Source organism: Caballeronia sp. LZ008 (genome assembly GCF_031451435.1).
GTDB classification, from domain to species: Bacteria; Pseudomonadota; Gammaproteobacteria; order Burkholderiales; family Burkholderiaceae; genus Caballeronia; species Caballeronia zhejiangensis.
In genome coordinates this window covers 56,692-114,362 of the sequence record NZ_JARUXK010000005.1, presented here as the reverse complement: position 1 = coordinate 114,362, position 57,671 = coordinate 56,692, and the positions used below count along the sequence as shown (strand labels likewise).

Sequence of the window (57,671 nt, the reverse complement as noted above, 5' to 3'; positions counted from 1 at the left end):
CCGGAGCGACGTAAGTTCCGGAGTTGCGCTTGGTTACGACAAGGCCCTCGTTCTGCAGCGCGCCAATGGCTTCACGTACCGCCGGGCGCCCGACGCCGAACAGTGTCGCCAGTTCACGCTCCGACGGGAGCCGAGCGTCGGGCAGGAATCTGCCACTCCGGATTTCAGCCCGAATCTTTTCCGACACCTGTTCGTAAATCTGCAGAGGACGAAAGTTTCCCTCTAGTTCGAAGCGTGCGGACGCCATCGTGTGCTCTCTAATCCGGTCATGTGGTTCTCCAATATACCACTCCGTTTAGAAATCGCACCCATCTGTATCGTAATCAATCAAACGTCGCTTCAGAACCGGGTTCGACCCGAAGCCAGGTCTTCGCTTACTTGGGCCGCAAGAACGTCGTCTGGTCCTCTATATGTCCACGAATGGCCAAACAGGCTCCATATTGGCTTGCAAATCGCTCCAAGGTGGTATAAATTTAATCCACACCCTGGCGAGCAAAACTGGATGAAATGGAGCCAGATTCCGCCATCGTCCGAAGACCGATTCCCGGCGGCCCACTGAACCGCAATTCGAGGTTTCCAAATGACGTCACGCAGTATCCAAACCTTTGACGCAACGGCGACTGCGTCGCTCCTTGACTATCGTCTGCTGGTACGCGTTCTTGCCGATACCATCGTCCAATACAGCGACGGGAAAGTGGTTAGCCCCGAGCGGCTGGCAATCCCAATCCAGGAAGGCGGCCTGATGCTCTCAATGCCTGCCAGTGCGCAGGACATCGCGATTCATAAGCTGGTCAACGTCTGTCCTTCCAACGCGACACGCCAATTGCCTACTATTCACGGGCAGGTTATCGCATGCGACGCGTGCACGGGCGAAATGCTCTTCGTCCTTGACGGACCGACGGTCACGGGACGTCGCACAGCTGCGGTGACGGCATTGGGCATCCAGACCCTGCACCGCGAGCCGCCAAAGCAAATCATCATCATCGGCACGGGGAAGCAGGCGTCGAATCACGCGGAGGCATTGGCTGCCATATTTCCGGAAGCGCAATTGCGAGTAAAAGGCCTCTCGAAGGCCGATGCAGACAACTTCGTCGCCCGCAATCGCTCAGTGGCGCCGAATCTCGTCGCGCTGCCCGACGGTGCAATTCCCGAAAGCGCCGACGTTGTCATCACCCTGACAACCAGTAAAACCCCTGTGTACACAGAATCCGCCCGCCCGGAGCGACTCGTAGTCGGTGTTGGCGCTTTCACACCGGACGCCGCTGAAATCTCGAAACAAACGGTTGATGGCAGCGCCGTTGTGGTCGACGACCCAGTCGGAGCGAAGCATGAGGCCGGGGACCTTATACAAGCCAACGTCGACTGGAGCGCGGTTTCGCCCCTGGCGAAAGCTCTCGCAGGTGACTTTCAGCCGACAAAGCCTATTCTTTTTAAAAGCGTTGGATGCGCAGCGTGGGACTTGGCGGCGTGCCGTGTCGCCCGCAACGCGTTGCGCTAGTAGTTGGTTGTGACGGGCTCGCCTGCAACGGTTGGGCCTCGTCACAGCGCAGCACTTACAGTCCTCTCGCGTGACACCAACAATTGCGACGCGGAGAAGACGCTCCCCAGAGTGCTCGTACGAAGACGACATAAGACTGCTTCGTAACAGCCGTCTCCAAGTTTGCGGCGATGGGCTGACCTCAGTTCATCGCCATGTTCGTTTGGAAAAGAGTGATTCGCCATGTCAACTCCCGCCGCAACCTCGCAACAGTCGGCTCCCCGACAATCAGTTAAAGGCCCGTTCAGTCAGTTCAGCGCTGAATTGATTCCGCAGTCACGCTTGCGTGAGCTGATTACTGCCGCCTATCGAGAACCTGAGACCGAGTGTGTACCCCGAATCATCGAGCAAGCCCGGCTCAGTTCACCTGCCGCGAAGGCGACGGAGCAATTGGCAGCAAAACTTGTCGAAGCGCTGCGCCGGAAAAACACGGGCTCAGGAGTCGAAGGGCTCATTCAGGAGTTTTCCCTGTCAAGCCAGGAAGGTGTCGCGCTGATGTGCCTTGCCGAGGCGCTCCTTCGCATTCCCGATAGGGCCACGCGTGATGCACTGATACGAGACAAGATTAGTCGCGGCAATTGGCGCTCTCACCTCGGGCAAGCGCCCTCGATTTTCGTGAACGCGGCCACTTGGGGCTTGCTCATCACCGGCAAGCTCGTCGGGACGAACAGCGAGGCGACGCTTGCGTCATCGCTGACCCGCATCATTGGTCGCGGCGGTGAGCCATTGATTCGCAAGGGCGTAGACATGGCCATGCGCCTGATGGGCGAACAATTCGTCACTGGCGAAACCATAGAGAAAGCCCTCGCGAACAGTCGGAAGTTGGAAGCTCTGGGTTTCCGCTACTCCTACGACATGCTCGGGGAAGCTGCGACGACCGCCGAAGACGCGAAGCGTTATTACCAATCGTACGAGAGTGCGATTCACGCCATCGGGAAAGCGTCGGACGGACGCGGCATCTATGAGGGTCCGGGCATTTCCATCAAGCTCTCGGCCTTGCACCCACGGTATTCGCGTAGTCAGCACCGCAGAATGGTGGAAGAGTTGCTGCCTCGCGTTCGCTCGTTGGCACTACTCGCACGACGCTACGACATCGGGTTGAACATCGACGCGGAGGAAGCGGACCGGCTCGAAATCTCCCTCGACCTTCTCGAGGCGCTTTGTTTCGACAAGGACCTGCAAGGGTGGAACGGCATCGGTTTCGTCATTCAGGCGTATCAAAAGCGCTGTCCGTTTGTCATCGATTTCGTCCTCGACTTGGCGCGTCGAAGTGGCCATCGAATCATGGTCCGCCTGGTCAAAGGGGCGTACTGGGATACAGAAATCAAGCGCGCGCAGCTAGACGGCCTCGACGGTTACCCGGTCTATACGCGCAAAATCTACACGGACATCTCGTATCTCGCCTGCGCAAAGAAGCTGCTTGCTGCGGCCGACGCGGTCTATCCGCAGTTCGCTACCCACAACGCCTATACGCTTGCTGCAATCTACAATCTCGCCGGTCCAAATTATTACCCTGGACAGTACGAGTTCCAGTGCCTCCACGGAATGGGCGAGCCTCTCTATCAAGAGGTCGTTGGTCGCGGCAAGCTGAACAGACCATGCCGCATCTACGCGCCGGTCGGTACGCACGAAACCCTCCTCGCGTACTTGGTGAGACGACTGCTTGAAAACGGTGCCAACACTTCGTTTGTGAATCGCATCGCTGACAAGAGTGTCGCCGTCGCGGATTTGATTGCTGACCCAATTCGCGAAGCGGAGCAGTTGTCCCCACTCGGCGCTCCGCACGCAAAAATCCCGTTACCGCGAGAACTCTACGGAGCGGAGCGTCCGAACTCGCAAGGCATTGACCTCTCGAATGAGCGTGCTTTGCAGGAACTCGCGAAATCGCTGAACTCGAGCGTATTGAGGGCATGGACGGCAGCGCCAATGCTTGCGACGGAAGCTGCCGTGCCGCCCACCGGAGCCCCGGTTCTTAATCCCGCGGAACACCAAGACATCGTCGGTACGGTTGCTGATGCGACTCCCGACGACGTGGAACTTGGCCTTTCGAATGCGACTAGCGCCTATCACGGATGGGCCGAAACGAGCGTCGCGCACCGCGCGGAGTGTCTGAATCGAGCTGCGGACCAGCTTGAGGCGGAAATGCCGACCCTGATGGGACTGGTCATCCGCGAGGCTGGGAAGTCGCTTCCCAACGCAATCTCCGAAATCCGCGAAGCCGTCGACTTCCTGCGTTACTACGCCGCCCGAATTGGCGAGTTCGACGGGCAGGCTCACGAGCCGCTCGGCCCGGTAGTCTGCATCAGCCCTTGGAACTTTCCGTTGGCGATTTTCATGGGCCAGGTAGTCGCGGCACTGGCCGCTGGCAACACGGTCATCGCGAAACCTGCAGAACAAACCCCGCTAATCGCGGCCCAAGCTGTCCGCATCCTCCGCGAGTCCGGCGTGCCAGCAGGCGTTGTTCAGCTGCTTCCTGGCGATGGCGGGAAGGTTGGGGCCAAGCTCGTTGCGGATTCACGTGTACGCGCGGTCATGTTCACAGGGTCCACTGAGGTCGCGCACCTCATCAACAAAACGCTGGCAGCACGCCTTGACGCGGAAGGTCGTCCCATCCCGCTGATTGCAGAAACTGGCGGACAGAATGCAATGATTGTCGACTCCTCGGCGCTTGCTGAGCAAGTCGTGGTCGACGTGCTTCAGTCGGCTTTTGATTCGGCCGGCCAGCGTTGCTCGGCTTTGCGCGTGCTGTGCATCCAGGAAGAAGTCGCCGACCGCACGCTTGAGATGTTGCTGGGCGCGATGCACGAGCTCGTCGTCGGAAACCCGGACCGACTTTCGGTCGACGTGGGGCCAGTGATTGACGCCGAGGCACGACAAGGTCTGGAGGCGCATATTGCCTCGATGCGTGCCTCGGGCCACCGCGTCACTCAGCTGTCGCTTCCCGAAAGCTGCAGAAACGGCACGTTCGTTCCGCCGACGCTCATTGAAATCAATTCTCTGCGCGAACTCACCCGCGAGGTCTTCGGCCCCGTGCTGCACGTGCTGCGCTACAAGCGCACCGAACTGCAAAAGTTGATGAGTGAAATCAAAGATACCGGCTACGGTTTGACGCTGGGCGTACACACTCGAATCGACGAGACCATTGGACTCGTCCTCGAGCAGGCTCATGTCGGAAATGTGTACGTGAACCGCAACATCGTTGGCGCAGTAGTGGGCGTGCAACCGTTTGGAGGCGAAGGTCTATCTGGCACAGGACCGAAGGCTGGCGGAGCGCTGTATCTGCGCCGCCTTTTGGGCAAGCGTCCTTCTAGTCTGCCCGAATCGTTGACTTTTACGCCTACGGCGGTGGCGGACTCTGCCGTGCATCCGAACAATGTTCTTGAGCAGTTGCGTCGACACTTCCATAGCGTGGGTGACGAACAGTCAGCTTCGCGTTGCACGCGGTACATCCAGCAACCTGTCTTCGGCGTGACCGCCGCGTTGCCTGGACCCACCGGGGAGCGAAACACCTATTCGCTGGCGCCGCGCGGGACCGTACTCTGCGTCGCGAACTCGACCGAAGGCGCGCACGCGCAGTTGCTCGCCGCGCTGGCAACAGGCAATTCCGTTGAGCTCGCTGGGTCTGTTGCGGAACAGGTCTATCAGGAGCTGCCGCAGGGACTTCGACAGCACGTGGCGTTGATTGACGTAGCGTCGTCTCAGCCGGACGCAGCCCTCTATGACGGCGATGAAGCAGGCTTGCTGTCATTGACGAAGATGTTGTCGCAGCGCCATGGCCCCATCGCGACGGTGCAAGCTCGTCCGCGTCGGGAAGTGGTGGACGGATTTGAGTATGCCGTTGACCAGCTTCTCGTTGAGCGGACGGTCAGTGTCAACACGACCGCCGCCGGTGGAAACGCTAATCTGATGACTCTCGTATGACGTCGGTCTCAGGCACGCCGTCATATCCTTGACGGCGCGCCTGCACGACATTACCCGCAACAGAAATGCGCAGGCTCTGGAAGGTCCTGCGCATTTTTGCATCGGTGCCTCTGTAGAAATCGGTCTATTGCTACATCGACTTTGCCGTGAGAGCAATAGGAGGAACGTCCGAATGAGACACCAATGCAGCAATGAAGGGGCGACGAGTCAACAAGACAAGAAAAAGCGCAGGCTCACCTGAGCCTGCGCGTCTGTCCTTCGCCTATCGCTTAGCCGAACGTTAGCTCTATCGGAGCTCGCGGACTGCTGAGATTCTGCTCCCGTCCGGCTGAAGCCCCACCTGCGGAACGTCGACGCCGAGGCCCGGACCGCTTCCGGCACATGCTACGCCGCCCTTGATGGCGCCTGCGTCATCACGATACAAGAAGGACAGATGGTCATGAAAACAGTGAAATTCGGCTGAAACGACGTTCGCACGTGCCGCCGCAAAGTGAAGGGTTGCAGCTTGAGCAATCGAGGTGGAGAAACACTGAGGCGTGGACGACACTCCCGCCCGGGATGCCATCGCATCAAGCGCAAGGGCGCCACTTACGCCCCCACAAAGTGGCAGGCTAAACTGCAGGTGCGTAATCGCCTTTGCATTAACGAGTCGCTGGAGCTCGTCATGACGATACTCAGCTTCCGCGGCAATGACGGGCAGGAACTCTCGATTGATGTGCTGCATGAGCTCGACGTCATCGAAGGCGACGGGAGACTGAATAGCGTCAGGCGCGAATCTCTCCAGTTCGCTGAACCACTGCGCGCAAGAGACAGCCGTGAGCTGATTGACGGCGTCCACCCAAAAACACGCGCTGTGGCCGATGGTCGCTCGGACGGCTTCGACCCGCCCCATGTCTAGGGAGAGCGGTATGCCGGCGATTTTCATCTTGAATGAGGTAAATCCGCTGTCAACATACCGCTGGAACTCAGACGCGAGCGCCTGTGCGTCTTGCCCGTCGCGATAGAGGCCACCACTCGCATACACGGGGGCTAGCGCATCGCCGCCACCCAGCAGCTTCCAGAGCGGGAGATTGCGTCGCTTGGCAGCAGCATCCCACATGGCAATGTCCACCGCGCTGATGGCGGCGGACAACGCCCACGCAGGCTGCATCGCTTGAGACATGCGCAAGAAGTTATAGGCGCCGCTCGCTGAGTGGAACGTCCGCCCAACGAGCGCTGGCCCGACTTCATCCACGAGTAAGCTGAGAACCGACTGGCAGTCCGTGTATTTAGACCACCCCTCCCCAATGCCGACCACACCGTCCTCAAACTCAATCGAAACGAGCGGTGCACGCCTCTCGCGCCACCGGAAGACGGGATTCCACACCGTCCCATCCAGTTCTCGGCTGAACTCCAAAACAGATACTTTCGTGATTTTCATTGCAGTTCAGCCGGTGCGTCTACCTTCGCCGCGGGATTCGGTTTTGACCTCAAGCGGTCGCAATCTCGGAAAGGAAGGACTGTGCACGCGGATGCTTCGGGGAGTTGAAGAATTCGTCGGGCGCGCCCGTTTCCAAAAGCGTGCCTTTGTCCATGAACCAGATGGTGTCAGAGACGTCCCGAGCGAACTTCATTTCATGCGTCACGCACACCATCGTCATGCCTTCTTTCGCCAACGACTTCATGACGGAAAGAACCTCGCCGACCATTTCAGGGTCAAGAGCACTCGTCGGCTCGTCGAACAACATCACTGGCGGCTTCATGGCAAGGGCGCGAGCAATGGCCACCCGCTGCTGCTGTCCGCCTGACAACTGGCCAGGAAATGCCGTCGCCTTGTGACTGAGGCCGACCTTGTTCAGAAGCTCGTGAGCAAGTGAAACCGCCTCGGCCTTCGGAACTTTTGCCACCCTGGTTGGCGCAGCAATGATGTTGTCGAGTACCGATAGGTGCGGAAAGAGGTTGAACTGCTGAAACACAAAGCCGACGCGGCTACGGAACGCGTTAATGTCTAGGCCCTTCGCGTGAATGTCCTGCCCGTCGACCTCAATGGTCCCCCCATTGATTTCCTCAAGGCGGTTCACTGTCCGGATGAGCGTTGATTTACCGGAGCCGGAAGGCCCGCAGACGACCACGACCTCGCCCCGTTTGACGGTGGCATTGACATCCTGCAGAGCGTGATAGCCACCGTACCACTTCTCGACATTCTTGAAAGTAATCATCTCCGGCTCCAGCAATTAAGAGGACACGACAGGCGTCACGCCTTCTGCTTCAAGTACGGCATCTGTGCGTGCCGCAGTACGCTTCTTCGACACTTTCGCCTCGAGATGTCGCGCAAGCTGAGTGAACGTGAAGCAGATGACGAAGTACACCAGGGACAACAGGAAAAACACCTCAAATGGCTTGGTAAGCGTGTTGTTGTTCACCTGGTTGGCAGCGTAGGTCAGTTCCTGCACACCGATGACGTAGCCAAGCGACGTGTCCTTGATTGCAGTCACGAACTGCCCGACCATACTCGGCAGCATGTTGTACAGAGCCTGTGGAAGAATCACCACGCGAAATCGCATCCAGTAGCTCATGCCGAGTGCCGCCGCTGCTTCAGTCTGCCCCCTCGGCAATGCCTCGATACCAGCTCTCACGATTTCTGCAAGGTAGACCGCTTCAAAGATGACGAGCGTCCACACCATCGTGGTAAAGCCGGTGACCTGGTGTCCGACCAACACCGGAATCACGAAGTAAGCGCCGAAAATGAGCATCACCAGTGGAATGCTTCGAACGAGGTATTTGATGGCAATCGCGGGCCGCCGAATCCAGTTGAAAGGACTCAACTGGGCAAGCGCGAGCAAAATGCTCAGCGGAAAGGCTAGGCCAATGCCAATTACAGAGAGAATGAGCGTAGCCGCCACGCCACCGAGCGGACCGCTCGGATAAGAGCCAATCAAAATCAACAGCCAGTTGTCTCGGATAATGTCAAACATGGCTTACCTCGAAGGGATATGGAATCTGCGCGCGAGTGCGGCTCCCGCCCACATCAACGCCAAGGCGATGCCGACATAAATTGCTGTGCTCAGACCATAGATGTCGAACGCTTTAAAGGTGCTGTTTGCGATTTCTTTGGTCGCGTAGGTGAGCTCAACGGCTCCTACGACCATTGCCAAGCTCGTCGTCTTCATCAGAAGAACGCTGCCACTTACCATCGGTGGGATAGCGTTTCTGAGAGCCTGCGGCATGATGATGTAACGCATAGCGTTCAGGTAGTTGAAGCCGACCGCACGGGCCGCTTCATGCTGGCCGTAGGAGACGCTACGAAGACCACTTCGAATATCCTCGGATACGTAAGCCGCGTAGTACAGACCGATGGCTAATGCTGCGAAGTACATCTCGCCATGATGCGCATTCGCCACCTGTTGCAAGCTGACAGGCAAGAGATTCGAGACGCCGAAGTACCAGAGGAAAATGTGCACCAGAGGCGGAACACATCGTTGGTATTCAACGAATGCGATGACAAGCCATTCCAATACACGGATTCTCGTCATCCGAATGATGGCGAGGAACGTCCCGAAGATGAACGCCAAGAGCCAACTGCCAACCGAGAGAATGACCGTCGCGGCGATGCCGCTTGCTAGCAGCTTGATGTTCTGGGGCGTCAATATAGAGAGGTGGCCTTTCCACCCGGCTGGTGGTGCGGCTTTCTGAGCGCCCTTATTCGGCGTAACAGCCGTTGTCCTCGGAATCGGCGAAATCTTGAACTCGCGCGTCATCTTGTAGAGCGTATTAGGTCCGAGCCATTTGTCGAATATCTGTTGCGCCTCGCCCGAGCGCTCGATGTCTTGGAGGGCGCTATTGACCGCCTTCAGAAACGGCTCCTCTCCCTTTCTAACGCCGAAGCCCCAAATTTCACTGCCGATGGGCGGCTCGAGAATCTTGAATTGCGTGGCTGCGAGTCCGAGTTTGTTCACGAGTCGGCTTGCGACCTCCTCGGAAACGCTGATGGCATCGCTCTTTCCCTGTGCCATGGAGGTGAACGCCGTTGGCGTATCTTCAAGGCCGACGAGAATCGCGCCCGGCACCTCTTTCTTGACGTAGTTCTCGGCGATGCCGCCTTTCGTGAAGGCAATCCGCCTCCCGTTGAGGTCGGACACCTTGTTGATGCCATGGTCGACGCGTACGGCGAGGATGTGCGGGCTAACGTAATAGCCGTCCGAAAAGTCGACCTGCGTTGCGCGCTGTGCCGTGTAGGCAAGACCCGCCGCCATGATGTCGATACGACCCGCCTGGAGCTCAGGGATTCGCGCATCAATCGCCATGGGCCGGACCTCGGCGGTGACCCCAAGCCGTTTCGCCAGTGCGTTGCACATGTCAACGTCATAACCCTGCAGCTCGCGGTTTTTGCCGACGAAGCCAAATGGCTCAAAGGAACCAAGGACGCCGCAGCTCATCGTCCCTTTTGCTTTGACGTCTGCAAGTTCGTCCGCGCTGGCGGAGGCCGAGACGATGCTCGAGAGCCCGACTAAGCAGGCAACCACGGCCGGAAAGTGTTTTCTCATCATGTCCTCGGAAACAGGCGCCTGTACCAACGTGACGCTCAACATCGATCTGCTGTGGTGAAGTTTCAACCAGAGTCCGGGGTAGCACCCCGGTTGCACCTAGAATGTGGAACGGATACTAGGCCAGAAAAAACGCCAATTCAAGGTCTCAAGGCTGATTTTGGTCCATCGTTGACCAGTTTTCGGGGAAAACCACTATGCGAGCACAAAGCCTTTCACGAACGAAGGCGTACGGGAAAACGGGCTTATTGGTACAGCAGGAACCAGAGGACGGTTTTTTGTTTTTGAAATAGGTTGAATTTGGACCAAAATGCGGTTAATGTGGTCATTCATAAGTCCAATTGTGGAGTGTCCATGCGCCGCTTAGTAACAACAATGACCGCCGTGGCAGTCGCCGGCTTTTCCTTATCGACCAATGCTCAAACCGTTGTAACAATCGGTCACTCTGCTCCGTTGACAGGCCCACAGGCACCGAACGGAAAGGACAACGAGAACGGCGCGCGCCTCGCGATAGATGAACTCAACAAAGCGGGCGTCACGGTCGCTGGTCAGAAAGTGACGTTCAAACTGGACTCGGAAGACGACCAGGCGGACCCGAAGATTGGCGTGCAGGTCGCGCAGAAGATGGTGGATAGCGGGGTCGTTGCCGTTATGGGTCCGTACAACTCAGGTGTCGCTATCCCGGCATCGCGCGTGTACAACAGCGCTGGCGTACCCATGCTGCCGGTTGCATCCAACCCGGCTCTAACCAAGCAAGGCTTCAAGAACATCTTCCGTATCGGCGCAAGCGACGAGCAGCTCGGCGGCACGATGGGTCAGTTCGCTGCTAAGACACTGAAGGCAAAAACCGCCGCGGTTATCGATGACCGTACCGCATATGGCCAAGGCGTCGCCGAACAGTTCGTCAAGGAAGCGAAGGCCAACGGAATCCAAATTGTCGACCAGCAATTCACGAACTCGTCGGCGACCGACTTCCTCGGCATTCTCACGAGCATCAAATCCAAAAACCCGGACGTCATCTTCTTTGGTGGGTACGCTTCACAAGGCGCGCCGATGGCCAAGCAAATGAAGGCCCGCGGTCTGCGCGCCAAGCTGCTCGGCGGCGACGGCATCTGTTCAGCTGACATGGGGAAAGTCGCAGGCGACGCAGCATCCATCGTCTATTGCGCACAAGGGGGGATCTCCCTCGACAAGACGCCGGCCGGCCGCGAGTTCCTTCAGAAGTACAAGGCCGCGTACAACACGGACACGCAGGTGTACGGCGTCAGCTACTACGACGGCGTGAAGCTGCTCGCGGATGCCATGGTCAAGGCGGGCACCACAACCGACAAGGCGAAACTCACGGCCCAGCTCGCGAAGACTGACTACAAGGGCGTAGCCGGCACGTACTCGTTCGATGCAAACGGCGACCTGAAGGGCGCCCCGACGACTGTCTATGTCATCAAGAACGGGCTTCCGATCCCGTACGGACAGTAACGCCTCAAGGAACGACGAAGAGCACATGAAAATCACTCGCACCATTTCGACTGTTGAAGTCCATACCGGCGGAGAGGCGTTCCGTATCGTGACGAGCGGACTTCCTCGTCTACCCGGCGACACTATCGTGAAACGTCGCGCATGGTTGAAGGAGAATGCCGACGAAATCCGTACTGCGTTGATGTTCGAGCCACGCGGCCACGCCGACATGTACGGCGGATATCTGACTGAGCCGATTAGTCCGACGGCCGACTTTGGAATCATTTTCCTCCACAACGAGGGCTACAGTGACCACTGCGGGCACGGTGTTATAGCGCTCTCTACCGCCGCGGTCGAGCTGGGCTGGGTCCAGCGACAAATTCCCGAGACACGCATTGGCATCGATGCTCCTTGCGGCTTCATCGAAGCGTTCGTTCAATGGGACGGTGAGCATGCCGGTAACGTTCGGTTCGTGAACGTTCCTTCCTTCATCTGGAAGCGCGACGTCACTGTCGAGACGCCGTCGTTCGGTGCAGTCAAGGGTGATATCGCTTTCGGTGGCGCTTTCTACTTCTATACCGACGGTGCACCTCACGGGCTCGAAGTTCGCGAGTCCTCCGTCGAAGAGCTCATTAAATTCGGGGCTGAGGTCAAGCAAGCTGCGAACAACGCCTATCCGGTCGAACATCCCGACATCCCGGAAATCAACCACATCTACGGAACCATCGTTGCCAACAAGCCGCGGCATGAAGGCTCTACGCAAGCGAACTGTTGCGTCTTTGCGGACCGGGAAGTGGACCGCTCACCGACTGGCTCGGGCACCGGCGGCCGCGTCGCTCAGCTTTACCTTCGTGGCGAACTAAGCAAAGACCACACGCTCGTGAATGAGTCCATCATCGGTACCGTCTTCAAAGGACGCGTGCTCAGCGAGACGATCGTTGGTGATTTCAAAGCGGTCATCCCCGAAGTCGAAGGGAACGCCTACATCTGTGGCTTTGGGCAATGGATTGTGGACGAGCGTGACCCGCTGACGTACGGGTTCCTCGTTCGATAACCGGCTCCTAGTGGTACCAGTTAGCGCGGAAAGCTGCGACCCAGCATTCCGCGCTTTTTTTTTGCTGTTCGAGTGCGGACCTAAAGGCTTGTGTTGTCGCACAGCACAGGCCGTTAGTGATTTGCTTGACGTGGGCTGAATCCAGTCCCCGGGCACGCCAGTGTTGCCGGGCGATGGTCAACGGGAGTTTGCTCGCGTCAAGTTGTGCAGGAACTGGATGACTCATAAGCCGAAAGGCGGGATCTTCTACCCGCGCGTTTGGCCGTCGCGCGCGCATTGATGGACTTAATCGACTCGACCGGCGCGAGCAATCGATTGCCCGCTACGGCCAGTTAATCTGGCGACCCCTGCCCGCTTCGATGAAGCGGCAACGCGATGGTGGGGAAGCAAACTGCCGGCAGTATATGACCGATCGCTCGGTGACTTGTTAGACTCGTCAAGTGACTTCCGGCGACAAATGCGATGAGAACCGATCCTGAGATCGTAAGAGCTTAAGGCGACCCGCCCGGCGACGTCCGAGATCTCACACCGGAACCACGCACTCTAATCCTGATAACTCGTACTATCAGGATTAGCTTTAATGGTAGACGGTGTTTTCATTTATAAGTACTGCGACACAATAGATATGACGGCATTATGTCAAGCGGGTCCAAGACGAGGATATTGGTAGTTGAAAGAGAGCTTTGATAGTTCGCTGTTTCATCCAGACACGTCAACGTTCCTGTTCACGCCGTCAAAAGCGATGCGCCTTTTTAAAGCTGGCGCTTTTGCGCCAGCCACAGTCCTGAAACGGCTAACGTCAAAGCATTCCAGCAATGCGACGAAACCAACCTTCGACCTCTGCCGCGGGATCGCGTTGTGCCAGGCGGGCTGCCGTCATCAGCGGGAATGCTCTATTCGCAAGGCGAAGCTTGGCTAGATTGTCTTTCATAGTCCCGTCGTACTTCTGCTGCGCGGAAAACGCCTTCGCGAAAAGTTTCGGGACGGCATTTCCATCGTCGTCCGGCTTATCGCCAACGACAATTTCTACGCCGAAGGCCTCCTTGATGGCGTCGGCGTGCAGGTAGCACTCGATTTCGTACTTCGCGGTCTGAACGGCCCATGACCCGTCGGTGCGCTGATTGACCTCGTTCACCCAGTTCGCATAATCCGCAACATCGCGATCGTAAATATGTACTTCCCTGCGGTTGAGCGGCTTCAAGTAATGGTCGTTCACCCAATGTTTCAGCGTCGATCCGCCTAATGGTACGAAGGCGATGCGCTCGTCCGTCGTCAGATCGGGAATGGACGCGTCAGCGACATGTAGCGCGCGGCTGAGATATTTCAGGGCGATGATGTCCGTTGGCCCCTCCACGCAAAGCAGCACTCTCACTCGGCTGTCGGGAACTACGCCAAGTGTTTCGGCAACTTGTCCAAAGACATTTACGCCCTCTAGAATGACCGGCTTGAGAGCAACGTCGCGCGTAACGAACCGGATGCTGTCGGTCGGTAGTTCCGACGCGAAGCCTGGACTATGCGTCGTTAGAAGGACTTGGCAACCTGGCTCGGCAGCCAGTGCTTTGAAAGACTCGATAAGGATGCGCTGATTGTTCGGATGTTGCGCGGTCTCCGGCTCCTCGATCCCGTAGATGATGCTGCGGCTGACGCTTGTTCGAACCCGGCGCTCCGCTTCGGCCTTGAAAAAACTGACCAGCACGAGGCGTCGCACGCCGCTGCCTCGCTTGTTAAGTGGAATCCCGTCGTCCGTGTCCATGCCGACCGAAAATAAGCCTGTCCATTTGGTCGCCGACGGCGGCGTGAACTGCGGCGTCAGTTCTTTGGCGAGGTTCGGGTCGATCGTCTTCAACGCGTCGTGAGTGCTCTTGGCGATCAGTTCGGCCTTTTCTTTAACCTTTGCCTGGATGCGGTTGATATCGTCCTGCACTTCCGCGATTGCGGCGGCTACGGCCGCTTTCATCGGGTTTTGCACCTCACCATCCGAATCGCGGCTGCTGCGATCACTTTGGAAGAGCGCGAACATCGGCAGATACGTCTCAAGTTGATCCCAGATACGCTTGCTGTCTTCCTTTGGTTTAGTGACAGGCAACTCGACCTCCTGCAGTTGAAGATCCGACGCAGCCTGCCACAGGGCTTGCCGCATACCTGGATTGCCTTTAAGCGCCACGTCGAGCTTCTGGTCCTGGACGCGCTTCTGAAGGTCTCTCTCCTTCAGATCGAGTAGATCTGCGACGCCAGCGGCAGTCGGATGGTTCGCGAGAAGAAAGACCTCGGCGGAAGGAGTCTTTTTACTGCAGTCGAACACTTTCCGAATCTTCAACGTGCCGGCGGCGGAAAGCAGGTATTCTGACGCCAGGGAAGTTTCCGCGCCGGCGTCAAGCGTCAGCTTCGGCGGCAAGTCAAAGAATTCGCAGGTGATGGTCACCAACTGGTTTCCAACGTTGTAGATATTCGCATCGCCTTGCTCGAGCTTCACCGTCTCGTTATTAAAGAAAATTTCCAGTGCTTCAAGCGCCGAAGATTTGCCAATATCGTTTTTGCCGACAAAAGTGGTCAGGTCGCCAATTGCAACCGTTACTTCTTCGCGGTAGCAACGAAAGTTTTTAATTGAAACCGATTTTAGTCTCATTCTAGTTTATCGTTATATCAATGTGTTTGTTGCTTCCTGTGCCGTGGCGCATGTGAACCACGACTGACAGGTTCGATTAGCTGTCTAGCGGATGTTCCTCTGCAGTCTGCCCGGATAGTACGAACGAAAGAATACCCATTGTTACGATGAAAGGCACGGTGTGTCAGAATTGCCACAGAAGCTGGGAATCCCGAGGAAATGCGCCCTAGGCTGGAGCACGGCGTGACTAAGTGCGTGGCCCACCCCAACCCTCGACAGGACCTGAGACTCATCCCGTGGCGTGCCTTCGAAGAACTCCGCGAAAAAATGCCGTTGCGGACAGCGACGGCGGTCCCGGGGGCATACGTGCACCATCTTTAGCATTTGCCTTGCTTGCACAGATAATGCAAGCAAGCTATGCTTGCATCATTTACATGCAAGCACGGGGTTTGCGATGAAAGATGAATCGAAAGTGTCGGGTGGCGTTGCGCGGGCCAAAGCTTTAACGCCACAGGAACGAAGCGCCATTGCCCGGAATGCGGCACTTGCCCGTCATGGAAAAGCGTTTCCGAAAGCTATCGCAGAGGGCTACCTTCAGATGGGCGACCTCAGGCTTCCGTGCGCTGTGTTGGACGATGCCGACAATACGCGTGTTCTTACGCAGGAAGGTTTTCTTAACGCTATCGGACGTGCAGGTAAGGCGAAAGGAGGAGAAGGCGCCTCGATTGACGGAAAGCCCGCTTTCCTTCGCGCCAAAAACTTAGAGCCGTTCGTTTCTGATGAGTTGCTGGCCTCTATGACGCCGCTTGAATTTGCGCCACTGCGAGGGCCCGGCTATGAAGGAAGGGCTTTCGGGTATCGTGCCGGTTTGCTTCCTGGCGTCTGCTGGGTCTATCAGGATGCGATGACCGCCGCACAACTGCTGCCAAGCCAAATGCATATCGGCCAGGCATGCAGGGCATTGTTGAAAGCCCTTACCAACTATGCCATCGAAGATCTTATCGACCAGGCGACTGGCTTCGAGGATCTCCGCAAGCGTAATGCGATCCTTAAGATTATCGAGCAACACGTCCGCAAAGACGCCTTGCCTTGGGTCAAAATGTTCGACGTTGATTTTTATCGACACATTTATCGGCTCAACGGCTGGAATTTCGATCCGGCAAAGACTGCACGGCCGGGCGTCATCGGTCATTGGACAAACGACATCTACGATCGACTCGCACCGGGAGTTAGGCCGGCCCTTCACGATCGAGTACGTCGCAACGCCAACGGTCGGCCGACACAAAAGCTGACGCAATACCTTACGCCCGAAGAGGGAAAGCCCCGCCTTCGCGAACTGCTCGAAGGCGTGAAAGCTCTCATGCGCATATCCACGACATGGGAAGATTTCACCCAAAAGCTCGATATAGCATTTCCTAAATTGAATAGTACTCTTCAATTGCCGTTCGACACTGAACCGTTGAGATTAAGCAAGCAATAATCGACGTTAAAGAAGGTGGGAAGGCCTCACCTCAAATGGCGGGAGCGTCTTACTTCACTTTCTCGAGCCATTGTTATCGCGGCGGAATGACTGCCTACTTCGCAGCCTCGACGAAGGCTTTCAGGTCGTCGAGGCGATGATCCCAAAACAAAGCCACTTCCTTGTCATTCTGCACGATCTCAAGGTTGGTGGGGCTGAAAACACCATTCATAACGGCCGCCGCGATCAAGTTAGCGCGGCCAATTTCGCGATGCCAGATTGTCGCTTTCCCGCCGGTGTCGTGAACGATCCTCTTGTAAGAGTTCACGGACGAATTTGAGACTTTGCACTCGATTGCCATTATCCGGCCATCACGCAGCGTTGCTACAACATCGGCTCTCGCGCCGGCTAGTGGGGTCTCGCCCATAAACTGTCCTGGCTTCGGGGCACGAGACGAGTTGGGGATGTCATGTTTTTTGATCTGCTCGAAACCGATCGACAATAAAAGGTCTTTGACTTTGTTTTCCTGCCGATCCTTGGCGTCATTGCGGCGGAACGTCTCAACCTTCCGCGCGGCTACCAGAGCGGACGATGCCACGATCGCTGCCGCCCGCTCCTCGGGCAGCGGATTGCGATTTTCTTCGATCCACGGGAAGCGATGCGGATCGAGGATCCGAAATACGATGTCGCGGATGCGCGTCGCGCTGTCCGGGTTCGACTTCAATGTGCCTGGTGCAAGCGACGCCTCGGCAAGCGTCTTGAGATCATCCTCTGAGATCGGCGGCGCCGTCAGATAACAAAATGCGCGGCGTGAATCGCCATCCCGCATTAAATCGGCGATCACGTTCACATCAAGCTGCGGCTCTTTCAGCTCGGGCAAGCGATCGACAATCTTCGCGAAGATGCCGGAAAATGTCTTGAAATGCTGGGAATAAAGTTCGAGGGGTTCGTCCAACCGTTCTCTGCGGAATGCGATCGTCGCGGTTTCTGCGTCGTCTCTTAGCTGCTGCACGGTCCATTTCTGCGGTGATGACGTCATTCGAACTCTCTAGCCGGGACCGTGTCCGCTTCAATCCTTCGGCTCTCACTTATGAGTCCGCCGGCTTCGGCCGCCCCCTTTATGGAGCCGTTATTGTGCGGGAAAGCGACGACTTGGTCCAGCGCCTCTCGCGGCCAAGCGGCCAAGCAATCGTCGATTAAATGAATTGTTCCTTTGGGATGAGGATGCGTTCAACTTCTTTGGGCTCAAACTTCGTCAGCCCACCCGCATAGGTGCGGCCGCTCTCGACTTTAACGTTCTCACGAAGCCACGCGCCCAGGCGATCCAGAGTTTTATCATCAAGCGCCTGGCGCGGATAGACGCCATGCGCGATGTTGATATGCCGCGCCCCACATAAATTTCTCACGAAGGCCGGCGCGCGCCGGGCCATGTAGGTACAGATAATCGGCGCGGGCTCTTTCAGGCCCACAGCCCACCAGGCGCGACGATGCTGCGCGATATAGGATTGATCGGCGCCATGTTGCTTCGCCCATTTCAGAAAACGGCGGACGGCCTTCAATTCTTCAGGATCGTCGAGCTCGTCGAGATCGGCCGGCAGGTCGATGACTTTGCGCAGGGCGGACGCATCCTTCAAAACCTCGCCAGCATTGAGCAGATCCTTTGCCTTGGTGATCGTCGCTTTCAGCACAGACGCGGGCATTCCCGATACGTTTTGCCCCGCTATCCAGACGGCATTTCCACCTGTCACCTGGCCGCGATGCACACGACACAGTTCGCCCAGCTCGATATAGCCGGCTGGCACCGCAGCGCTCGGCCGGATGATCGTCGACCAGCGTTTCGATTGGGACACGACGTCCCACGGCATTTCGTTTCCTGCAGAAAGGCAGTTCAGGCTCGAAAGCGTTTCGACCTCACGCACCTTCAGCGTTTCCGGTCGGCGGCCGACATTGAAGCAGGCAATAGCGCCCGTCGTCGTAGCGTCGGAGAACGGCATCGCTTTCGGATTAAGAATATGCAGGCCGACGCCGCCCAACTCTTTTGCCAGAAGCGATCGAAGGGCTGAACCGTAGTTCACGTCGAGCCATTCAGACGACGTAATGAACGCGCCCACGTCGCCATCCTTCGCCAGCTGCAACGTTCTGACGAAGAAATGAATGTGCAGGCCGGCCAGCTTGCTCGCCTTGACTCCAAATTCTGCAGCGGCATCCCCGAACCAGTCTTTCCAAGCCGTGCCGATATTGTGGTGTCGCACATAGGGCGGATTTCCGATAAACAGACTTTGCCCTTTGACGGCCGGAAGCAACGCCTGCCGATAGTCGTCGACGATGACGGTCGACCGCTTCTCCAGGCCACGCACCGCCAAATTTGCGCGCAGCATAAGCGCCGCCAGCGGGTCCATCTCGATCCCGATCAGCTTCGCTTTCTTAAACCGTTCGCCGGCCTCCAAGAGGAAGCGGCCGCTGCCAGCTCCTGGATCGACGATCCGAGCGGGCGAAGACGTCGACGCCGCCCAATTAACCATCGATTGGATAATGGACAAAGGCGTGTACGTTGCACCCTGGCTGCGGCGTTCTTCAGGCGATCGAATTCCGGAGAACGCATCGCCGAGAGGATCTTCGCCGTCCTCAATCCGGGCGCGGACGGACGCGATCAGCTGCGCGTCGACGACCCGTTTCGCCACACGCTTTAGGAGCGCGGCTTCGTCTTTGGACAGCATCGTTGCGGAGCCGATCAGCGCGGCGGAGATCGCGACCAGGTCCTGCTCCGTTCTAATTTCTTTCATCTTTTCGCTGCCGTTTGTATTGCTCCCACAGCTCAACAAATAAATCCTTGAGAAGAACGCCCCGATGGGACGCCTCCGTTTTCACCTCGCGCGCCATCGCTTGCGGCAGGCGAAACCCGACAATTTGGGTGTCTTCCGGCTTTACGCGGTTGCGACGGGCTGGCTTTTTTGATGAGGTATTCATGGTCCAGGATTTTGTCGACTAGTCGACAGCTTGTCAACTTTTCGATGCGGGAGGACCGATCAGATTGTAGTGGCAAGGCCCCTTGCTGCCGCTGCATCATCCCCGTCCACTTGAAAATCCGGATTTGGCTGCTGCACGAGTCGCCAAAGGGGCAAGGCTTCACTTTGGTAGTCTTCCGGGATGCAGAGCGCGAAGGCGGCGGGATCGGCCGCGACATCGAGCGCGATAGGGCGTCTATCCTTGACCGTCATTTCTGCATAAGCTGAGGTCACCAGAGAGCTCAGATGGCCGATTATCTCGAAGTGCTGCCCTTCATGGGTCGTCTCCGGCCGTGCCGTGATGATGACGCCAAGCAGCTTTCCATCTTCGACGATGGCCTCACTGGTGTCAGGCCACTTCCCTGACCGCATCAGCCTAAAAGCGATCTCTTGCTCGGCAGAATCGACAATCTCTTTGCCGGCGCAAAATAATTTGGCGCTGCGGATGATGAACCGCGCCCGGCCACGTTTGTCGACCGCATGCGCCTCCGCAGGATCAGCGAGCAATTCAATTTTTAGTTCCGGCAAGGTTGCGATCACCACATCCCCGATCGAGGACATCTCATTCCTTGCCATAGCGTTCGGGAAGGTAATGATGAGGTCATCGTCTTCTTCCTGGGAAGACTGCCGCGACAATAGGCACCAACTGCGCCAGCTTGAGAAAAAGACGGCAAACTTCAACGACGCCCCGTTCATGTCCGCGTATCGATCCAACTGGTCGACATAGTCGCGTTTTAACGAGAACGGCCGCTCGATACCGTCGCCGTGACAGTTCTTGACCTCGACCAGTAGCTGGCTCCGATCCCGAAGCACTAGCCGGTAATCAGGGATCTTCACTTCCCCGTCAGCAACGAAGATATCGCCGGCATCCTCTGCTTTCACCATCAGACACCGCCCGAGCGCGCCCGCTACGTGCGCGAATAGAGCTTCGATACGCTTCCCGTGCAGCATGTTGAGGTTGGCTTGGGAAGCTTTGAGTGACTTCTCGACCGCATTGATGAAGTGGTGATAATGAGCCTCGCTGCCTAGGCGATATCCTGCTTCACGGCCGATGGCGGTGAAAAGATTAAGAGGTTCAAACTTTCCGGGGTCTCTCGCGATACGCTTCATCTTCAACCTCTAACTTATCGGCTTGTGCGTTCTATGGCCATCGTGGCAAATTGAGCGGTCACACTCCAGATCCATTTTTCGAGAGCCATACCGTATCGGCGCGACTTTTTGTCAGCGTGCAAACCGTCCTGTCGCAATGTTCCAAGCCTTCACATCGTCGTCGTCAATCCAGCTCGCCGCGAGTTCGCATGCGGCTCGTGCCGCGGCGGCAACGGCATCGCCTTGAATCGCCACCTCAAAGCTGCTCTCGCTAATCTCGGCAGCGATAACGCCCTCGCGCGGACGGGAAAACGAGATCCCCGTCTCGACCAGCAACTTGATTAGATCGTCGCGGGAGTTCAGCGGATCGAACTCATCGAGGTTCACCGGAACGACCCGGTCCGCATCGGAAAACGCGGCCAGTCCCGCGCGCAAGTTAAGTTCTTTGTCCGTCATGGTGTTTTCCTGTATTCCGACGCGGGACGCGCCGGAAAGCGATTAAATTTCGTCAGAGACGCGTGCAGCAATGGATGCGCGTCTCATTGCCCCGTCTTATGCGCGGCGACGCCGGCATAGTAGCGAGCCACTTCTTCGACCACGCGCTGCTTTTCGGCGTGGACATAGAGCGTCGTCGTTTGCAGCGAGGCATGCCCCAAGACCTTCTGCACGACGTCGACCGGGACATCATCGGCAACCGAATGGGACGCGAAAGTGTGTCGTAGGGCGTGCGCGTTTGCCTGTCCGAGCTGCCGCCGCTCATCGAGGCTCAAGTTGTCCATCGTCTCAACCAGTTCGGTGACCGTTCGACTAATCAGCCGGTTCAGTCCATCCGCGGTGTAGCCCGCCTCATTCCCGTATTGCCGATCACCCCCCTGCCCGGTTCGATGGCGCCGGCGTGACGCCTGCGTCCAGGGAATGATAATCGGCGCCAGCAACGGCCCGCTCTGAGTGCCTTCTTCGGCCGCGCCGTCGAAATCTTGAGCCCAGCCGTCTTTAGCCCGGTCCGCCCAGTGAGCGCGCAACGCCGCGAGCGTCGCCGCACTGACCGGCACCGTGCGCTCCCGCTGCCCTTTCCCAACGATCGTCAGCTCCCATACCGGTCGCTCGAGCGTCCCGTACGATGACGGACGCAGATGTTCGCGCCGGGCGCTCGCCGCTTCTTCGCGACGCAGGCCCGAATCGCCCATCAACAGAATCGCCGCCCGCACGGCGCGCCACTGCACGCCGGACGCTGATTCGCGGCTCTGCACGCCCCCCGCTTCGGCCGACCGCGCATCGAGTTCTCCGCGGACCTTGCGCCACAGCTCAGCCGGTAAGGCGCGCTCGATCTTGATCGCCCGCTCCCGCTTGATCACCACCGGATCGTTGACGGCCTTCCATGGATTGCCGGCGAGATAGCGCACATCGACCCACCACGCGAACGCCGAACGGAGCGCCCGGACCGCGTAGCGCTGGGAATCGGGTGACAGCTCGGCCGAGCCGCTCGCAGTGGAGGCAAACGGTCGCCAGCGCGGCGAGTGCCGCGCGAAGCGTTCCCCGACGAAGCGCGCATCGGGGTTTTTGAGGAAGTCCTTGTACGCCTCACAGTCGTCGATCCGCAAATCACTGAGCGCCTTGCCCCTCAGCACGACTGCCCACAACAGGAAGCGCTCGAGCTCCTTGGTGTACGCCCGCAGCGTTTTGGGTTGATCGCGATAGCGATTCAAATACGCCCGCACCGCATCAAGGTCGTGGTTCGCATGGATATAACAAAAGGCGGCCGAGCGATTTTCGCCGCGGGCGTCGGACAGCGCGTACGGCACGGCGAGCCGCTCGAGCGGCGCCAGCGTCAGTCGATTTTCAGAACTCAGGCCCCCGCTTGAACCGCTGCTCGGGCCGCTTTCTGTCACCTTCGTCGCCGGCCTGACCTCGACCAGTTCGGCCGCGACCAGCGGCACGCCCGCTTGCTCGACGGAGTCGACGTCCGCTTCGACCGTCAATTGAAGCGTGCCCTGCTGCTTTCGTAACCAGCTGACGATCGCGCGGGCCCGGCCCGGTCCGATGCGCGGAATCGAGCGCCACCAGCTGCCGCCGCGCCGGGCAGAACGCGACCAAGTCGCCGAGCGTGGCCAGCCCCTCGCCTTTCAGCCGGCGCGCTACACGCGGACGCAGCCAGGCGCCGATCGGATGATCGGCCTGCGGCGGCAGGGCCGCCAACTGCGCGGCGTCGGTCACCATGCGGAACGTCACCGCGGTGAGCAGCGGCCGCCCGTGCTGCCGGATCGACGCGCAAAGGTGATCGGCGAGCGCGGTCGAGCCGTGCGCCAGCGCGAGCGTCACCAGCGCGTCGAGCATCGCGGTGAGATGCCGCTCCATCGCGCCGGGCGTCGCCGCGTGCGCATCCTCGTCGGGATCGTAGTAGGTGCGAGCAATCACCGCCGGCGGAATGCGCTGCACGTAGGCGCGCAGCGCCGTGAAATCCTTGGTCGTGTAGCGCCGCTCGAGGGTGAGGGTCTCGGTGAGCTTTTCCGGGGGCGAGGAGGCGCGCTCAGGCATCGCCACCCTCCTCACCAGGCTCCTCGCGACTGGCTCTTCCTTCGTTGATTGACGGCGGCGCCGGTGCACGCAGCCGCGGCAAGCCGAGCTGGGCGAGCGCCTCGCTCGCCTGCCCCATGAATACCTCGGGCCAGGTCGCGCAGAGAAACTCGAAAGCCGGCCGCGCCTCGCGCAGCAGCTCCGCCAGACGCGCGTTTTCCGCGGCGTACGCGCTGACCTCGAAATGGGTCGTCGGTCGTGCGCCGTACATCACCCGCTGCACCAATTTCACCGCGCCATCGTCCGCGATGGAGTCGAGCACCGGCAGGAAGCGCGGCGCCGCGCTGAGTGCGGCGCCATAGGTTTCCGCGAGCGCGATCACCACCGCCAGCTCGAGGCGGGACGGTCTCACCGGCAAAAGCGGTACCGCATCGCCGTGCGCGGTCAGCCACACGGCGGCCGCACGGCGCCTGAGCCTGATCGCCGCGTCAACGGCCAGCACCACGCGCGCAACCGCGGCGGTCGGCGCCTCATTGGGCCACCGGCTCGAATCATCGTGATCGTAATAACGCTGCTGACGACGATCGGACGCGCGGCGCCGGCCGAGCCGGTCCTGATCGTCGAAATCGTCGTCACCCGCCGCAAAGTCTTGCTCCACGGGCCCCTGCCCTCTCTCAGGTAAATCGGAAACGGCCCATTCTACGCCGGAAACGCCATCCCGATAATAGACATTAACAGGCTTGGCATTTTCAATAGTTATTATTAATCGTCGAGAGTCCGTCCAATGCAAGGACAAGTTGGCGCGCGCAGTTAAGGAGAAAGATTTGTCGCGCTCGTTCAGCGTGGCACATCGCTTGCCAGGAGACAAAAAAGCCTCAAGGTGCGACTACTCATGGTGGAGATGCCATGAAACCCAAGATATGAATCCATGCCTTTGCACGCTTGTGGTTGGCTTAGCGGTGCGGTTTACGCGGTAGGAACTGGAACGACCGGCGAGGCAAGCGCAAGCGAAGGCACGCCGGTCGACGCGGGACAGGTGAGCGGACGTGTCAGCGGTCAAGAATCGGCCGTGGAATGCAGCCTCGCACGCCGGGCGGCGGCTGGCGGCTCAGCGGGTAGCGCTCGCGCCACCAGCAGAAATCGTCTGGCGGCAGTCAGGCAGTCACGCCGGGCGACGCCACCCGAAGCGGCGCGGGCAAACAAGCACCGCCCGCAACGGAATAGCAGGTCTTCGATGCTGAGAAGCGTCGGTTCCCGCTCGCAGAAGCCGGGCGCGAACGTGATGCTGAATGGCACGTGTGTCGATACCGTCCGTGAGGTAGCAAAAATTTGCGCGGGAAAACCTCTGAGCGAAGGGGCCGCGCGCCCGCGCCGTTCCGGCACCGATAATGACGTTGACGCAGCGGGAACCCGAGATATTGAGGGCTCTAGCAGGCTGCGGAAGTACCGCTGAAACGCGTCATCGCGCAGCGTTCGTGAAGCGTTGATAGAAGGAGCCCAGTTACCCGATGAAGATTATGCGCGGCGCCGACACATTCACCGAGAGTCTGTTTTCCATGCGCAAGCTGGACGACTTCATTCCGCCGTCACATCCGCTGCGTGCGATTCGCGTCATGGCGAACGAAGCACTCGCGAAGATGGATCGGCTGTTCGCCGGCATGTACGAAGCCGACATAAAGGGCGGGCGGCCGAGCATCGCGCCGGAGAAGCTGTTGCGGGCGATGCTGATCCAGGTGCTCTACAGCATCCGCTCGGAGCGGCAATTGATGGAGCAGGTGCAATACAACCTCCTGTTTCGTTGGTTCATCGGCCTGGCAATGGATGACATGGTGTGGGTGCCCACGGTCTTCACGAAGAACCGCGAGCGGTTGATCAAGCACGACGCCGTGATCGAATTCTTCAACGAAGTGGTGGCCATCGCTCAGAAGAAGGATCTGCTTTCGGGCGAGCACTTCAGCGTAGACGGCACGCTGATCCAGGCGTGGGCGGGACACAAGAGCTTCGTTCGCAAGGACGATGACGATCAGGATGACGAAGGCAGCAGCGCGGGCGACTTTAAAGGTAGGAAGCGCAGCAACGAGACGCATCAGTCCAGTACCGATCCTGATGCGCGGCTCTACCGGAAAGGCAAGACGGGCAGCGAATTGCGATACATGGGCCATACGCTGACCGATAACCGGCACGGTCTGGTGGTCAACGCGCGCGTGACACGCGCTGACGGGCATGCTGAGCGTGAAGCGGCCAAGATCATGATCAACGACGCGCGGCAAGCACTACAGGATGCGGGCGCAGAGATCACGTTGGGCGCGGACAAGGGTTACGACGCACGGGAATTCATCGAGGCCTGCCACGAGATGAAGGTCACACCGCACGTAGCGCAAAACACCTCGGGGCGGCGTTCGGCGGTGGCCGATACGATTGCCTCGAGCGCGGGCTACGCCATTTCCCAGCAAAAGCGAAAGCTGATCGAACAAGGCTTTGGATGGGCGAAGACCGTGGGACGTATGCGCCAGGCAATGGTGCGCGGGTTAAAGAAGGTGGATCAGATGTTCGTGTTGAACATGGCCGCATACAACCTCGTGCGCCTGCGATCCTTGGCACAAGTCCGTCCGTAGTGACGGAAAACGCGGAAATGAGGCCAGGAATTGGCCTCAAAACGCTTGAAGGGACGTTGAATTCGCATTGAATCTGCACAAAGCGAAAAATCTTGCGACGAGAGTCGCGTAATTGGAGCGTGGCCTCTTTAACTCGGGTGTACTTCAGCAGCCTGCTAGGTCGGCCACTTTCGTGAACCATCCGGACCTTCAGTTGGAGAGCGGTTGGCCAGCTCGGCTGCGGAGCGGTTCGCGTCAATATAGAGCTGACCTGCACATCGCCCCGCGATTGCGCCGCGAACGATACGCCTGGATCATCATGTATCGGCATTCGGTTCAGTTCGTGTCGGCAGCAACACACCGCTTGCGACGATAACTCTCGATTTCCGGGAAAGCTATAGACCACCCCGAAGAAATGTAGTGAGGTTCGTCGGTGATCCTTGCGCTTTTGCCGAACCTCATCGAGACCACGATCAATCTCATCGTGCGAACCGTCGGTCGGCGCCAGCTTGCCAGCGCGCTCTGAGAGGAGGGGCAAGTAAGCAGCGGCGAGATTTTCAGCTCTTCTTCGAAGGCATCTTCAATTCCGCTGGTTGCTTGCGCCGTGCTGTGAAGCCAGCAATTAGTTTAGTTCAGGTGCAAAGCAACGCACCCAAGGACAGAACCAATCCGCCCGGTCAGCCTTTCGTGACGCCTACATTGCGAGAGGCGAATCACGCGAGGTCTGTTGAAAGCCCGGCCAACGTTATATGTGTCGCTTTCGACCGCGAGGCCTGCTTGCGCTCTGCCAGGCAAATGCGCTGCATTCGAGTAAGGGGCGGCCATATGGTCTCCCGAGCTACCGCTTTTTGACGATAATGCTGATCTGGCCATTGCGCTCGAGAATGGCGGCCTCGACATCGTGCAAGTCGGGGGCGTGCAAGTCTTGGCGTACGGTCTCGAAGACGTCGGTCGGCGTGGTCAGGCCCGCGGACAACTGCGCCTGATCAAAATGGCCATTGCGATACACGATTCTCGTCCCGCCAACGAGAAATGACTCGAGCCTTGGGTAGCGCACGCACAGCCACCCTAGCACGCGGTGAATCAGGACGATAACCAGGGAAGCGACAAGCGTCGGGATCGCCGGCGAAGCACCGACTATCGCCCGGCTTAGTGTGGCGCCGAGCAGGATGGCGACGACATAATCAAACGGTGAGCGTTGTCCGAACGAGCGGCGGCCGGAAATTCGAATAAGAATGAGCGCAGCAAAAAATACGGCAAGCGCTCGGGCACCCATTTGCCACGGATAAAGGTCCTTTCCTTCTCCAAATACTGCGACGAGTGCATCCATTTTTTCTCCTTGTGACCGCACCCCGATGATGCCGGTTCAAGGCCGGCCGCGCGTGCTTCTAGAGTGAATCGAAGCACTGCGGCCTATCGCACGTGGCAGAGAATGCTTGCCTCTGTGCGGGTTCGACGGCGCCCGTCTGATGCAGTATTGCCGAGCAGACGCGAGAAGTCGGGCCGCACCGGCTTGTCGAGCAGCGCTGCCGATTCAGCCGCCTGGAACTTCGACCGGCAATGAACGCTTATGTTGTGTCGCCGTGTAAAATCGGTTTATCGTAGTCAAAATGTCGTCGCTCACCTCCTTTCCTTCGAGAAAGTCGTCGATATTTTCATAGCTGATGCCATAGCTGTCCTCGTCCGGTCGCTGGGGCGTGAGTGACTCGAGATCGGCCGTGGGCACCTTCATCACAAGTCGTTCATCCGCGCCCATGGATCGGGCCAGCGCTCGCACTCGCCGCTTTGTGAGCCCGGAAAGAGGCAGGACGTCGGCACCGCCATCGCCGAACTTCGTGAAAAAGCCCATTAGCGATTCCGCGGCGTGATCAGTACCGATCACGACACCGCGCCTTGCGCCGGCGATCGCATATTGCGCAATCATTCGCTGGCGCGCCTTAATGTTACCCAGAACGAAGTCTTCGTCGAAATGGTCGGCATATTGGGCGCCGCCCTCTTCCAATGCCAACAGCATTTCATCCGATGGCTGTTTGACATTGACGGCCAGCGTCTCGTCCGGGCCGATGAATTCCAAAGCGAGCCGCGCGTCTTGTTCGTCCCGCTGAACCCCGTATGGCAGTCTCACTGCCACAAAACGCGCTTCATAGCCGCGGGCGCGAAGCCGCTCGACGCTCAGCTGCGCCAGGCGACCCGCTGTGGACGAGTCCACACCACCGCTGATGCCGAGCACGTAAGTTCGTAGCCCTTGGGAACTCAGATAATCGGACAGGAACGCGATACGTTTCTCGCGTTCATGGTCAAAATCGAAGTCCCTGCTCACCCCAAGCGTCTGGATGACATGGGCCTGCCACTGCCGCCAATCCTTCTGCGTCTGCTGCATCGTAGCCTCCGCGTTCAAAGTTCAGCTTATCGTCGATTTCTCGAAGTAGTGCGCGATGCGCGATAGGGCATAGCGCGCCGCAGCGCTCCGAATCTCATTACGCTCGCCCTCAAATTTTTTCGTCTCGCTGAAAGTCGTGACCTGATCGCCGCCACGCTTGTAGGACCACGCAAAGCACTGCGTGCCTGCAGGCGGACCGCCATCTGGAGGTGAGTCGGCGACACCTGCGTATTTCGGCGAACGTGACCGCCGATTTCGGGAACGTGACCGATTCGGCAAGGTCGGGCGTTGCGCGGTTTCGATTGTAGATTTCCTCGCTAGTTTTGGTCGAGTTCTGGTTCGAGCCCGCTGGGTTGCGGAGATGGTTTTCTGAGAGATTCGCCCGTCAGTTTGATGCGGTGATGACGCTGCATAAGGCGATCTAGCATTGCGTCGGCGATCGTCTCGTCGCCTATCCAGCCATGCCAGTGTTCGATTGGTAGCTGGCTGGTCACGATCGTGGCTTTGCCGGCAGATCGGTCGTCAATCATCTCGAGCAAATCGTTTCGGACCATCGCATCGAGCGGAGCCATTCCCCAATCGTCCAGCAGAAGAACATCAACGCGAGCAACCTGCAGCAACCATTTGGTGAAGCCGCCGTTGCCGTGGAGGACGCGCAGTTCCTCGCCGAGGCGCGGCACACGTAGGTACAACGCGGAGTGCCCGCGTCGGCAGGCATACTGCGCGAGGGCGCAAGCGAGCCATGATTTACCGGCGCCGGTTGGGCCGCTAATGAGCAGGCTGTATCCCGATTCGACCCAGTCGCCGAGAGCGAGGCTCGTGAGCGAACGCGGGTCCACGCCTCGACCAGCGCGAGTGTCGAGATCTTCGATGGCGGCCTGGGGATACTTCAGGCGCGCTTGCTTGAGCAGTCGGGTGCGGCGACGATCATCGCGCCAACTTGCTTCCCGGTCGACCAGCAAAGACAGGCGTTCCTCGAAGCTCAGAGCCGCCGTGCCGGGCTGCGTCAGTTGCTCTTCCAATCCGTCAGCGAACCCATCCAGCTTCAGGGTGCGTAGTTGCGTCAAGGTTTGTTGCATCATCATGGCGGGTTCTCCTTATTGGTAGTAGCTGGGGCCGCGCACATGCGCGTGACTTGGACTGACCCATTCGACAGGCGTGGTCGCTGCCGCGCGGTCGCGGTTGTTGATGAGGATGTCGCGCACGTGGCGGTACCGATGTACACCCAATTCGAGCGCCAACGCGCACGCCGCCTCGAGACGGTCGCGACCATAGCGACGTGAGAGCGAGAGCAAGCCAAGGCATGCCCGATAGCCGTGCTCGGGATGGCGCTGTTCCTGCAGAAGCCGCGCGACGAGCGCGCCGGTGGCGCCGCCAATCTGCTGACCCCAGTGGATAAGCCGCTGCGGAGTCCATTCGAGATGGGCGCGGTGTGCCGCCGGCATGTGCTCGACGACGGTGGTGTAGCCTCCTACGCGATCATTGCGAGCATGGCTGGCCACACGGCGACCGCGATGCAACAACTCGACAGCACCCGCTGTGATGCGCGCATCGAGCTTGAGTCCCACAAGCGCGTGGGGAACGCTGTAGCGATGTTTATCGATCTCGATGTGGTAGTCGATGCCGACCGTTACTGCCTTGAACCGCGCGAGCTCATACGGCTGCACCGGCAGTGGCTGTAGGGCCGGCGCGTCTAATTCGGTGAACGCGCTGGCGCGGCATCCAGGCAGCTTCTGAAACGGGCGCTCGTTCAAGTTCTTCAGTAGCGGGCGGATCGCGTCGTCCACCGACTGGACCGACTCGAACTGGCGATGACGCAGGCGCGCCATGATCCAACGTTCGACCACCTGAACCGCCACTTCAACCTTCGGCTTATCCTGGGGGCGATAAACGCGTGCAGGCAGAAATGAGGTGCCGTAGTGACGCGCGAAGTCCAGCACGGTGTCGCCGGCGCGAGGCTCATAGCGATCGGGGTCGGCGATCATCGCGCGCGGGTTGTCCGGCTTCTGTGCCCGCTGGCGTTATGTGGCCCTTCTTTTTAAAGTAGCGACCGTGGGCCGTTTTGTTGCCTCACTGGCAACATAACGAGTCGTCGTGGCATGTTGATCTTCCCACTTTCCTTGGGAGATTGTCATGCTCGAGAACTACTATGTTCGTCCCGCAAGCGTTGATCGCATCCGGGCTTCGTGGGTCGCTCCAGCGATCGAGCAGTACGTCAACTGGATGGCAGAGCACGGCTACACACCCCGCAGCGTGCTGCATCGCGTTCCGGTTCTGGTCGAATTCGGCGAGTTCGCTAAGACGCACGGCGCGAACGAATTCGTGCAACTAAGCGACCACGTCGAACCGTTTGTGCAAGCCTGGATTCGCCGACGAGGGCGTGGACGGAGCGCCTCCAGAAGAAGCAGGTTGGCCCATGAGATACGCAATCCCGTTTGCCAGATGCTGCAACTGGCAATTGACGGTTACGTTGGTCCGGGTCGCCCGCATAAGCCAGAGAATCCGTTCGAGCGGCAGGCGCCGGAGTTCCTCGCTTACCTTGTCGAGGAGAAGGGCCTCCGGCCGCGTACGATTTACCAGTACCGCTTTCACCTTCGACAGTTCGCAACCTACCTCGATCGCAACGGCATCGGTCTACGCGCTGTGTCTCCGACCGTGATCAGCGGCTTCATCACCGAGTATGGTCCACGGGTCGCCTGGACCACGCTTCGCAATGCCTGTGGAACACTGCGAGTCTTTCTGCGATACCTGTATCGTGAAGGAGTCGTCTCCAGAGACCTGAGTTCGCTGGTCGAGTTTCCCCAATCGTATCGATACGCAGGCATTCCCCGATCGATCGCCTGGGATCAGGTTGAGCGCATCCTGGCGAGCGTTGATCGACGTTCGCCCTGTGGTAAGCGCGACTACGCGATGCTGTTGCTGCTCGCGACATACGGGCTGCGGGCCTGTGAAGTTGCTGCACTCACCCTGGACGATGTTGACTGGCGCAACGAGCGTTTCAGAATCCGCGACCGCAAGGCCGGCAATACGACCACTTACCCGCTGTCGGCGGTAGCCGGAGCGGCAATCGTCGACTACCTCAAGAATGGGCGGCCGGCGACAACGCATCGTGAAGTGTTCATGCGCATGACGGCACCGCTCGCTCCGATCCAGTCCGCGGCTGTGGTGTCGCGGGCTGCTTACTTCATCCGCAAGGCCGGTGTCAGCGTTCCACGGACTGGCTCCCACGTACTGCGCCACAGTTGCGTCCAGCACTTGCTCAACGCCCATTTTTCACTTAAGCATATTGGAGACTATATCGGGCACCGAAACATTTCGTCCACCCAGATTTACGGCAAGGTCGCGATCGAGGAACTTCGCAGTGTCGCACAGGGCGACGGGGAGGATGTGCTATGAGACCCCACACATCTTTCCAGAGTTTTCTTGGCCCGGATATTGAGCAGTTCATCGTTCACAAACGTTCGTTGGGAAGGCGTTATGATGTTGAACAGAAGACGCTCGTTCTGCTCGACGCCTACCTTCTACAGAAGCGCATTGGTCGCCTCTCCGAAGTGACTCCGCCCCTGGTGGATGAGTTCCTGCTCTCGCGTCCACGATCGCGCCCGAGGAGCTATAACCACCTGCGTTGCACGATAGGCCGGTTCTTCTCGTATCTCGTCGATCGCGGCAGTCTCGCCGCGACACCCTTGCAGTCACCACCGCGTCGATCGAGATATGACCGGGCGCCGTATATCTTTGATACGGCAGACGCCAGGAGGCTGTTCGCTCTGGCCAAGGCGCTTCCCGACAACGGAAGCACCATTGAACGGGGTAGTACCTACTTCGTTCTTTTTGCTGTTCTATATGGGCTCGGATTGCGCGTTGGAGAAGCCTGCCGACTGCGTATCAAGGATGTTGACCGTGAGCGGCAGCTGCTAATCATTCGGGAAACGAAGTTTTATAAGAGCCGGCTCGTTCCCTTCGGTCCCAAGCTCGAAGCGTTGCTCAACGAGCATGTGCGGCGACGTCAGATGGACGACGCGCGCGCAGTCTCGGATGAGGCGCCGCTGTTTAGCCTGCGTGGAGGACGGCCCGTCAGTCCCGGCACCGTAAGTCAGACCTTTCATGCTCTGGTTCCAAAGCTGCATCTGGACATTGCACCGGGTGTTCCGAATCCGCATCTCCATGATCTACGCCACGCCTTCGCTGTTGGCGTGCTGACCCGCTGGTACCGCGACGGCCTTGATCCACAGGCGAATCTTCTTGCGCTTTCAACCTTCATGGGCCATGCCGATGTGAGCTCCACCTCGGTGTATCTGTCAACGACACCTGCACTGCTCGAGCAGGCCAACCGTCGTTACGAGGCATTCGCGGCAGCGACCCTCCAGGAGGTCATCTCATCATGACACCATCTCTCGGCCTATTGGTACAGTCGTTCTTTACGGATCATCTTCCAGTGCAGAAGGGGTTGCGCCAAGGTTCGATCCGAAGCTATCGTGACACCGTCCGCCTGTTCCTGTGCTTTGTATCCGAGCAACGCGGCGGTTCTATCGCATCTCTGACCCTCGATGACCTGGGCTTCGAGCAAGTCCTTGCATTTCTGAAGTACCTGGAGCAGCAGCGTGGCAATTCTGTGCGTACCCGCAACCAGAGACGCGCGGCGTTGAATACCTTCTTCTCATACCTCGCCCTGCGAGTGTTGCCTTTCGCCGTAAAGGGGCCGGGTGTTTTCGGCGTAATGGCGCCAGCGAAAGGCGCCTGATTCGGGGCTCGAACGGGGATCAAGAATCCTTGTTTTTACCTCCTTTCGCAAGTGCTGATTTGTTGCTCTCGGGCATCGGGCGTGGAACACGGTAGCTCTCACCGTCGAGCACGACGCGGTACGCGGCATGTCGCAGACGATCAAGCGTTGCAGCGCCGAGCATTTTGTTTGTCGCGAACGCATCACCCCATTCCGTAAAATCAAGATTGCTGGTTAGCACGGTGGATGTACGTTCGTACCGTTCGGCGATCAGATCGTGGAAATCTTCATCTTCGGGCGTACGCATGGGTTTCAGCCCGAAATCGTCAATGATGAGCAGCGGTACCTTGGCAAGCGCCTGGAAGCGCCGGTCGTAGGAGCCGACGGCTTGCGCGTTGCGTAGCGCGCCGAGAAGCCGGGTCTGAGTCATGAACAGGACATCGTGACCTTGCCGGGCGGCGGAGTGGCCCAGTGCCTGCGCCAGATGGCTTTTACCCGTTCCACACGGACCGGCGATCAGCACGCTGACCTTCTCATCGATGAAGCGGCAGGTCGCCAGATCATGGACGACGGCGCGATTAAGGTTGGGCAGCCGGTCGAAGTCGAAACCTTCCAGTGTCTTCTGGCCACGGAAGTTCGCGCGGCGCATGCGGGCGTCGAGCTTTCGATGATCGCGCCGTGCGATCTCGTCCTGGATGAGCAACGTCAGGAAATCGGTATAGGCGAGCTTTCGGTCGATGGCTTCACGGTTGCGCGCTTCGAGCGTGTCGAGGATGCCGGACAGTCGCAATTGCTTAAGGGAAGACGTGAGTTCGGGAATTGGATTCATGTTCAATGGATAAGCAGAGTCTGGGTATCGCGGCAGAAGCGGCCGCCGTGGGTGTAGGTACTCGCGCCCGATTCAATGGGCTCGGTCGACAGCCACGACTGATCAAGGCCTTTCTGCAGGATCAGCTTGACGGCTTTGTAGCTTGGGGTACCGAAGTGATTCGCTCGACGGCAGGCCGCCTCCAGGCGGGACGCGCCGAACTGCTGAGCGAAGCGCAGCACGCCCTGTACGGCGCGCAGCTTGATGAGAACCTGATCGCCGAAGAGCGCGTGAACAAGCGCGTAGCAGGACGGTCCGATACGTTGCGCTTCTCTCAGGCACCATTGGGTGTCGTGCAGTTGCCAGGCCTGTGCTGCTGGCGGCATGTGATCGGCCACCGTGCTACGCGTTCCTGGCGCAGTCTGGCGGACATGCGATGCTGACAGTTCGTGCTCGTAGTAAACCTGCACCATGGTGGCGGTTGCCTTGAGCCACAGCTCTTTACCGGCAAGCCGGAACGGCACGGAATAGTAGGCGCGCTCGAATTGCACATGGGCGTCGCGATGGACCTTCACGCGCGCCCAGGTTGCCAGCTCGGGCGGCACATCGGGAAGCGGCTGCAACAGCGCCCGTTCAACGTCTTCGAAACGCTTGAGCGGCACCTCGCGCGTCGTGCCATGCGTCCGGGTGCTGGCCTCTTGCATCACCCAGGCTTGCGCTTGCCGGTTGGCGTCGTCAAGATCACGAAATTCGCGAAGAGGAAGGAAGCTCGACTTCACGTATTTGACGCCCGATTCGACAATTCCCTTTTTAGCCGGGTCCCTCGGCGGACACGGATCGATCTTGAACGAATACCCTTCGGCGCATTGCGCATAGGCCCGCTGGACTTCGGGTTCGTAGATACAGGCCTTGACGATGGCACACTTGGGGTTATCGATGGTGACGCGTCCCACTACGCCATTGAACCATTCGAAGGCGTGACGATGACATAGCAACCATGTGTCGACGCTCTGGTCGCGGACAAACTCGACGTATTGATGCCGCGACCAGCACAAGGTCATCACGAAGAACCACGTCTTGTGGACGTCGCCCGTGTGCGCGTCCGTGATGGTCGGACCTGCGCCGAAATCAACCTGCGCGGCTTCTGCAGGTTTGAACTCCAGCCGCATCGGTACATCCGGCGTAAGCTCCGCCTTCAATTGCTGAAGTAGCCTGTAGACGGATGAGTAGCTTCCCTCGTAGCCGTGGTTGCGCACCAGCGCGCTGTGAATCGTCGTGCCGGGCACGCCCGCGTCGTGCCACTGCGCAATCTGCTCGCGCCACGGCTCGGCCGACGAGATACAGCTCGCAGGCAGGAACTCCTTTCGGCTGAACGCTGAAGCAAGCTGCGCGTCATCCGGCAGAGCGTTGTCAGGAGAAAGCCACCCCCGCTCGGTTGCGATCTCCCGTACGGCTGCCAGCTTCTTACGGCCCATGATCTTCGAGCGGTCGATATCCCGGTCGGAGTCACCCTGGCGCATTCGCACCAGAACCTGTCGATATTGGTACATCTCGAACTTCCTCTTCAAGCCACCCTCCGGAGCAAATGCGTGCCACGAGGGTAGCGGTTGGCGAAGTTCGAGCGCCCGACTCAGACGCCAGTGGCGCCTTTATGGCGAAAATCTACTGGCGCCTATACGCCGAAAGACTTGTGGCGCCTAAACGCCGAAAAGTCCCCGGCGCCTTTATGCCGAAAACGGTTTGGCTCCTTAACGGCGAAAGTTCACAGCGAGTGCCGGAGATGCTTGCAGCCTGCCAGCGCATCGCCGCGATCCCTGTCAAGCGGACAGCATTGCCTGACACCCACTATCTCGCGGATGATGAGGTGACAGCACTGTTTCGCTCTCTTCCAAAGCAGGGGCGCTTTGCACTCCGAGATCGAATCCTATTGCTCTTTCTGTACAACACCGGTGCCCGTGTACAAGAGGTCGCCGATCTTCGCATGGAACATCTCGATTTCGTCGCTCCAGCCAAGGTTCATCTGCACGGAAAAGGCGATAAGTGGCGCATCTGCCCACTCTGGGAAGAGACGGTTAAGGGTCTTCAGCAACTGCTCACAGAGCAGCATACGTTGCCTGACGGCTACGTCTTCTGTGCAGGACGAATCCGTCCCCTGACTCGCTTCGGTATCTACAAGATCGTTCGACGACATGCTGCATTGTGGGACACGGATATCCCACAGCCTCGGCGAGTCAGCCCGCACCTGTTTCGCCACACCGCCGCGGTCCACCTTCTGGAATCCGGTGTCGAAATCAATGTGATCCGTGGCTGGCTCGGACACGTCAGCGTGGATACTACAAATCGATACGCAGAGCTAACGTTAAAGGCCAAGGCTCAAGCATTGGCAGCCTGTTCGGTGAATTCTGGTATTTCGACGGAATCCCGAGCTCGTACCGCCTGGAAGGACGACAAAACCCTCCTCGAATGGCTCAATTCGCTGTAGCAAATTATGTGCTCAAATATTCGCTCCCCGCCGCCTCAGCAAGGGAACACCGCGCTCGCCGCCACATAACGCCAGCGGGCACAGAAGCCGGATTTTGTTCCCGGGAACAAAATCCGGCACGATCAGTTGTGGAACGCCGCCGTAGAAGGTTAGCGCGCGGGCGATACCACTCAGCCAGTCCTCCATCGTCTCGGCCGGCGTGGCACATGCGAATGTATAGCTCGATGCGCCCATGGCGGCCACGAAGATGTGCGCGCGACGCCCCGTGGTCAACGGCAATGTGGGACCGGCGAAGTCGACGAATAGCTTCTCACCAGCACGGTGGATCTGCCGCATCGAGCGCTTCAGCCGTTTTGCGAACGCCTTATAGTGCTCGCAGAACTGCGTGTAACGGTAAGTCTTCCGATTCGCGAACTCCGCCTGATATTCCTCCCACAACAACGTCAGCGTCACGCCCTTGCGGCGCAGCTCTTGATGTATGCGACCGTAGTCGGGCTGTGCATAGGCCGCGGGTCCGGTGGGCTTGCCAAGAAGCCGTCGCTCGAGCTCGCCTTCGTCCATATCACAGGCGCTGGCCCAATCCAGCCCGGCGGCACCCGCCAGTCCGACGTACTTCGTGACCACGCCCTTGGAAATGCCCAGCGACGCGGCGATTCGATCATGCGAGAAACCGCCGTCGAACTTAAGTCGTAAAACGTCCTTGATCATGCGCATGTTCATCCGGTGCGCGGGCATGCTCTCTCCGGCAAAAGCCGGCGAGCATAGCTCGCGTGGTTGATGTCATGCGCAACGCCAGTCCTGTCCTCCGGTCCGTCCGGTCACGTTCCCGAAACGGTCGGTCACGTTGCCGAAATCGCCGGTCACGATCCCGAAACGGCCGGTCACCTTCGTCCGAAATACGCACACCGGTATTTGAGACGGCCACGTCAGCGCAACAGGCCTCCTGTTTGAGGGCACCCTCTGACATTTCGCGGGCCACCTCCTCACTGGTGAGTCCGAACTGCTTCATCGTTTCCTCTTGCACACCGAGAAAGCCCGCCTTTCCGCTTGGAGAATAGGTTACAAAGCCGACATCGAGACAACTTCCGCTTCCTGGGACCGATGACACCAGCGACGCAATGTAGCCCGCCGTGCAGGACTCGGCCGTTGCCAGCTTCAGGCCGCGGGCGCTTAGGAATGCGACAGCATTTTCGGGAACGTCCATAGAATCTCCGCCAGGTCGATTGCAGCCACAGTCAAGCTCCGCAGCAGCAATGTTTAGGCCGCGGTTTCGCGTTCGCCGTTGCTCGCGCCGACGCGTGTCCCTAGACAAGTTAGGCGCCTGCACGTCCGCCCCAAGGTGAATCCCGCGGAGCACATCCAGCACAATTCGTCGCTTGTCCGATTCAGTCGGAGTTCGCCGAGATCGTCGCCAGCGCACGCTCGCATGGGATGCGACCGATTCTCGGATCAGTAGGTGTCATTAGTCGGTTTGCCGTATGCGCGAAAGGGGCGCAAGATCGTCAAGGAATGCGACGCACGCGCGAAGACAACGGCGCGTATCTTTTCGCAGGGCAAAGCCGCAAGACGCGCTGTACTGGCGCTTCATCGTTGCGAAGAGCAATTCCGGTGGCCCGCACTGAGAACGAGGAACATGATGAGCAAAATCGGACATGCTAAAACAAAAATCATCGACGTTAGCATCCTCGTTCGCTCGACACCTGGCACGCCGTTTGATGTGAATCGGGTTTTCGAGGCGCTGTCCTGCGAACGAGTGAAGGTCGTTAGAGTAGGACCGACATCGGAAGGCTTAGAGCTCATTTGTCGGGGAGAAGTCCGGGATCTGCGGCTGACCGGTGAACGCCTCGCGGGACTACCGTTCCTTGTTGGCGTGTCCATGCAGCGTTGCGACCCCGAGGCCGATTTGTCTCTTTGAAGTTGCCGCGCGACGCGCTGTCGGCTTAAGCGCACGACTGGCCTCGCCGACGTCGGCTAGCGGTGACTTGGCAGATACACTGGCTCGTCCTTCGACGCAGGCGTACCTTCGTTCCCGAATTTAAACCAACATCGAAAGTTGCTCGAGGCAACGCTGCCCAGCGTGCAGCTCAGAAACGCCCAAGCGTTTGGATGGACCAAGCGTCCGGGATAGCCGGTTCGCAACGTTCGGCGCCATGCTCCGAGCATAGAAGGAGGAGATCGGGGACCGAAGTACGCGGTAAAGAGGCGAACCATGCACGTAAAAAACGCTGAACGACTGCATCGGCGAGCGCGTCGTAGGGGTACTCAACGCGCTTTAGCGCGACGGCGAGCCTTTCAGCGGCGAAACGTAGCCCCAGACGCCGATCAATCGAAGGATGGAGGCGGTTGAACGACTTTACAGCCCGGTTTCGCCCCGCTGCAGTGGATGCGGCGTTCAGGACAATCTGCTGGAAAACGTAGTAAAGGGGCACGCGTGAATCTTCCGGAATCCGGGTAAGAAGCGGCCTCAGGGCCGAGCTTGGGTCAGCAGACTCTTCAGCTCCGGCCATGACGCAAGCCAGCCGCGCCCATTCAGCAGCGCGCAGGCCTTCCGTTGAGGCGTTCGCTTCTGCTAGCCGAGCTACCTCGAGGTAACGTTTTGAGCCCTTGGCGCGATTCGCCTTGACGCTCATTATCATGAGGTTCCCCGCAGCGTATGCGCCATCGTTATTGATTCGATCGACGGACCAATCGCTGTCGCGCAGGGCGGCGTGAGTGAGGCTGACAAGCGTGATCGGACAAGTAGGACAGTCGATACGCTTAAGGTATTCAGGGGTGACTTCCGGATTGAGCAATCGGCGGCGCCTGAAGGCGTTCAGGCGAAGCTGCAGCCACTTCGCAATATACCGATTGGGCAGGTGCTGGGGAACGCGAAAGTGCTCATGCCCCGCCGCGAAGCCCGCTCGAATATCAATATCGCGTGTCGCCGCATCTAAGAACCGCCCGAAACGCGCGAAGTCCCAGCCGATGTCAAATGCGATTTCCGAGACGGTGCTGGATACCATTCCTCCTGATTGGGGGCTTTCGCGGCCGCCCTCACTCACGCCCTGAGGCTCGGCTGCCGGAAAGGGAGCAGCTACGGAGCTATGCCGCCCGCCTCCCGGCATCGAGGCGATCGTAGACTGCCGGCTCGCCTCTTTCATTGGACACCTTTTTTCGCAGCGAGCGCCTTGGCCATCTGGAGGTGATGCTCGATGGTCGGAAGCGCCTTCTGAGCGGCTTTCTTGAGCTCAGCGTTCTGTCCTTGCTGCGCTTCCTTTTGAAATGCCTCGACCGCCTTCTCGTGCCCCTCGACACCGACCTTCTTGATATACATAGAATCAAACTCGCGGCCCTTCAGTGGCCTTAGCGCGTCAAGCACAGCGGTATCGGAGTTGTCCTTCGGAACGGCGACACCGTGCGGTGCGGCTATCTTCAGTTGCACGCTCAACTTCGTGTGATCAATCATCATCCGGTGCGCGAAGTCCTTGACGTCCTTGTCCTGCGACTGCTTACTGGCGAGCTTCGATGCGTCAATCTCCGTTGAACTCGATTCGGACGCGGCCTGGACAAATTCCTTGTCGACCGGTGCCAAGCTATTGGCCTGTGTGGTGCTCGCCGCCTGCGTCTGCGCGACGCCGACGGCGGGCGCGGCGACTAGAACCGTCGTCGCGATTGCCGACGCAAGGGTGGTCCGGATTTTCATGACATGTCTCCTGAAGAGCCAGTAATGGAGACGAACCAGCAAACCGGATGCCGACTAATGGGTCAGTGTACGGAGGAACCGCAGAGGCTCCCGCGGCTGGCATCCAGGGGGGCGCATTGCCGCTGCGAGCAGCATCGAACTACGCATTCACGCCATGGCACGTTTCGAGCTTCTACCTGGTAAAGCGGGATACGTACTGCCCGAGGGGCCGCAATGGCAAAGAAAACCGCCAGATCGACAATGTACCCGGAACCGGACGCGAGGCAGCCGGTGCTTGCCGTCATTCGCCAGCAGAAAATGGCGCGTTCGCCTCACGCATACGAACGGGGCACTGCCGCTCACTTCTACGAGTGGATGCAGAGCCAGCGAGCTGGGACGTTCCCGGAGGGGCCGGCCGTATGGATCTGCGGCGACTGCCACCTCGGCAATTTGGGACCGGTCGCGGACGCGGCGGGCGACGTCGCCGTCCACATTCGGGACCTTGACCAGACCGTGATCGGCAATCCGCTGCACGACCTACTCCGTCTGGGATTGTCGCTTGCAACCGCAGCGCGCAGCTCGGACTTGCCAGGCGTGATCAGCAGCCGCATAGCGGACGCACTGTTCGGGGGTTATAAACAGGCGTTCGACGACTCGTGCAGCGACGAGACTGAACGGGCGCAACGGCCGAAAGTCGTCAGGATTGCCATGAAGGAAGCGCTCAACCGGTCCCGGCGTCAGCTTGCCCGGCAGAACCTCCAGCATGTAAGGCCCCACATCCCGCTGGGCAAGCGCTTCTGGCCCCTGTCGAGTGGCGAAAGGCAGGCGATTCACGCGCTGTTCGGATCCGGGGCACCCACGCTGATTCGCGCAATGCTGGGCGACGCGGTAAGCGAGGACTCGGCAATAAGGGTGCTCGATGCCGCCTATTGGGTAAAGGGGTGCAGTTCCCTAGGTCGGCGCCGCTACGCGGTGTTGCTGGACATCGACGGGGCGTGTTCCACGGGCGATCCACCCTGCCTCATCGACATCAAGGAAGCGGTCGCGCCTGCGGCGCCGATCGCTGTGGGGCATCGTCTCCCGCGTGACAACGGAAGACGCGTGGTCGAAGGTGCGCGGCATTTATCACCCTCACTCGGCGATCGCATGATTGCGGCGCGGCTTGACGGCTGCGCCGTCGTTGTCCGCGAGCTGATGCCTCAAGATTTGAAGTTCGACGCCGAACACCTCTCCGAGTTGGACGCGGTCAAGGCGGCGCATTTTCTTGCTCTTGTCGTCGGTCAGGCGCACGCCGGACAGATGGATGCGGCGACTCGCAAAGCTTGGCTCACCGAACTGCGGATCAGCGCACCGGCGTCTTCCGGCGCGCCGTTGTGGCTATGGCGTAGCATTGTCGAGTTGCTGGTGACGCACGAAGCGCAATACCTCGAACATTGCCGCCGTTATGCGCTGGAAAGACCGCTGCAGGGGGCTTCTGACGAAAGGAAGTCAGGCGAACGGCAACACACCTAGCCCCCAGGAGTTTTGTGACGCTTCATCCTGCTTTTTCACGATGGCGTGGAATCGCTGTTCGCGTTGATTGGGTGCAAGGTGGGCCTGAGCGGCCAGCGCGCCGTCTTTGCCTGGATCACGGCGGTTGCGATCGAAATTCCGGCGCAATTACCGCCTACTATCCCTGGAAAAGCATCATCGCCCTGGCGCACAGGATCCCCGCAGAGGCACGCCACCCCTGCGAATTGATTCCTGCTCTGTCGCGCGTGAGCCACGCAAGGACCCGGCGGTTACGCGGCATGTCGATTGCGGGTCCGAAACCGCGTGTCGAGCATTTGGCTTTGCGTTAATCCTTCGACATATCGCACACGGGAGTGGAGCAACAGGCCGAACAGATGTTGCGCGCCCAATCCGGGCGGCTGGAGCACTATCCGCAACTCAAGGCGCGCATCGATCAGCATCTCGAGGAAACGCTTGGTCAGCAAAAAATCGTGGCCGAATGCATCGATCGGCTCGGCGGATCCACATCGACAGTCAAGGATCTCGCCGCGAAGATGATGGCGTTCGCGCAAGCCGCAGGCGGCATGACGATGACTGACGAGGTCGTCAAAGGCGCGATCATGAGCTACGTCTTCGAGAATCTGGAGATCGCGTCATACACGTCGCTGATCGCCGCGGCCACACGATGCGGCGATGCATCGACGCGCGCGGCATGCGAGCGCATCCTGCGCAGGAGCAGGCGATGGCGCAGTGGCTTCTCGAGCACATCCCGTCGATCTCCGTCGAGTACCTCGATCGCTCGGCGAGCGGACAAGAAGCCAAGAAGTAAGCGATACATCGCTACGCTTCCCCGTCGCGGCATAAGTGTTGCTCATTCGTGTTGTGGCCAGTGTATGCAGCCCCGTCCTACAACGCAGCCTTTTCCCCCACACGCCAGCGCGGTTCCGACGCGCTGAGACCGCAGCATCACGACCGTAAGCGACGCATCCGCGATCCTCTTGGCCGCTGCGAGCAAGATATTCTCACATCGACGATTCACGCGGAGTCCGTGAAGGACTTCCGCTCCCTGAAAAAGGAGTCGTTCAAATGTTCGTCCATAACAAACGCCTGCAATACACGGTGCGCGTGGGCGCGCCGAACCCGGGTCTCGCCAATCTCATGTTGGAGCAGTTCGGCGGGCCGCAGGGCGAGCTCGCCGCCGCGATGCGCTACTTCACGCAAGCCGTCAGCGAGGATGATCCAGGTCGCAAGGATCTGCTGTCCGATATTGCGACGGAAGAACTGAGCCATCTGGAGATCATCGGTTCCATCGTGGCGATGCTGAACAAGGGCGCGAAAGGTCAGCTTGCAGAAGCCGTCGAGCAGGAAGCGGAGCTGTATCGATCGCTGACCGGTGCGGGCAACGATTCGCACATCACGCAGGTTCTCTACGGAGCGGGCTCGCCGCTGACGAACTCTGCCGGCGTGCCGTGGACCGCCGCGTACATCGACACGATCGGCGAGCCCACCGCCGATCTGCGCTCGAACATCGCAGCCGAAGCGCGCGCCAAGATCGTTTATGAGCGGCTCATCAACGTAACGGAAGATCCTGGCATCAAGGAGGCGCTGGGCTTTTTGATGACGCGCGAAATCGCGCATCAGAAGTCGTTCGAGAAGGCGCTGCACTCGATACAACCGAACTTTCCGCAAGGAAAGTTGCCGGGTGTGCCGGAGTTCACGAGCGTCTATTTCAACATGTCGAAGGGCGATGACGCGCGCGGGCCGTGGAACGAAGGCGGCGACTGGCAGTTCGTCCAAGATCCGCAACCAGCTGTCGACGGCGGTGACGGCACGGCGACCGTTAGCGTGTCCGAGCAAGACGTGCAGGTGCTGCAGGCGATGGCATCGCGCACTGCTTCGGATCCGTCGGCGGATCCGACCACCGGTGCGGATCTCGGTGCGGGCAAGGCAGATCAGGTATAGACCGCTAGGCCGACGCTTCGAGCTACTATCGACAGCGTCGGCACCCTGCCCGAAATCGGTTGCTCCAGTGTGCTTGCTCGCGCGGCGGCGGAAAAGGTAGCAGCCAGTATTTCGAATATAGCGGATCACCCGCTACCAGCCCGATTAGGACTGCCAAGGACAAGTTGCAACCGGCTATATAAAGCAATCGTCAATGTCGAGCGCAACTGCAGATGCGCTCTTCGAGGGCCGACGGCGCAGTGAAAAACGCCCGCGACGGTCGGGCGGGCATCCGGTACACAGCATCTGCGTTGAAGCGCACCCGAAGCCCCTTTGCCCTGGGAGCTCGGAGCGCCCATGCACAGAAACGCGCTTATTTGCCAACCTCCTCTTCAGAAAGCTCTTGCTTCGCTAACATCGTCAGTTTTTCGTCCGTCGCCTTTTCCTCTTCCAACGTCTCGAGCAAAAGTTTCATACCGTCGGTATAACCGAGCTTTTTCGCCAGCGTGGCAAGTGTCCCGTATGCGGCAATCTCATAGTGCTCGACTTTCTGAGCTGCCGCGATCAACGCTGCGTCAAGGATCGGGCCTTTCTCGATCTCTTCGATCTGCTCTTGTCCCTCTTCGACGAGCCCCTCCATCGCGACGCACTTCATGCGCATCAGCTTGATCCCGGAGGTTTCAACCACTTGGTCAATGCGCTCCACTTGGCCTTGGGTCTCCGCCAAATGGGTCTTGAACGCTGCAGACAAATCCGGGTTGGTCGCCGCTCGGGCGAGTTTGGGCAACGCCTTCGTCAACTGCTTCTCTGCGCTATAAATATCTGAGAGTCCGTGAATGAAAAGATCGTTGAGAGTGGCGACAGCCATGGCGATTCTCCTATTGAGACGGTGGGTGGGGTGCAGAAGCATCCGCAACTGTCGTGCCGCGTCGTGTCTGGCCGCTGCAGCGGTTCGTGCCGTATTCACCGCTCCCGTTCACGAGGTGAAGTGGTTGCCCCGTCTAATTCCACCCGCAAACGGCAGGTTCGCTAGTTCGGCAGCCCTTAACTGTTGAGCGCCTCAGCGATCATCCAGAGTTGAGTTGCCCAGACCAAGCGCAATGAGCCACGCCCCAGCCTTCTCTCAAGGCGCCTCCCCTTCCGTGCGCAAGGCATCTTCCTTGCTCATTGCTACCAAGCCGATGTACGGATTGGTCAGTGCCCTCTCCGGTCGGTCGTCGTTTCCCGGCGGTTGAGGTACCGGGAAGCAGGGGCTGAAACGAACCCGTGGGGCCGTCATGACAAGAAGTCAACATCCAGCGCTGGCGAGCAAGATAATTTTGACGGCGGACGAGCGAAAGCCATATCTGCGAGAGGACGCTTTCAATGGCGTGATCTGCTTTTCGCATCTTCGCTGGGACTTCGTATATCAGCGGCCGCAACACATCATGTCTAGGATGTCAAACCATTATCCGGTCTGGTTTATCGAAGAGCCGGTCGATGTTAACGAGAGACAGGCACGCCTCGACGTGCGGCGCAGCCCAACGGGCCCGATCGTTGTGGTTCCGTGTCTTCCTGTCGGCACAGTGCTCGAGCGCGACGCTGCTGAGAAACGCCTAATTGACCTGCTGGTATCAGAGACAGGCCTGGAGCGCTATCTCCTCTGGTTTTATACCCCTATAGCGATGCCATGCGCGCCGTCCCTCACGCCGGTCGCGACTGTCTACGACTGCATGGACGAACTGAGCGCGTTCAAGGGCGCGCCCGCTTCGCTGCAACTCGCCGAGCGGGCCCTGCTCGCGAAGGCAAATCTCGTTTTTGCCGGTGGGCGAAGCCTATACGAGGCTAAACGGCGGCATCACCGGGCCGTTCACCTGTTTCCAAGCAGCGTCGACGTCGCGCATTTCAGACAAGCCCGAGAGGCGCTCCCTGAGCCGGATATTCAGCGGGCGATACCGCATCCGCGAGTTGGGTTCTTCGGTGTAGTCGATGAGCGCTTCGACACGGGCCTGCTGCGCGAGGCGGCAGCCGCACGGCCTGACATCCAATTCGTTGTGATCGGCCCGGTCGTCAAGATAGATAGGACGGAATTGCCTCAATCTCCAAATATTCACTATCTCGGCAAGCAAGCGTACACCGACCTGCCTGCATTTCTCGCACACTGGGCCATCGCCATGATGCCGTTTGCACTCAACGCATCCACGCGCTTCATTAGTCCAACGAAAACGCCCGAATATCTTGCGGGCGGACGTCTTGTCGTGTCCACCGCTGTTCCCGATGTCGTGCACCGATACGGCGGCAGCCGTGCTATCAGAATCGTGAATGCGTGCAAGAACATCACCTCGCTATCGTCGTTTGTAGAGGCTCTCGATGATGCCCTCGAGCAATCAGCGGACCGTCTCACTGTCGAGCAAGCGGCAGATGAGGCGCTATTGGGTATGAGTTGGGATGACACCTTCGAGCAGATGCACGACGTCGTGTTACAGGCGCTGGATCGAGGGCACGAGGTGAGCGATGCGCAATGACTTGAGCGGGCGCGACTTGGGAATCGGCGGTAACCGCGCCCTTGGTAGCATCGAAGCCGGCGACGCTGAGCGAGGCCATCGCGTTGCCGGCACAAGCCGCACGCCTAGCGAGCCATTCGATTACCTGGTCGTCGGGGCCGGCTTCGCGGGCGCCGTTCTTGCGGAACGGCTCGCCGCTGGCCTCGGCAAAACAGTGTTGGTTATTGACCGCCGGGACCACATCGGTGGGAACGCCTATGACGAACTTGACGCGGCGGGAATCCGAATTCATCGCTATGGGCCACACATCTTTCATACGAACGCGCAACGGATTGTTGACTACCTATCGAGATTCACCGAGTGGCGTCCGTACGAACATCGTGTGAAGGCCCACGTCGATGGCTTGTTGGTGCCGATCCCCATCAACCTGACTACTCTGAACATTCTGTATCGGCTTAACATGACGTCGGTGGAGGCGCGCGCTTTTCTTGCAGAACGGGCGCAGGTGTTGCCCCATGTCCTCACGTCGGAAGACGTCGTAGTCAGCGCGGTCGGCCGTGAGCTATACGAAAAGTTTTTCCGGGGATACACCCGCAAGCAATGGGGCATGGATCCGTCGCAGTTAGACAAGTCGGTCACTGCCCGTGTGCCCACACGTACCGACACCGATGACCGTTACTTCGCCGATACATTTCAATGCATGCCCGCTGAGGGCTACGAACCGATGTTCAAAGCGATGCTATCGCATCCGTTGATCACGATCAGGCTCAACACTGATTTTCGACAAGCGCGCGACGACGTTCGCTTCAGGCACGCCATCTATTCCGGCCCGATCGACGAATATTTCGACTTCTGCTTTGGCAATTTGCCATATCGCTCGCTCCGGTTCGCGCATAAGACCCTTGACATACCGCAGCTCCAACCGGTGGCAGTAGTCAACTATCCGGACGAAACCGTGGAGTACACGCGCATTACCGAATATAAGCACCTCACCGGTCAGTGTCATCCGCGAACCAGCATTTCCCTGGAATATCCAAGCCCCACGGGCGACCCGTTCTATCCGATCCCATGCGCAGAAAACCAGGCGCTCTACAAGCGCTATGAAGCCCTGGCCAATCGAACGTCTGGCGTCACGTTTGTCGGACGCCTGGGAACTTACCGCTATTACAACATGGACCAGGTGATCGGGCAGGCGCTCGCCGTTTATGCGCGGATCGAGGCAGAGTCGCGCTCAGGCGATAGAGCCATCGCGCAGAGCACGGGTCATCGCGATGAGCATCTCATGGCTGACGCCCCACTTCACACCGAGACGGACGTTCCATCACGATGAGGCCTAAGCCTGAATTCAAGTCTTTTTTTTGGGGTGGCTTCGAGTGCGCTAGCCATCGACGAAATGACGGCGTGCGCCTCGACCTGCTGAGTTCGACTGCACATGACGTACATGCGCTCGCTGACTACGCCAGCCTGAGGGAACACGGGATAGCCACCGTCAGGGACGCAGTGCGCTGGCACCTTGTTGAGTCCCAACCCGGTCGGTACGATTGGTCGAGCGTACTACCAATGCTGCGCGCGGCGAGCGCCACAGGAGCGCAGGTCGTCTGGGACCTCTGTCATTATGGCTGGCCGGATCATATCGACATATGGCGGCCTCAGTTTGTCGAAGCATTCGCGAAATTTGCCGCGGCCACTGCTGCGGTCATCGCATCGGAAACCGAAGAAACGCCGATCTTCACCCTCATCAATGAGATTTCGTTTTGGTCATGGTTCGGCGGTGAGGTCGGCGACATTCGTCCCTCGGCTTTCGGACGCGGACTTGAACTCAAACATCAACTGGTTCGCGCGACCATCGCTGCAACGGATGCGGTCCGTTCAGTGTCTCCGGACGCGCGCTTTATTACTACCGAGCCGTTGATCAACGTTGTCTCTCGATTGCCAGAACGCAGGGATGACGCCGAGCGTCATCGCCTTAGCCAATATCAAGCGTTCGACATGCTCACCGGGTCGCTCTGGCCTGGGCTTGGAGGCGCGCAGGCCTATTTGGACATCGTCGGGTTGAACTATTACAGCTTCAACCAGTGGCTTATCGAAGGCGGCGAGCTTGGACCAAGCGACGCATCGTATCGCTCGTTGTCGGATATGCTTGAAGAAGTGTACCGTCGGTACAACCGCCCTCTGGTGATTGCCGAAACGGGCGCCGAAGGGGAAATGCGACGCCCATGGCTGTCATTCGTGGCTGACGAGGTCTTTCAGGCACGCGCGGCCGGCGTGCCGGTCGAGGGGTTGTGCCTGTATCCAGTCCTGGACTATCCTGGCTGGTCGAACGACCGGCACTGCGAGACAGGACTGCTGGGCTACCCCACCGAAGACCGCCAGGGCGTCAAATCACCTAGACCCAACCGACCTGTCTTTCATCCGCTCGCGGAAGAACTCGCCTCGCAGCGACCCCGGTTCGAAAAGCAGCGCGATCCTCGCGCCGCGGCCGACGGGCGACCCGATCCGACCACCGAATTTGCCTTAATGCGCACTCGTCGGTCAGCGAAAGAAGATACATTGCGACGCAGCGGTTCATAGCGTCTTCGCCACCATCAGCCAGAAGATGCCGAGAAACGCGACGAATGCGAGCGCGCCGAGCACTGTCCACGCGGTCATCAGCCGCCAGTAGCGTTGCGAAAGGGACGCGCCGACCATCGCGCACGCACGTGCTTCCTTCGCAAGACGGATTTGTATCCACACCACCGGAAGCCAGCATGCAATGGCGAATACGTAGAGCGCGACGGACCACGCGAGCCACGGCGCGCGCATCGAGAGGCCGGCGATCTGCAACAGCAGAAAGCCCGTGAGCGGTTGAAGGATCGCGGTGGGTGCCGTAAAGAGCCAGTCGGCGAGCACCACGAGCTTGCTGAGGCGGGCGACGGTGCGCGCATCACGGCCGAGCGTGGCGCTCAGTAGATAGAACGCGGAGCCGATACCGGTGCCAAATAGGATCGTCGACGACAGCACGTGCACCCATTTGATGGCGAGATAGATCACGTTGAGTCGGTTCTATCGATGTGAGCGAGAAGGACCAGTGCCGCAAGCATCGGCAGATTTTTCGACAGCGGCCCATAAGGATGCAGCCAGAACTCCGGCAACCGCCAAGTGATCAACAGGGAGTAAAAGACGATGAGCGCGATCTGGCAATGCCACGGGCGCGTCCTTGGGCCAAGACGCGCTGGCCAGAACAAAGAGGACGCGCCGAGCAGCAGATCGCACCCAGCAGCCGCATAGAGCAGAAACAGACGAATGGCCGGCGGAGCGCCCACGCGGGCGAGCAATTCCAAGCTCGCTGCTTGTGGGTAAAGCCACGCCGAAACGATGGCCGTCCAGATCCATACCACTGCAACAGCACCGATAAGCAACGGAACAAGCCATCCGAGTTTCGCCTCGATGCCAAAGCTGCGCGGCATCGAGGGCAATTGCGACAACGCAACTGGCGGCCTGCCGAGCCACCGGCGCATCCCGTCGTCGGGCGCAGTGTTGCCGCGCTCAAGCATGGCGAGCGCATCAACGCTGATGAAGGCACCGGGCAGGCGTTGGCCGATGTTTGCGGCCAATGCCACGAGCCATATCGGCATCGGAAGGAATGTCGGCGGCGCCGCGTTCGCAAGACGTGCAAGTACGCTGAGATAACGTCGCATTGTCATTGATTCGGGACCAACCGCCATTACGGTCTCACTCGCTGCTGCACTCACGTGCGTTGTTAGCACGCCTTTCGTCACCAATTCGACTACGTCATCGATATGCACCGGCTGCACGCGCTGAACGCCGCGCCCTGGAAGCGGAACGACCGGCAGCGTCGACCAGGAGGTGAAGAACTTTGTGCTAGGGCCTTCCGGCGAAAAGATGAGCGAGGGTTGCACGATCAGAGAGGAGACAGGCAGCGCGCGCAATGCATCGTCCGCAGAACGCTTGGTGAGATGGTAGGCGCTTGCCGCGTGCTCGTCGGCGCCGAGCGCCGAAATCTGTACGATACGCCGCACGCCCGCGCGCGCAGCGGCGTTGAAGAGCAAGATGGGCGCATCGGCGTGCAGACGTACGAAGTCGTGGCCCGTGCGATCGCTAAAGATACCCGCCGCATTCACAACGACGTCGACGCCTTTGAGAAGCGGCATCAACGTTGCTTGGTCTCTTACATACGCGAGATCCAAACGAACAAAGCGGCGGAGCGGCCCATTGCGCGCGTCCGACGCATTCGAAGGTGCATGCCGCGCACAAGAGATGACCGAATGTCCCTGCGCGACGAGCGCCGACGCGATTCGCGATCCGAGCAGTCCCGTTGAACCCGTGAGGAAAATTACCATGGCGTTGGGCATCGATGCGACCAGAGACATTCTACTTCCCGGCATCGCGGCAGGGTTGTTGTCAACCGCTGCGCTCGGCGTTTGCGCGCGCTTGCATGGCAAGCACGCAGCCGCCCCGGTAAGCGCAGTTAGTCATTGGCTGTGGCCGCAAGAAGTGAACCAGACCGCGCATCCGAAACCCAGACATTTTGTTGCCGGCCTCACGATCCATCTGCTGATGTCGCTGGGCTGAGCGTCAGGCAACGCACTCGCCGTCGCCGCCGTGCGCCGGTCAATGAACCGGCGCACAGGATGGCACGATGACCAAGAGTGCCGCGCCGCTCTGGCCGCCGCGACGACCGTCGTGGCAGCGGCCGGCGATTACATCGTTGTGCCCAAGCGCTTCACACCGGGTTTCGAGTATCACCTGCCGGTGGTCCACATCGTGGCTGTATACCTCGCGTTCGGAGCCGGGCTCGTCGTGCCGTTCATGTTCAAGCGTTCAACACCGACCAGGCTGATTACCGCATGAACACCAACCCGTCCGCGCTTGCACAGCTTGCCGCCCCCAAGGCCGACGTCGCACCGCAAACCGGCAACCGGAACGATTTGTCACGCGCGCCGCACGAGCGCTGGTGGTCGTTTGTCGGCGCCGGTTCGCTCATCGCGGTCGGCTACATGGACCCGGGCAACTGGGCAACAGCACTTGCGGGCGGCGCACACTATGGCTATCAGTTGCTGTCCGTCGTTTTGCTCGCCAGCCTCATGGGCATGCTGCTGCAATGGGTGGCCTCGCGCGCGGGCGTCGTTACGGGACGTGATTTGGCGCAACTCTCCCGGGAACGCTATAGCCGACGCACGACGCTTCTTTTATGGGTGGCATGCGAAATCGCGATCATCGCATGTGATGTCGCGGAGGTAGTTGGCAGCGCCGTCGCCCTGCAAATGCTGTTCGGCATCTCGCTCACCGCAGGCGTCCTGTGCTCGGCGGTCGGCACTTTCGCCATGCTCGCGCTCCAAAGCCGTGACAGGCGGCCTTTGCAATGTGCCATTACCGCGCTCATTCTGTTCGCGGGTGTCTGCTTTGTGGTGGAGCTGGCGCTCGCGCATCCCGTTTGGGGCGATGCCCTGCGCGGCTTTGCGCCGCCGCGCCTTGCTGCGCGACGCCGGCATGCTGTGGCTCGCCGCTGGCATCCTGGCGCGACGGTGATTCGATGATCTCGCCGATGCGCATCGGCTGATCGCCCCGCTCGTCGGCAGCCACTGGCATTGCATCCAGGTCCGCCCTGCTTGCCTGCGGCTTGAACGCGACCGTCACCGGTACGCTCGATGCATTGACGCTGCCGACGCCAAGCTCACGCCCGCGCATCTCCGCAAATCCATTGAATCGATCACTTTTGAGGCACAACGTTTGCGCTGGATGAGAAGCCGCTGTTGATGGGTGCCTTAGACGTTCACTTACTACCTGGATGATCCCATGAAACTTTTAACCACTCGGGATGGCCTGCCGCGGCTGTCATGGGCTTCGATCATCGCTGGCGTCATTCTTTCGATGATCGTCTACCTGATCATGAGCGTTCTCGGAACGGCCATTGGCGCGTCGCTGCTGTCGCCGATTTCGAAGCCAGATCCATTGCACGGGTTTGGCTTCGGGTCTGGGGTCTGGGTCATCGTCACCACGGTACTGGCGGTCTTCGTTGGCTCGTACTATGCAGGCCGCTGCGCACCGGTGCTCGGATGGCTCCACGGCCTACTGTCCTGGGCGGTGATGACGCTGCTCATCGTGTACGGCATGACCTCGTTGATCACTGGTGCGGCGAGTACGGCGGGCAGTGTCGCGGCAACGACGGCGCAGGTGGGCGCGACCGCCGCAAATCAATCGGGCCCCAACCCCTCGATGGTGGATACCGTCAAACAGCAAGTACAGGCGGCTGTCGCCTCGGCAGCCTCAGCGGCTTCGAGTCCGCAGGCGGAACAAACGGCGCGTGAGACGGCAGATACAGCCGCACGCGGCCTGGCACGCGCGAGCTGGTTTTCCTTTGCCGCGCTTGTCGTGGGCGTAATCATTGCCATCGTCTCGGGCGGCGCCGGCTTTCGTCATCAGCCGCCCTTCGAAGAAAGCGGCGGTTCGGCAACCGGCGTCGAAACGCCGCCGGTGCGCAACCGTGCAGTGCCAGGAGGCGGTCGTCTCTGAGCGACGGGTTCCGACGGCCGGTCAAAGCCGGTCGTCGTACTGATGAGGAGGAACCATGCTTGAAGACGAGACTTCCGGTGCGATACCAACGCCTGATCCGTCCGACTCAGTGCGTGTGTCGGCGATCAAGGAAGCGCCTCAGTGGGCGTCGCAACGGTGGAAACGGGCGCCGTGCGCGTGCGCAAAGTTCTCCATGAAGAAAGGCATCTGGGTCGCTGCAGTTGCACAGTCAGCAGGTCGACATTCGGCGCGTTCCGGTGAACCGGCCCATCGAACAGCGCGACGAGCCACGGCGCGAAGGCAATACCCTCATCATCCCAGTCTACGAATAATGCCGGTTGTCCGAATGCAACTCACGCTGAAAGAGGAGGTGCACGTCAAGACTACCGAAACGCAAGAAGACGTGATCCATCGTGTGCTGACGAGCAAGGAAGAACTTGTCATCGAGCGCCGAGTCGGTCCAGAAGGGCCATGGAGACAAGACTCCCCGGCCGACTGGACGAGATCGGGGGAAGTGGTGCGTATATTGCAAGACTGCGTGCATAGACCCGTTGATCGTTGACTTGTTCGGAGAACTAGAAATGGTACAGACTATAATCGGTGTATTTGATTCGTTCGACGAGGCGGAGCGCGCTCAAAGCCGCCTCGAGTCAGAAGGCGTCGCCCGCACGGCCATGAACGTACATAGCTCGACTACCCGAGACACTTCGTCGACGAGCGGTGATGCGACGGCGCGGTCTCACCGAGACGGGGGAAGATGGCCTTCATGACGGACCGATAAGTGGCATTGAACATTTCTTCAAACGGCTGTTCGGCGGCAGCGACGAGCCTGAGGAAGTCGGCCACTATCACGAAGCGGTTCGGCGCGGAGGCGCACTATTGTCCGTCGACGTCAGCGACGAGATCGCGGTCGAACGTGTCCGGGACGCGCTGTATGCAGCGGGCGCGGTCGACATCGACTCGCGCGTCGCACAGTGGCGTGGTACCGGATATACCGGCCATGACCGCAACGCACCCACCTATACCGCGGACGAGATTGCAGCGGAACGCCAAGCATTTCCCGTCGTCCAAGAAACGCTGGAGGTAGGCAAGCGCGAGGTGCAGACGGGCGGCGTTCGCGTCTATTCACGCGTGACGGAAACGCCGGTCAGTGAATCAGTCAATCTGCGCGAAGAACGCGCGACCATCGAGCGCCGAGCCGTAGACCGCCCGGCGACGGCGGCCGATCTCAAAGAAGGCTCTGTCGAGATCCGCGAGACACAAGAGCAGCCTGTGGTTGCCAAAACTGCGCGCGTCGTCGAAGAGGTCGTGGTCGCCAAGGAAGCATTGACCCGAACAGAGACTGTAAATGACACCGTACGGGGCACCAAGGTCGACGTCGAAAGAACGGACGGTGCGGATGACAGCGCTGCTGCTCAACCCGCCAATAAGCCGCCTCTTTGAAACGGGCCAACTGAGGGCCAAGGGGGCGAGCGCGGATCGTCCGCGGAGTCCCTTTTGGTTCTGGTTCATTTGCCCCGCGCTCAGCACTGCATGATTGCGATTGCAACAGTGACCCTCTTTCTGGTCATTGCGACCGACACTACTTGCTCGGTGAATTGTCGGGCGCCGCGGTTAGGAGGAACTCATGGCTAATATCGTCCACGAACCGGTCGACTCCTCGTCACTGAAAAGGCTGACAGCACCTATGAATTTCCGACCAGCGCAACTCACGGCTCCTCGGACGAGAATCTTCAGCCTCCCCCGTCCGCCAGCGAGAGCAATTTTCGCGAAGCTTCACATTTGTGGGACGTCAAGTCATCAGGTGGCGCACCGCGTGCGCGTGTGAAGGACAAGCTTTCTGATACGCAGGATGCGTTCGTTAGGAAATACAGGAATGCCGCGGATACAACTGATGACTTTGTACGTGAGAATCCCTGGAAGGCCATTGTTGTGGCTGCTCTCGGAGGCGTGATCGTTGGCATGCTGGTTTCGCGTTAGGCGGACGCGAACTGATGCGTGGGCCGCCATACACAGACGTATGGCGAATGATCCCGTGTAGTGCTCACCCATCGCGCGGCGTACTGCCCGTGCACATCGGCAATGTCCGCTCTGGGGTGCAGCGAGTGCCGACACTGACTTCATACGAAATGAGTTCGCTCTTCTAGACTTCGCCGGCGGCCGGCGGCTCCAGTATTTGAGGGGCGCGTATCTGGAGAGACCGACGGGGCCGCCCCTCTGCACATCAATCGTCGTCCGGCTCGGTCTTGGAGGCGATCATTGTCGACGGAAAGTCTACTGTTTTACTTTGCCGGTCGCCTTTCCGTTGGCGTCCGCCCCTGAAGCGCCATCCGGCGACATCGCCTTTTCACGTTTCTGCATAAGTGTCCTGCCACCGGGGCCGCTCGCTCCGCTGGAGGCGTCCGCCGCCTTCCTGGTGCCGGCAGCGCGCTGCGTCGCTGATGTCGGCGCGTCCTGCGTGTCTTGCGCAAACGCGCTGGCGGCCGTGGCTATAAGGAGGACGCTTAACAGAGTTGAGATGCGATTCATGGCGGTCACCTAATGGGGGTTCGCAGCCTTCGATGAGCATCGATCGTGCCTTAGAGACGGAATCAAAAAGACACCGCTGGGGGCTGTTAACCTTTTCGGCAAGCTGTTAACCTTTGGCCATCTGAACAACTGGAGCCAAGGATGGGCGCGCCGATTGTTGAGGACGAACTGTGGGCACTGATCGAGCCATTGCTGCCGATGCCAAAACCACGGCGCAAGAAGTATCCGGGACGGTTGCCGGTTGCGAACAGGGCTGCACTGAACGGCATCCTGTTCGTGCTCAAGACCGGTATTCGCTGGCGCGACCTGTCGACAAAATTAGGATTTGGCTCGGGCTCAACCTGCTGGAGACGGTTGCGCGACTGGCAGAAGGCGGGTGTGTGGAAGCGATTGCACGAACTACTGCTGGCGAAGTTACGCGAGGCAGGCGAACTGGACTTCTCGCGAGCAGCCGTCGACTCTTCATCTGTGCGAGCCGTTGGGGCGGGCGAAAAACTGGCCCGAACCCCACGGATCGCGCGCGACCAGGTTCCAAGCACCACATCCTGGTAGACGCCAACGGCGTTCCAGTCAGCGCGATCCTGACAGGCGCGAATCGCAACGACGTCACCCAGTTGCTGCCACTCGTTGACGCCATTCCACCGATACGCGGCGTACGTGGCCGACCTCTTCAGAAGCCCAAAGTCATCTACGCAGACCGTGGCTATGACTCCGAGACACATCGCCAGAAGCTTCGCAAGCGCGGCATCAACCCGGTGATTGCCAAGCGCCGGACAGAGCACGGGAGTGGTCTGGGCAAATTCCGATGGGTTGTCGAACGTACTCATGCGTGGCTTCACAACTTCCGTCGTCTTCGTATTCGCTTCGAACATCGCGCCGACATTCACGAAGCATTTCTAAAACTCGGTTGCTCCCTCGTCTGCTGGAACATCTTTCAAACGGACGGAGCAGCCTTTTTGAATCCGTCTCTTATGCAAAGCTCGACGCAATGCAGGCAGTAGTCTGTCTCTCCTTCAGTACCGGGGCACAAGGGTGGCCCCAACGGCTTGCGGCAGAAAAGGCAAGGTGCGCGGCATAAAAATCGTCGGTGAGGACGGAAGAGCAAGCGCGCGCACTCTGACGGCCGTTCGTTCGCGCTAGGTTCGGCCGAGCGCCTCGCCCTTGTGGAACGCCATTCCGGAGGCTGGATGTGGCAGTTTTTTCATCCAAGGCGGAGGACGGACGGCACAACCATCGTGGTCGGACAGTCTTCAGAAGCGTTCTCTATAGAAGACACCCGTCTCGACGCAGAGCGTTTCATTGCACGACGTTGCCGCCCCCCCACCGACAGGTCCATTGCGGCGGGAGACAGGACTAGGGCATACCCGTTGCTAGATTCGAACCATGACACTTCTAGATAACGTCATGGTTTCGAAGCCTGGGTTATGGACCGATCGCCGCTTTGACCGTGTTTCGCCGCCGGTCGTCGTGCTCATCGTGGACGACGATATGGCCGGCGCGCAGGCGCTCGCCGCAGTTCTCATGATTGAGGGTTTTCAGACGACCGTCGTGGATGCCGGGCAGGCCGCCTTCAAAACACCGCTGGTGGCAACGCCTCATGTCGTGATCCTTGATATCGAAATGCCCGTGTGCGATGGCTTCGCGGTGGCTTCGGCCATGCGCGGCTCAAGCCGCTTCGCGAACACGCCAATCATCGCCTATACGTCTCTTGCCGAAGCAGAGGTGGAGGCCCGTGGCAAGCACGCGCAGATCGACGCGTTTTGCCGCAAAGCTATTTCGATCCAGCCGCTGCTCGATCTGATCGAATACGTCGCCCCGGTGTGACGTGTCATTCGGCGATGATCTCCGAATCCGGCGGCCACAGGTCAGCGTCCACCCGACGCTGACTTTTGCGGGTACCACGCCTGCCAAGCCCGAACCGACAATTCGGCTCTGCCCGACGACGCTTAGATCCGCTGCAGTCCATCAGCTTCATCATTCTCGGCCTTTCCTCTTCCACCCTTCTCCGTCTTGCGAACGTTACACCGTGCGACGGCCGCCTGAATACACGAGTTGTCCCGTTGTCCGTGAAGCGCCACTGCGGGCCGCGTAACGCGCGCCTCAGGACGATCTGAACCGCCGAACTCCGATTGGCTTCCTCGTGTTGCTTTTGTTCCTCATGCTTCGACGCTGCTCCTACAGCCCAGAGTTGACATCACCCATATTCCGGCGCGGTTTACCGTCCAGATTGGCGACGAAGCCGCCCGAGGCCTGCACCGTGGTGCCACCTCAACTGTCGACCCAGTTGTCTCGCAAGATGCGCATGGCGGATGCTTTTGCGTCCTCGAGGGTGGCGACTCGTGCAACCAGGTCAGAGACGTCGTGGCGGACCTGCCTTTCCTGCTCGAGCAGCTCACGCGCGAGGAATATGCGTTCCTCAATTCCCCGGATGGCCTGCCATATTGCGTTCTCCGATTGCTTGCGTTGCTCGTCTTCCAAGGAAACTGCAGAAAAAGCGTGGCCTGTATGACAGCGATAGCGCAGCGGAAAGCCGCTACCGATTCGCCATATGACGCCGCCGCAGTCTGGACAGGTAAGCGAGCTGCGCGCACCAATGGCCTCGAGTTCAGCCAGTTCGATCTGCCCGCTCCGCATCATCCTGTCTTCGGTCTCGGCCACGAATGCGTCCGCTTTATTCTGCGGCTGCGGACTGTTCATGGTTGGCTCCAGTGCATTAAGGATGGCCGCGCCGAGCACCCCAATTGGAGCGATGACGTCTGCCGTAGTGGCCCGCAGCGCATTAATGGGCATACTGGGTGAGCGGCAATCAGCCGGATCTTGGACGATGGTGTACCCACCGCAGGCGCGAACTGCCTTGAGCCCGGCGGCGCCGTCGTCGAGGTCGCCGGTCAACACCACTGCGATGAC

Annotated in this window: 49 protein-coding genes and 6 pseudogenes (2 of these 55 only partly in view); 26 read left to right on the top strand and 29 right to left on the bottom strand. The window is 59.3% G+C overall.

Features of this window, described 5'->3' with window-relative positions; translation table 11 throughout:
• Nucleotides 1–247 carry the 5' end (the start) of a GntR family transcriptional regulator gene (locus QCE49_RS32265; RefSeq protein WP_309806797.1) on the bottom strand. It extends 497 nt beyond the left edge of the window, so 247 of the gene's 744 nt are visible here — the first part of the coding sequence; it begins with the start codon at nt 245–247; its stop codon lies beyond the left edge, outside the window.
• Nucleotides 248–580: 333 nt separating this feature from the next.
• Here QCE49_RS32265 and lhpI point away from each other — a divergent pair, with 333 nt between their 5' ends.
• Both lhpI and putA read left to right on the top strand, forming a co-directional pair.
• Nucleotides 581–1,498, top strand: a complete 918-nt coding sequence (gene lhpI, locus QCE49_RS32260; protein WP_309806796.1) for a bifunctional Delta(1)-pyrroline-2-carboxylate/Delta(1)-piperideine-2-carboxylate reductase — start codon at nt 581–583, stop codon at nt 1,496–1,498.
• Nucleotides 1,499–1,720: 222 nt separating this feature from the next.
• On the top strand, nt 1,721–5,458 hold the full coding sequence (gene putA / locus QCE49_RS32255) for a trifunctional transcriptional regulator/proline dehydrogenase/L-glutamate gamma-semialdehyde dehydrogenase (RefSeq protein WP_409017622.1): 3,738 nt from the start codon (nt 1,721–1,723) through the stop codon (nt 5,456–5,458).
• Nucleotides 5,459–5,744: 286 nt separating this feature from the next.
• Here the strand turns inward: putA and QCE49_RS32250 are convergent, their stop codons facing one another.
• Genes QCE49_RS32250 through QCE49_RS32235 form a run of 4 tightly spaced genes read right to left on the bottom strand, consistent with a single transcriptional unit; the run spans nt 5,745 to nt 10,026 of the window.
• Nucleotides 5,745–6,878, bottom strand: a complete 1,134-nt coding sequence (locus QCE49_RS32250; protein WP_309806795.1) for a mandelate racemase/muconate lactonizing enzyme family protein — start codon at nt 6,876–6,878, stop codon at nt 5,745–5,747.
• A gap of 49 nt (nt 6,879–6,927) precedes the next feature.
• Nucleotides 6,928–7,656, bottom strand: coding sequence for an amino acid ABC transporter ATP-binding protein (locus QCE49_RS32245; protein ID WP_309806794.1), 729 nt, complete (start codon nt 7,654–7,656; stop codon nt 6,928–6,930).
• Nucleotides 7,657–7,671: 15 nt separating this feature from the next.
• Nucleotides 7,672–8,412, bottom strand: coding sequence for an amino acid ABC transporter permease (locus QCE49_RS32240; RefSeq protein WP_309806793.1), 741 nt, complete (start codon nt 8,410–8,412; stop codon nt 7,672–7,674).
• 3 nt (nt 8,413–8,415) lie between these two features.
• Entirely contained in the window at nt 8,416–10,026 is a 1,611-nt protein-coding gene (locus QCE49_RS32235) for an ABC transporter substrate-binding protein/permease (protein ID WP_309806792.1), read from the bottom strand.
• Between the two features lie 309 nt (nt 10,027–10,335).
• Between QCE49_RS32235 and QCE49_RS32230 the strand changes: the two genes are divergently transcribed.
• Both QCE49_RS32230 and lhpH read left to right on the top strand, forming a co-directional pair.
• On the top strand, nt 10,336–11,457 hold the full coding sequence (locus tag QCE49_RS32230; protein WP_309806791.1) for a branched-chain amino acid ABC transporter substrate-binding protein: 1,122 nt from the start codon (nt 10,336–10,338) through the stop codon (nt 11,455–11,457).
• A gap of 25 nt (nt 11,458–11,482) precedes the next feature.
• On the top strand, nt 11,483–12,490 hold the full coding sequence (gene lhpH / locus QCE49_RS32225; RefSeq protein WP_309806790.1) for a trans-3-hydroxy-L-proline dehydratase: 1,008 nt from the start codon (nt 11,483–11,485) through the stop codon (nt 12,488–12,490).
• A 799-nt stretch (nt 12,491–13,289) separates the two neighbouring features.
• On the opposite strand, the gene QCE49_RS32220 is transcribed toward lhpH, so the two are convergent.
• On the bottom strand, nt 13,290–15,116 hold the full coding sequence (locus QCE49_RS32220; RefSeq protein WP_309806789.1) for an ATP-binding protein: 1,827 nt from the start codon (nt 15,114–15,116) through the stop codon (nt 13,290–13,292).
• Between the two features lie 433 nt (nt 15,117–15,549).
• Between QCE49_RS32220 and QCE49_RS32215 the strand changes: the two genes are divergently transcribed.
• Nucleotides 15,550–16,575: a P63C domain-containing protein gene (locus tag QCE49_RS32215; protein WP_309806788.1), complete on the top strand. Its 1,026-nt coding sequence runs from the start codon at nt 15,550–15,552 to the stop codon at nt 16,573–16,575.
• Nucleotides 16,576–16,669: 94 nt separating this feature from the next.
• Here QCE49_RS32215 and QCE49_RS32210 read toward each other — a convergent pair whose 3' ends face one another.
• The 8 genes and pseudogenes from QCE49_RS32210 to QCE49_RS32175 form a co-directional block, all read right to left on the bottom strand.
• A complete protein-coding gene (locus QCE49_RS32210; RefSeq protein WP_309806787.1) occupies nt 16,670–17,593 on the bottom strand; it encodes a XamI family restriction endonuclease in 924 nt (307 codons plus the stop codon).
• Nucleotides 17,594–17,750: 157 nt separating this feature from the next.
• Nucleotides 17,751–19,337 carry an Eco57I restriction-modification methylase domain-containing protein gene (locus tag QCE49_RS32205; protein WP_309806786.1) on the bottom strand — a complete coding sequence of 529 codons (1,587 nt, stop codon included), beginning with the start codon at nt 19,335–19,337 and terminating at the stop codon, nt 17,751–17,753.
• Nucleotides 19,324–19,521 carry a hypothetical protein gene (locus QCE49_RS32200; RefSeq protein WP_309789557.1) on the bottom strand — a complete coding sequence of 66 codons (198 nt, stop codon included), beginning with the start codon at nt 19,519–19,521 and terminating at the stop codon, nt 19,324–19,326. The genes QCE49_RS32205 and QCE49_RS32200 overlap by 14 nt, the downstream gene beginning before the upstream one ends.
• Nucleotides 19,522–19,580: 59 nt before the next feature.
• Complete coding sequence (locus QCE49_RS32195) at nt 19,581–20,669, bottom strand: hypothetical protein (protein WP_309806785.1); 1,089 nt, start codon at nt 20,667–20,669, stop codon at nt 19,581–19,583.
• 111 nt (nt 20,670–20,780) lie between these two features.
• Entirely contained in the window at nt 20,781–21,104 is a 324-nt protein-coding gene (locus QCE49_RS32190; RefSeq protein ID WP_309806784.1) for a hypothetical protein, read from the bottom strand.
• A gap of 83 nt (nt 21,105–21,187) precedes the next feature.
• Nucleotides 21,188–22,627, bottom strand: coding sequence for a tyrosine-type recombinase/integrase (locus QCE49_RS32185; RefSeq protein WP_309806837.1), 1,440 nt, complete (start codon nt 22,625–22,627; stop codon nt 21,188–21,190).
• A gap of 33 nt (nt 22,628–22,660) precedes the next feature.
• Nucleotides 22,661–22,865: pseudogene (locus QCE49_RS32180) on the bottom strand (phage integrase family protein); the annotation flags it as partial.
• A gap of 310 nt (nt 22,866–23,175) precedes the next feature.
• Complete coding sequence (locus QCE49_RS32175; protein ID WP_309806783.1) at nt 23,176–23,820, bottom strand: hypothetical protein; 645 nt, start codon at nt 23,818–23,820, stop codon at nt 23,176–23,178.
• An 859-nt stretch (nt 23,821–24,679) separates the two neighbouring features.
• Here QCE49_RS32175 and QCE49_RS32170 point away from each other — a divergent pair.
• The gene (locus QCE49_RS32170) at nt 24,680–25,777 is read left to right on the top strand and encodes an IS5 family transposase (protein ID WP_309806836.1); all 1,098 of its coding nucleotides are present in this window, start codon (nt 24,680–24,682) and stop codon (nt 25,775–25,777) included.
• A gap of 817 nt (nt 25,778–26,594) precedes the next feature.
• On the opposite strand, the gene QCE49_RS32165 is transcribed toward QCE49_RS32170, so the two are convergent.
• The 5 genes and pseudogenes from QCE49_RS32165 to QCE49_RS32145 all read right to left on the bottom strand — a co-directional run.
• Nucleotides 26,595–27,086, bottom strand: a complete 492-nt coding sequence (locus tag QCE49_RS32165) for a YetF domain-containing protein (protein ID WP_309806782.1) — start codon at nt 27,084–27,086, stop codon at nt 26,595–26,597.
• Between the two features lie 204 nt (nt 27,087–27,290).
• The gene (gene nadE / locus QCE49_RS32160; RefSeq protein WP_309806781.1) at nt 27,291–28,136 is read right to left on the bottom strand and encodes an ammonia-dependent NAD(+) synthetase; all 846 of its coding nucleotides are present in this window, start codon (nt 28,134–28,136) and stop codon (nt 27,291–27,293) included.
• A gap of 21 nt (nt 28,137–28,157) precedes the next feature.
• Nucleotides 28,158–28,415, bottom strand: coding sequence for a CinA family protein (locus tag QCE49_RS32155; protein ID WP_409017621.1), 258 nt, complete (start codon nt 28,413–28,415; stop codon nt 28,158–28,160).
• A 38-nt stretch (nt 28,416–28,453) separates the two neighbouring features.
• Nucleotides 28,454–29,221, bottom strand: coding sequence for an IS21-like element helper ATPase IstB (gene istB / locus QCE49_RS32150; protein ID WP_008344574.1), 768 nt, complete (start codon nt 29,219–29,221; stop codon nt 28,454–28,456).
• 12 nt (nt 29,222–29,233) lie between these two features.
• Nucleotides 29,234–30,139: pseudogene (locus QCE49_RS32145) on the bottom strand (Mu transposase domain-containing protein); the annotation flags it as partial.
• A gap of 130 nt (nt 30,140–30,269) precedes the next feature.
• On the opposite strand from QCE49_RS32145, the gene QCE49_RS32140 reads away from it, so the two are divergent.
• From QCE49_RS32140 to QCE49_RS32130, 3 genes are read left to right on the top strand one after another with little or no spacing between them, the layout of a single operon-like run.
• A complete protein-coding gene (locus QCE49_RS32140) occupies nt 30,270–31,532 on the top strand; it encodes a site-specific integrase (protein WP_309806780.1) in 1,263 nt (420 codons plus the stop codon).
• The gene (locus QCE49_RS32135) at nt 31,529–32,521 is read left to right on the top strand and encodes a tyrosine-type recombinase/integrase (protein ID WP_309806779.1); all 993 of its coding nucleotides are present in this window, start codon (nt 31,529–31,531) and stop codon (nt 32,519–32,521) included. The genes QCE49_RS32140 and QCE49_RS32135 overlap by 4 nt, the downstream gene beginning before the upstream one ends.
• Nucleotides 32,518–32,877 carry a site-specific integrase gene (locus tag QCE49_RS32130; protein ID WP_309806778.1) on the top strand — a complete coding sequence of 120 codons (360 nt, stop codon included), beginning with the start codon at nt 32,518–32,520 and terminating at the stop codon, nt 32,875–32,877. The genes QCE49_RS32135 and QCE49_RS32130 overlap by 4 nt, the downstream gene beginning before the upstream one ends.
• Nucleotides 32,878–32,896: 19 nt before the next feature.
• On the opposite strand, the gene istB (QCE49_RS32125) is transcribed toward QCE49_RS32130, so the two are convergent.
• A complete protein-coding gene (gene istB, locus QCE49_RS32125) occupies nt 32,897–33,685 on the bottom strand; it encodes an IS21-like element helper ATPase IstB (protein WP_034472196.1) in 789 nt (262 codons plus the stop codon).
• A gap of 2 nt (nt 33,686–33,687) precedes the next feature.
• Nucleotides 33,688–35,214 carry an IS21 family transposase gene (istA, locus tag QCE49_RS32120; protein ID WP_309806835.1) on the bottom strand — a complete coding sequence of 509 codons (1,527 nt, stop codon included), beginning with the start codon at nt 35,212–35,214 and terminating at the stop codon, nt 33,688–33,690.
• A 101-nt stretch (nt 35,215–35,315) separates the two neighbouring features.
• On the opposite strand from istA, the gene QCE49_RS32115 reads away from it, so the two are divergent.
• Nucleotides 35,316–36,146 carry a tyrosine-type recombinase/integrase gene (locus QCE49_RS32115; protein WP_309806777.1) on the top strand — a complete coding sequence of 277 codons (831 nt, stop codon included), beginning with the start codon at nt 35,316–35,318 and terminating at the stop codon, nt 36,144–36,146.
• A gap of 111 nt (nt 36,147–36,257) precedes the next feature.
• On the opposite strand, the pseudogene QCE49_RS32110 reads toward QCE49_RS32115, so the two are convergent.
• A pseudogene (locus QCE49_RS32110) lies at nt 36,258–36,860 on the bottom strand (IS21 family transposase); the annotation flags it as partial.
• Nucleotides 36,829–37,350 carry a CinA family protein gene (locus tag QCE49_RS34655; protein WP_409017620.1) on the bottom strand — a complete coding sequence of 174 codons (522 nt, stop codon included), beginning with the start codon at nt 37,348–37,350 and terminating at the stop codon, nt 36,829–36,831. The gene QCE49_RS34655 and the pseudogene QCE49_RS32110, both read right to left, overlap by 32 nt.
• 429 nt (nt 37,351–37,779) lie before the next feature.
• Between QCE49_RS34655 and QCE49_RS32100 the strand changes: the two genes are divergently transcribed.
• Complete coding sequence (locus QCE49_RS32100; protein WP_309806776.1) at nt 37,780–38,061, top strand: hypothetical protein; 282 nt, start codon at nt 37,780–37,782, stop codon at nt 38,059–38,061.
• A 169-nt stretch (nt 38,062–38,230) separates the two neighbouring features.
• Here QCE49_RS32100 and QCE49_RS32095 read toward each other — a convergent pair whose 3' ends face one another.
• Together QCE49_RS32095 and QCE49_RS32090 are read right to left on the bottom strand one after the other, a co-directional pair.
• Nucleotides 38,231–39,148, bottom strand: a complete 918-nt coding sequence (locus QCE49_RS32095; RefSeq protein WP_309806775.1) for a hypothetical protein — start codon at nt 39,146–39,148, stop codon at nt 38,231–38,233.
• Nucleotides 39,149–39,282: 134 nt separating this feature from the next.
• Nucleotides 39,283–39,828 (bottom strand): DUF4142 domain-containing protein, encoded by a 546-nt coding sequence (locus QCE49_RS32090; protein ID WP_309806774.1) that lies wholly within the window; start codon nt 39,826–39,828, stop codon nt 39,283–39,285.
• A gap of 213 nt (nt 39,829–40,041) precedes the next feature.
• Between QCE49_RS32090 and QCE49_RS32085 the strand changes: the two genes are divergently transcribed.
• The 3 genes and pseudogenes from QCE49_RS32085 (at nt 40,042) to QCE49_RS32075 (ending at nt 43,260) form a co-directional block, all read left to right on the top strand.
• Entirely contained in the window at nt 40,042–41,319 is a 1,278-nt protein-coding gene (locus QCE49_RS32085; RefSeq protein WP_309806773.1) for a DUF2252 family protein, read from the top strand.
• Nucleotides 41,320–41,693: 374 nt separating this feature from the next.
• A pseudogene (locus tag QCE49_RS32080) lies at nt 41,694–42,127 on the top strand (ferritin-like domain-containing protein).
• 257 nt (nt 42,128–42,384) lie between these two features.
• Entirely contained in the window at nt 42,385–43,260 is an 876-nt protein-coding gene (locus QCE49_RS32075; protein WP_309806772.1) for a manganese catalase family protein, read from the top strand.
• Nucleotides 43,261–43,612: 352 nt separating this feature from the next.
• Here the strand turns inward: QCE49_RS32075 and QCE49_RS32070 are convergent, their stop codons facing one another.
• Nucleotides 43,613–44,107, bottom strand: coding sequence for a DUF892 family protein (locus tag QCE49_RS32070; protein ID WP_309806771.1), 495 nt, complete (start codon nt 44,105–44,107; stop codon nt 43,613–43,615).
• A gap of 409 nt (nt 44,108–44,516) precedes the next feature.
• On the opposite strand from QCE49_RS32070, the gene QCE49_RS32065 reads away from it, so the two are divergent.
• From QCE49_RS32065 to QCE49_RS32055, 3 genes are all read left to right on the top strand, one after another.
• Nucleotides 44,517–45,743 carry a glycosyltransferase gene (locus tag QCE49_RS32065; RefSeq protein ID WP_309806770.1) on the top strand — a complete coding sequence of 409 codons (1,227 nt, stop codon included), beginning with the start codon at nt 44,517–44,519 and terminating at the stop codon, nt 45,741–45,743.
• Complete coding sequence (glf, locus tag QCE49_RS32060; protein WP_309806769.1) at nt 45,733–47,052, top strand: UDP-galactopyranose mutase; 1,320 nt, start codon at nt 45,733–45,735, stop codon at nt 47,050–47,052. Before QCE49_RS32065 ends, glf begins: the two co-directional genes overlap by 11 nt.
• A 230-nt stretch (nt 47,053–47,282) precedes the next feature.
• On the top strand, nt 47,283–48,293 hold the full coding sequence (locus tag QCE49_RS32055) for a beta-glucosidase (RefSeq protein WP_309806768.1): 1,011 nt from the start codon (nt 47,283–47,285) through the stop codon (nt 48,291–48,293).
• On the opposite strand, the gene QCE49_RS32050 is transcribed toward QCE49_RS32055, so the two are convergent.
• Both QCE49_RS32050 and QCE49_RS32045 read right to left on the bottom strand, forming a co-directional pair.
• Nucleotides 48,288–48,752, bottom strand: coding sequence for a DUF2269 domain-containing protein (locus QCE49_RS32050; RefSeq protein WP_309806767.1), 465 nt, complete (start codon nt 48,750–48,752; stop codon nt 48,288–48,290). The genes QCE49_RS32055 and QCE49_RS32050 overlap by 6 nt on opposite strands.
• A complete protein-coding gene (locus QCE49_RS32045; RefSeq protein ID WP_309806766.1) occupies nt 48,749–50,062 on the bottom strand; it encodes an SDR family oxidoreductase in 1,314 nt (437 codons plus the stop codon). The genes QCE49_RS32050 and QCE49_RS32045 overlap by 4 nt, the downstream gene beginning before the upstream one ends.
• Between QCE49_RS32045 and QCE49_RS32040 the strand changes: the two genes are divergently transcribed.
• The 9 genes and pseudogenes from QCE49_RS32040 to QCE49_RS32010 all read left to right on the top strand — a co-directional run bounded on the left by QCE49_RS32040 (nt 50,061) and on the right by QCE49_RS32010 (nt 56,588).
• The gene (locus QCE49_RS32040) at nt 50,061–50,294 is read left to right on the top strand and encodes a hypothetical protein (protein WP_309806765.1); all 234 of its coding nucleotides are present in this window, start codon (nt 50,061–50,063) and stop codon (nt 50,292–50,294) included. The genes QCE49_RS32045 and QCE49_RS32040 overlap by 2 nt on opposite strands.
• Before the next feature lie 42 nt (nt 50,295–50,336).
• Nucleotides 50,337–50,573, top strand: coding sequence for a hypothetical protein (locus QCE49_RS32035; RefSeq protein ID WP_309806764.1), 237 nt, complete (start codon nt 50,337–50,339; stop codon nt 50,571–50,573).
• Nucleotides 50,570–51,369: pseudogene (locus tag QCE49_RS32030) on the top strand (Nramp family divalent metal transporter); the annotation flags it as partial. The gene QCE49_RS32035 and the pseudogene QCE49_RS32030, both read left to right, overlap by 4 nt.
• A gap of 149 nt (nt 51,370–51,518) precedes the next feature.
• Nucleotides 51,519–52,235: a YrzE family protein gene (locus QCE49_RS32025; protein ID WP_309806763.1), complete on the top strand. Its 717-nt coding sequence runs from the start codon at nt 51,519–51,521 to the stop codon at nt 52,233–52,235.
• Nucleotides 52,236–52,958: 723 nt separating this feature from the next.
• Nucleotides 52,959–53,678, top strand: a complete 720-nt coding sequence (locus tag QCE49_RS32020) for a YsnF/AvaK domain-containing protein (RefSeq protein WP_309806762.1) — start codon at nt 52,959–52,961, stop codon at nt 53,676–53,678.
• Nucleotides 53,679–54,059: 381 nt separating this feature from the next.
• Nucleotides 54,060–54,215, top strand: coding sequence for a YqjD family protein (locus QCE49_RS34650; protein ID WP_409017619.1), 156 nt, complete (start codon nt 54,060–54,062; stop codon nt 54,213–54,215).
• 690 nt (nt 54,216–54,905) lie between these two features.
• Nucleotides 54,906–55,100, top strand: a pseudogene (locus QCE49_RS34645) (transposase); the annotation flags it as partial.
• 44 nt (nt 55,101–55,144) lie between these two features.
• Nucleotides 55,145–55,765 carry an IS5 family transposase gene (locus tag QCE49_RS32015; protein WP_409017618.1) on the top strand — a complete coding sequence of 207 codons (621 nt, stop codon included), beginning with the start codon at nt 55,145–55,147 and terminating at the stop codon, nt 55,763–55,765.
• A 382-nt stretch (nt 55,766–56,147) separates the two neighbouring features.
• Entirely contained in the window at nt 56,148–56,588 is a 441-nt protein-coding gene (locus tag QCE49_RS32010) for a response regulator (protein WP_309806760.1), read from the top strand.
• Nucleotides 56,589–57,032: 444 nt separating this feature from the next.
• Here the strand turns inward: QCE49_RS32010 and QCE49_RS32005 are convergent, their stop codons facing one another.
• A protein-coding gene (locus tag QCE49_RS32005; RefSeq protein ID WP_309806759.1) for a chemotaxis protein CheB crosses the window boundary here: on the bottom strand, nt 57,033–57,671 show its 3' portion. The gene runs 354 nt beyond the window's last position; only the last 639 of its 993 coding nucleotides appear in the window; the start codon falls outside the window, past its right edge; its stop codon occupies nt 57,033–57,035.

Coding starts and splice junctions, on each gene's coding strand:
- lhpH (WP_309806790.1), top strand. CDS start 11,483: ATGAAAATCACTCGCACCATTTCGACTGTTGAAGTCCATACCGGCGGA.
- QCE49_RS32135 (WP_309806779.1), top strand. CDS start 31,529: ATGAGACCCCACACATCTTTCCAGAGTTTTCTTGGCCCGGATATTGAG.
- istA (WP_309806835.1), bottom strand. CDS start 35,214: ATGTACCAATATCGACAGGTTCTGGTGCGAATGCGCCAGGGTGACTCC.
- QCE49_RS32035 (WP_309806764.1), top strand. CDS start 50,337: ATGAACCGGCGCACAGGATGGCACGATGACCAAGAGTGCCGCGCCGCT.
- QCE49_RS32210 (WP_309806787.1), bottom strand. CDS start 17,593: ATGACGTCATCACCGCAGAAATGGACCGTGCAGCAGCTAAGAGACGAC.
- QCE49_RS32090 (WP_309806774.1), bottom strand. CDS start 39,828: ATGAAAATCCGGACCACCCTTGCGTCGGCAATCGCGACGACGGTTCTA.
- QCE49_RS32070 (WP_309806771.1), bottom strand. CDS start 44,107: ATGGCTGTCGCCACTCTCAACGATCTTTTCATTCACGGACTCTCAGAT.
- QCE49_RS32205 (WP_309806786.1), bottom strand. CDS start 19,337: ATGAAAGAAATTAGAACGGAGCAGGACCTGGTCGCGATCTCCGCCGCG.
- QCE49_RS32240 (WP_309806793.1), bottom strand. CDS start 8,412: ATGTTTGACATTATCCGAGACAACTGGCTGTTGATTTTGATTGGCTCT.
- lhpI (WP_309806796.1), top strand. CDS start 581: ATGACGTCACGCAGTATCCAAACCTTTGACGCAACGGCGACTGCGTCG.
- QCE49_RS32230 (WP_309806791.1), top strand. CDS start 10,336: ATGCGCCGCTTAGTAACAACAATGACCGCCGTGGCAGTCGCCGGCTTT.
- QCE49_RS32140 (WP_309806780.1), top strand. CDS start 30,270: ATGCTCGAGAACTACTATGTTCGTCCCGCAAGCGTTGATCGCATCCGG.
- QCE49_RS32130 (WP_309806778.1), top strand. CDS start 32,518: ATGACACCATCTCTCGGCCTATTGGTACAGTCGTTCTTTACGGATCAT.
- QCE49_RS32095 (WP_309806775.1), bottom strand. CDS start 39,148: ATGGTATCCAGCACCGTCTCGGAAATCGCATTTGACATCGGCTGGGAC.
- QCE49_RS32075 (WP_309806772.1), top strand. CDS start 42,385: ATGTTCGTCCATAACAAACGCCTGCAATACACGGTGCGCGTGGGCGCG.
- QCE49_RS32190 (WP_309806784.1), bottom strand. CDS start 21,104: ATGACGGACAAAGAACTTAACTTGCGCGCGGGACTGGCCGCGTTTTCC.
- QCE49_RS32220 (WP_309806789.1), bottom strand. CDS start 15,116: ATGAGACTAAAATCGGTTTCAATTAAAAACTTTCGTTGCTACCGCGAA.
- QCE49_RS32020 (WP_309806762.1), top strand. CDS start 52,959: ATGCGACGGCGCGGTCTCACCGAGACGGGGGAAGATGGCCTTCATGAC.
- glf (WP_309806769.1), top strand. CDS start 45,733: ATGCGCAATGACTTGAGCGGGCGCGACTTGGGAATCGGCGGTAACCGC.
- QCE49_RS32215 (WP_309806788.1), top strand. CDS start 15,550: ATGAAAGATGAATCGAAAGTGTCGGGTGGCGTTGCGCGGGCCAAAGCT.
- QCE49_RS32065 (WP_309806770.1), top strand. CDS start 44,517: ATGACAAGAAGTCAACATCCAGCGCTGGCGAGCAAGATAATTTTGACG.
- QCE49_RS32245 (WP_309806794.1), bottom strand. CDS start 7,656: ATGATTACTTTCAAGAATGTCGAGAAGTGGTACGGTGGCTATCACGCT.
- QCE49_RS32085 (WP_309806773.1), top strand. CDS start 40,042: ATGGCAAAGAAAACCGCCAGATCGACAATGTACCCGGAACCGGACGCG.
- QCE49_RS32250 (WP_309806795.1), bottom strand. CDS start 6,878: ATGAAAATCACGAAAGTATCTGTTTTGGAGTTCAGCCGAGAACTGGAT.
- QCE49_RS32055 (WP_309806768.1), top strand. CDS start 47,283: ATGCTGCGCGCGGCGAGCGCCACAGGAGCGCAGGTCGTCTGGGACCTC.
- QCE49_RS32115 (WP_309806777.1), top strand. CDS start 35,316: ATGGCGAAAATCTACTGGCGCCTATACGCCGAAAGACTTGTGGCGCCT.
- QCE49_RS32010 (WP_309806760.1), top strand. CDS start 56,148: ATGACACTTCTAGATAACGTCATGGTTTCGAAGCCTGGGTTATGGACC.
- QCE49_RS32170 (WP_309806836.1), top strand. CDS start 24,680: ATGCGCGGCGCCGACACATTCACCGAGAGTCTGTTTTCCATGCGCAAG.
- putA (WP_409017622.1), top strand. CDS start 1,721: ATGTCAACTCCCGCCGCAACCTCGCAACAGTCGGCTCCCCGACAATCA.
- QCE49_RS32040 (WP_309806765.1), top strand. CDS start 50,061: ATGGCGTTGGGCATCGATGCGACCAGAGACATTCTACTTCCCGGCATC.
- QCE49_RS32025 (WP_309806763.1), top strand. CDS start 51,519: ATGAAACTTTTAACCACTCGGGATGGCCTGCCGCGGCTGTCATGGGCT.
- QCE49_RS32235 (WP_309806792.1), bottom strand. CDS start 10,026: ATGTTGAGCGTCACGTTGGTACAGGCGCCTGTTTCCGAGGACATGATG.
- QCE49_RS32165 (WP_309806782.1), bottom strand. CDS start 27,086: ATGGATGCACTCGTCGCAGTATTTGGAGAAGGAAAGGACCTTTATCCG.
- istB (WP_034472196.1), bottom strand. CDS start 33,685: ATGAATCCAATTCCCGAACTCACGTCTTCCCTTAAGCAATTGCGACTG.
- QCE49_RS32200 (WP_309789557.1), bottom strand. CDS start 19,521: ATGAATACCTCATCAAAAAAGCCAGCCCGTCGCAACCGCGTAAAGCCG.
- istB (WP_008344574.1), bottom strand. CDS start 29,221: ATGATGATGCAACAAACCTTGACGCAACTACGCACCCTGAAGCTGGAT.
- QCE49_RS32045 (WP_309806766.1), bottom strand. CDS start 50,062: ATGGTAATTTTCCTCACGGGTTCAACGGGACTGCTCGGATCGCGAATC.
- QCE49_RS34655 (WP_409017620.1), bottom strand. CDS start 37,350: ATGGACGTTCCCGAAAATGCTGTCGCATTCCTAAGCGCCCGCGGCCTG.
- nadE (WP_309806781.1), bottom strand. CDS start 28,136: ATGCAGCAGACGCAGAAGGATTGGCGGCAGTGGCAGGCCCATGTCATC.
- QCE49_RS32195 (WP_309806785.1), bottom strand. CDS start 20,669: ATGAAGCGTATCGCGAGAGACCCCGGAAAGTTTGAACCTCTTAATCTT.
- QCE49_RS32100 (WP_309806776.1), top strand. CDS start 37,780: ATGATGAGCAAAATCGGACATGCTAAAACAAAAATCATCGACGTTAGC.